Annotated in this window: 55 protein-coding genes and 1 tRNA gene (1 of these 56 cut by a window edge); 10 read left to right on the top strand and 46 right to left on the bottom strand. The window is 65.8% G+C overall.

Annotated features, from left to right (window positions below):
• Positions 1-143: 143 nt before the first annotated feature.
• From ispG to hemA, 3 genes are all read right to left on the bottom strand, one after another.
• Positions 144-1265, bottom strand: coding sequence for a flavodoxin-dependent (E)-4-hydroxy-3-methylbut-2-enyl-diphosphate synthase (gene ispG, locus CLN94_RS03905; protein ID WP_096431486.1), 1122 nt, complete (start codon positions 1263-1265; stop codon positions 144-146).
• A gap of 86 nt (positions 1266-1351) precedes the next feature.
• Positions 1352-2602 (bottom strand): helix-turn-helix domain-containing protein, encoded by a 1251-nt coding sequence (locus CLN94_RS03900; RefSeq protein WP_096431315.1) that lies wholly within the window; start codon positions 2600-2602, stop codon positions 1352-1354.
• 111 nt (positions 2603-2713) lie between these two features.
• Positions 2714-3943, bottom strand: a complete 1230-nt coding sequence (gene hemA / locus CLN94_RS03895; RefSeq protein ID WP_096431313.1) for a 5-aminolevulinate synthase — start codon at positions 3941-3943, stop codon at positions 2714-2716.
• 211 nt (positions 3944-4154) lie between these two features.
• On the opposite strand from hemA, the gene CLN94_RS03890 reads away from it, so the two are divergent.
• The gene (locus CLN94_RS03890; protein WP_096431311.1) at positions 4155-5528 is read left to right on the top strand and encodes a M20/M25/M40 family metallo-hydrolase; all 1374 of its coding nucleotides are present in this window, start codon (positions 4155-4157) and stop codon (positions 5526-5528) included.
• A 145-nt stretch (positions 5529-5673) separates the two neighbouring features.
• Here CLN94_RS03890 and proB read toward each other — a convergent pair whose 3' ends face one another.
• The 12 genes from proB to CLN94_RS03830 form a co-directional block, all read right to left on the bottom strand.
• Positions 5674-6792, bottom strand: a complete 1119-nt coding sequence (gene proB / locus CLN94_RS03885; RefSeq protein ID WP_096431309.1) for a glutamate 5-kinase — start codon at positions 6790-6792, stop codon at positions 5674-5676.
• Positions 6780-7805, bottom strand: a complete 1026-nt coding sequence (gene obgE, locus CLN94_RS03880; RefSeq protein WP_096431307.1) for a GTPase ObgE — start codon at positions 7803-7805, stop codon at positions 6780-6782. The genes proB and obgE overlap by 13 nt, the downstream gene beginning before the upstream one ends.
• Before the next feature lie 178 nt (positions 7806-7983).
• Positions 7984-8535 (bottom strand): GNAT family N-acetyltransferase, encoded by a 552-nt coding sequence (locus CLN94_RS03875; RefSeq protein ID WP_096431305.1) that lies wholly within the window; start codon positions 8533-8535, stop codon positions 7984-7986.
• Between the two features lie 199 nt (positions 8536-8734).
• Positions 8735-9004, bottom strand: coding sequence for a 50S ribosomal protein L27 (gene rpmA / locus CLN94_RS03870; protein ID WP_096431303.1), 270 nt, complete (start codon positions 9002-9004; stop codon positions 8735-8737).
• Positions 9005-9018: 14 nt separating this feature from the next.
• Positions 9019-9405 (bottom strand): 50S ribosomal protein L21, encoded by a 387-nt coding sequence (rplU, locus tag CLN94_RS03865; protein WP_096431301.1) that lies wholly within the window; start codon positions 9403-9405, stop codon positions 9019-9021.
• A gap of 171 nt (positions 9406-9576) precedes the next feature.
• On the bottom strand, positions 9577-10692 hold the full coding sequence (locus tag CLN94_RS03860; RefSeq protein ID WP_096431299.1) for a CaiB/BaiF CoA transferase family protein: 1116 nt from the start codon (positions 10690-10692) through the stop codon (positions 9577-9579).
• A gap of 158 nt (positions 10693-10850) precedes the next feature.
• Positions 10851-12671, bottom strand: coding sequence for an ABC-F family ATP-binding cassette domain-containing protein (locus CLN94_RS03855; protein WP_096431297.1), 1821 nt, complete (start codon positions 12669-12671; stop codon positions 10851-10853).
• Between the two features lie 47 nt (positions 12672-12718).
• Positions 12719-13834: an ABC transporter permease gene (locus tag CLN94_RS03850; RefSeq protein ID WP_096431295.1), complete on the bottom strand. Its 1116-nt coding sequence runs from the start codon at positions 13832-13834 to the stop codon at positions 12719-12721.
• Between the two features lies 1 nt (position 13835).
• Positions 13836-16544, bottom strand: a complete 2709-nt coding sequence (gene rbbA / locus CLN94_RS03845) for a ribosome-associated ATPase/putative transporter RbbA (protein WP_096431293.1) — start codon at positions 16542-16544, stop codon at positions 13836-13838.
• Positions 16545-16551: 7 nt separating this feature from the next.
• The gene (locus CLN94_RS03840) at positions 16552-17595 is read right to left on the bottom strand and encodes an HlyD family secretion protein (protein WP_245845069.1); all 1044 of its coding nucleotides are present in this window, start codon (positions 17593-17595) and stop codon (positions 16552-16554) included.
• Between the two features lie 119 nt (positions 17596-17714).
• The gene (locus tag CLN94_RS03835) at positions 17715-18452 is read right to left on the bottom strand and encodes a GNAT family N-acetyltransferase (RefSeq protein WP_096431291.1); all 738 of its coding nucleotides are present in this window, start codon (positions 18450-18452) and stop codon (positions 17715-17717) included.
• A gap of 36 nt (positions 18453-18488) precedes the next feature.
• Entirely contained in the window at positions 18489-18947 is a 459-nt protein-coding gene (locus CLN94_RS03830) for an outer membrane protein assembly factor BamE (protein ID WP_096431289.1), read from the bottom strand.
• 123 nt (positions 18948-19070) lie between these two features.
• Here CLN94_RS03830 and CLN94_RS03825 point away from each other — a divergent pair, with 123 nt between their 5' ends.
• The 8 genes from CLN94_RS03825 to CLN94_RS03790 all read left to right on the top strand — a co-directional run bounded on the left by CLN94_RS03825 (position 19071) and on the right by CLN94_RS03790 (position 24826).
• Complete coding sequence (locus CLN94_RS03825) at positions 19071-19649, top strand: YceD family protein (RefSeq protein ID WP_096431287.1); 579 nt, start codon at positions 19071-19073, stop codon at positions 19647-19649.
• Positions 19650-19827: 178 nt separating this feature from the next.
• On the top strand, positions 19828-20034 hold the full coding sequence (gene rpmF / locus CLN94_RS03820; protein WP_096431285.1) for a 50S ribosomal protein L32: 207 nt from the start codon (positions 19828-19830) through the stop codon (positions 20032-20034).
• A gap of 68 nt (positions 20035-20102) precedes the next feature.
• A complete protein-coding gene (gene plsX, locus CLN94_RS03815; protein ID WP_425439437.1) occupies positions 20103-21212 on the top strand; it encodes a phosphate acyltransferase PlsX in 1110 nt (369 codons plus the stop codon).
• 2 nt (positions 21213-21214) lie between these two features.
• Positions 21215-22189 (top strand): beta-ketoacyl-ACP synthase III, encoded by a 975-nt coding sequence (locus CLN94_RS03810; RefSeq protein ID WP_096431283.1) that lies wholly within the window; start codon positions 21215-21217, stop codon positions 22187-22189.
• Between the two features lie 115 nt (positions 22190-22304).
• Positions 22305-22604 (top strand): integration host factor subunit alpha, encoded by a 300-nt coding sequence (gene ihfA, locus CLN94_RS03805; protein WP_096431281.1) that lies wholly within the window; start codon positions 22305-22307, stop codon positions 22602-22604.
• Between the two features lie 18 nt (positions 22605-22622).
• A complete protein-coding gene (locus CLN94_RS03800) occupies positions 22623-23534 on the top strand; it encodes a MerR family transcriptional regulator (RefSeq protein WP_096431279.1) in 912 nt (303 codons plus the stop codon).
• Positions 23535-23606: 72 nt separating this feature from the next.
• Positions 23607-23684: transfer RNA gene (locus CLN94_RS03795), tRNA-Pro, on the top strand.
• Between the two features lie 62 nt (positions 23685-23746).
• A complete protein-coding gene (locus CLN94_RS03790; protein ID WP_096431277.1) occupies positions 23747-24826 on the top strand; it encodes a 2'-deoxycytidine 5'-triphosphate deaminase in 1080 nt (359 codons plus the stop codon).
• Between the two features lie 143 nt (positions 24827-24969).
• Here CLN94_RS03790 and CLN94_RS03785 read toward each other — a convergent pair whose 3' ends face one another.
• From CLN94_RS03785 to CLN94_RS03755, 7 genes are all read right to left on the bottom strand, one after another.
• Positions 24970-25179 carry a hypothetical protein gene (locus CLN94_RS03785; RefSeq protein ID WP_096431275.1) on the bottom strand — a complete coding sequence of 70 codons (210 nt, stop codon included), beginning with the start codon at positions 25177-25179 and terminating at the stop codon, positions 24970-24972.
• Between the two features lie 4 nt (positions 25180-25183).
• On the bottom strand, positions 25184-25825 hold the full coding sequence (scpB, locus tag CLN94_RS03780; RefSeq protein ID WP_096431273.1) for an SMC-Scp complex subunit ScpB: 642 nt from the start codon (positions 25823-25825) through the stop codon (positions 25184-25186).
• Entirely contained in the window at positions 25822-26604 is a 783-nt protein-coding gene (locus CLN94_RS03775) for a segregation and condensation protein A (RefSeq protein ID WP_096431271.1), read from the bottom strand. The genes scpB and CLN94_RS03775 overlap by 4 nt, the downstream gene beginning before the upstream one ends.
• A gap of 10 nt (positions 26605-26614) precedes the next feature.
• Entirely contained in the window at positions 26615-27598 is a 984-nt protein-coding gene (gene nagZ / locus CLN94_RS03770) for a beta-N-acetylhexosaminidase (protein WP_096431269.1), read from the bottom strand.
• Positions 27598-28560 carry an SPOR domain-containing protein gene (locus CLN94_RS03765; RefSeq protein ID WP_245845067.1) on the bottom strand — a complete coding sequence of 321 codons (963 nt, stop codon included), beginning with the start codon at positions 28558-28560 and terminating at the stop codon, positions 27598-27600. The genes nagZ and CLN94_RS03765 overlap by 1 nt, the downstream gene beginning before the upstream one ends.
• 55 nt (positions 28561-28615) lie before the next feature.
• Positions 28616-30361 (bottom strand): arginine--tRNA ligase, encoded by a 1746-nt coding sequence (gene argS / locus CLN94_RS03760; RefSeq protein ID WP_096431267.1) that lies wholly within the window; start codon positions 30359-30361, stop codon positions 28616-28618.
• 129 nt (positions 30362-30490) lie between these two features.
• On the bottom strand, positions 30491-32377 hold the full coding sequence (locus tag CLN94_RS03755; protein ID WP_096431265.1) for a cation:proton antiporter: 1887 nt from the start codon (positions 32375-32377) through the stop codon (positions 30491-30493).
• A 237-nt stretch (positions 32378-32614) separates the two neighbouring features.
• On the opposite strand from CLN94_RS03755, the gene CLN94_RS03750 reads away from it, so the two are divergent.
• Complete coding sequence (locus tag CLN94_RS03750) at positions 32615-34453, top strand: DEAD/DEAH box helicase (RefSeq protein ID WP_096431263.1); 1839 nt, start codon at positions 32615-32617, stop codon at positions 34451-34453.
• 73 nt (positions 34454-34526) lie between these two features.
• Here CLN94_RS03750 and CLN94_RS03745 read toward each other — a convergent pair whose 3' ends face one another.
• From CLN94_RS03745 to CLN94_RS03630, 24 genes are all read right to left on the bottom strand, one after another.
• Positions 34527-36152, bottom strand: a complete 1626-nt coding sequence (locus CLN94_RS03745; RefSeq protein WP_096431478.1) for a ribonuclease J — start codon at positions 36150-36152, stop codon at positions 34527-34529.
• A 47-nt stretch (positions 36153-36199) separates the two neighbouring features.
• Entirely contained in the window at positions 36200-36976 is a 777-nt protein-coding gene (locus tag CLN94_RS03740) for a type III pantothenate kinase (protein WP_096431261.1), read from the bottom strand.
• Between the two features lie 13 nt (positions 36977-36989).
• Complete coding sequence (locus CLN94_RS03735; RefSeq protein WP_281253521.1) at positions 36990-37751, bottom strand: biotin--[acetyl-CoA-carboxylase] ligase; 762 nt, start codon at positions 37749-37751, stop codon at positions 36990-36992.
• Complete coding sequence (gene nuoN, locus CLN94_RS03730) at positions 37741-39180, bottom strand: NADH-quinone oxidoreductase subunit NuoN (protein ID WP_096431257.1); 1440 nt, start codon at positions 39178-39180, stop codon at positions 37741-37743. Before nuoN ends, CLN94_RS03735 begins: the two co-directional genes overlap by 11 nt.
• Before the next feature lie 13 nt (positions 39181-39193).
• A complete protein-coding gene (locus tag CLN94_RS03725; protein ID WP_096431255.1) occupies positions 39194-40729 on the bottom strand; it encodes an NADH-quinone oxidoreductase subunit M in 1536 nt (511 codons plus the stop codon).
• On the bottom strand, positions 40729-42828 hold the full coding sequence (gene nuoL / locus CLN94_RS03720) for an NADH-quinone oxidoreductase subunit L (protein ID WP_096431253.1): 2100 nt from the start codon (positions 42826-42828) through the stop codon (positions 40729-40731). Before nuoL ends, CLN94_RS03725 begins: the two co-directional genes overlap by 1 nt.
• Positions 42829-42834: 6 nt before the next feature.
• Entirely contained in the window at positions 42835-43140 is a 306-nt protein-coding gene (gene nuoK, locus CLN94_RS03715) for an NADH-quinone oxidoreductase subunit NuoK (RefSeq protein WP_096431250.1), read from the bottom strand.
• Positions 43141-43195: 55 nt separating this feature from the next.
• A complete protein-coding gene (locus tag CLN94_RS03710; RefSeq protein WP_096431248.1) occupies positions 43196-43804 on the bottom strand; it encodes an NADH-quinone oxidoreductase subunit J in 609 nt (202 codons plus the stop codon).
• Positions 43801-44232 carry a carboxymuconolactone decarboxylase family protein gene (locus CLN94_RS03705; RefSeq protein WP_096431246.1) on the bottom strand — a complete coding sequence of 144 codons (432 nt, stop codon included), beginning with the start codon at positions 44230-44232 and terminating at the stop codon, positions 43801-43803. The genes CLN94_RS03710 and CLN94_RS03705 overlap by 4 nt, the downstream gene beginning before the upstream one ends.
• 18 nt (positions 44233-44250) lie before the next feature.
• On the bottom strand, positions 44251-44742 hold the full coding sequence (gene nuoI / locus CLN94_RS03700; RefSeq protein ID WP_096431244.1) for an NADH-quinone oxidoreductase subunit NuoI: 492 nt from the start codon (positions 44740-44742) through the stop codon (positions 44251-44253).
• 4 nt (positions 44743-44746) lie between these two features.
• Complete coding sequence (nuoH, locus tag CLN94_RS03695; RefSeq protein ID WP_096431242.1) at positions 44747-45784, bottom strand: NADH-quinone oxidoreductase subunit NuoH; 1038 nt, start codon at positions 45782-45784, stop codon at positions 44747-44749.
• A gap of 24 nt (positions 45785-45808) precedes the next feature.
• Positions 45809-46228, bottom strand: a complete 420-nt coding sequence (locus CLN94_RS03690; RefSeq protein WP_096431240.1) for a hypothetical protein — start codon at positions 46226-46228, stop codon at positions 45809-45811.
• A gap of 6 nt (positions 46229-46234) precedes the next feature.
• Positions 46235-48232, bottom strand: coding sequence for an NADH-quinone oxidoreductase subunit NuoG (nuoG, locus tag CLN94_RS03685; protein WP_096431238.1), 1998 nt, complete (start codon positions 48230-48232; stop codon positions 46235-46237).
• Between the two features lie 64 nt (positions 48233-48296).
• Positions 48297-48584, bottom strand: coding sequence for a hypothetical protein (locus tag CLN94_RS03680; protein ID WP_143598874.1), 288 nt, complete (start codon positions 48582-48584; stop codon positions 48297-48299).
• A gap of 5 nt (positions 48585-48589) precedes the next feature.
• On the bottom strand, positions 48590-49885 hold the full coding sequence (gene nuoF, locus CLN94_RS03675; protein WP_096431234.1) for an NADH-quinone oxidoreductase subunit NuoF: 1296 nt from the start codon (positions 49883-49885) through the stop codon (positions 48590-48592).
• A 10-nt stretch (positions 49886-49895) separates the two neighbouring features.
• Positions 49896-50108, bottom strand: a complete 213-nt coding sequence (locus tag CLN94_RS03670) for a DUF5337 domain-containing protein (protein WP_096431232.1) — start codon at positions 50106-50108, stop codon at positions 49896-49898.
• Positions 50109-50116: 8 nt separating this feature from the next.
• A complete protein-coding gene (locus CLN94_RS03665; RefSeq protein ID WP_096431230.1) occupies positions 50117-50860 on the bottom strand; it encodes an NADH-quinone oxidoreductase subunit E in 744 nt (247 codons plus the stop codon).
• 23 nt (positions 50861-50883) lie between these two features.
• On the bottom strand, positions 50884-52029 hold the full coding sequence (locus CLN94_RS03660; protein ID WP_096431228.1) for an NADH-quinone oxidoreductase subunit E: 1146 nt from the start codon (positions 52027-52029) through the stop codon (positions 50884-50886).
• Positions 52029-53270, bottom strand: a complete 1242-nt coding sequence (locus tag CLN94_RS03655; RefSeq protein WP_096431226.1) for an NADH-quinone oxidoreductase subunit D — start codon at positions 53268-53270, stop codon at positions 52029-52031. The genes CLN94_RS03660 and CLN94_RS03655 overlap by 1 nt, the downstream gene beginning before the upstream one ends.
• Before the next feature lie 57 nt (positions 53271-53327).
• Positions 53328-53927 (bottom strand): NADH-quinone oxidoreductase subunit C, encoded by a 600-nt coding sequence (locus tag CLN94_RS03650; RefSeq protein WP_096431224.1) that lies wholly within the window; start codon positions 53925-53927, stop codon positions 53328-53330.
• 10 nt (positions 53928-53937) lie between these two features.
• Entirely contained in the window at positions 53938-54471 is a 534-nt protein-coding gene (locus tag CLN94_RS03645; RefSeq protein ID WP_096431222.1) for a NuoB/complex I 20 kDa subunit family protein, read from the bottom strand.
• Positions 54462-54827, bottom strand: coding sequence for an NADH-quinone oxidoreductase subunit A (locus CLN94_RS03640; protein ID WP_096431476.1), 366 nt, complete (start codon positions 54825-54827; stop codon positions 54462-54464). Before CLN94_RS03640 ends, CLN94_RS03645 begins: the two co-directional genes overlap by 10 nt.
• A 276-nt stretch (positions 54828-55103) precedes the next feature.
• Entirely contained in the window at positions 55104-55895 is a 792-nt protein-coding gene (locus CLN94_RS03635; RefSeq protein WP_096431220.1) for a crotonase/enoyl-CoA hydratase family protein, read from the bottom strand.
• Positions 55888-55910, bottom strand: the final stretch of a protein-coding gene (locus tag CLN94_RS03630) for a hydroxymethylglutaryl-CoA lyase (protein ID WP_096431218.1). The gene runs 841 nt beyond the window's last position; 23 of the gene's 864 nt are visible here — the last part of the coding sequence; its start codon lies off the right edge, out of view; it ends in the stop codon at positions 55888-55890. Before CLN94_RS03630 ends, CLN94_RS03635 begins: the two co-directional genes overlap by 8 nt.

Here is a 55910-nt window from a genome sequence, read left to right as displayed (position 1 = left end):
ACCCGCGAGGGGGGCTCTGCCCCCCCGTCCTTCGGACGCCCCCCGGGATATTTACGGCAAAATGAAGGGGCCCCTTCACTGAGCCCGAAATACTCCGGGGGGTAAATTTTTCACAGAAAAAGAGGTGGCGGCGGCCCCTGCCCTCAGGCCTCGTCAGCCTCGACGGCCTCGATCTCGGCGGCGCGTTTCTCCACCAGCTCGACGATATGATCGACCATCTTGTCGTTCGACAGCTTGTGGTCCTGCTTGCCCGCCAGATAGACCATCCCCGAGCCCGCACCGCCGCCGGTAAAGCCGATGTCGGTCATCAGCGCCTCGCCCGGCCCGTTCACCACGCAGCCGATGATCGAGAGGCTGAGCGGCGTCTTGATGTGTTCGAGCCGTTTCTCCAGCGCCTCGACCGTTTTGATCACGTCGAAGCCTTGCCGTGCGCAGCTCGGGCAGGAGATGATCTGCACGCCGCGGGTGCGCAGGCCGAGCGACTTCAGGATCTCGAAGCCGACCTTGACCTCTTCGACCGGATCGGCGGAAAGCGAGACGCGCAGCGTGTCGCCGATACCCATCCACAGCAGGTTGCCCAGCCCGATCGCCGACTTCACCGTGCCCGCCATCAGCCCGCCCGCCTCGGTAATGCCGAGGTGAATGGGCGCGTCGGTCACTTCGGCCAGCGCCTGATAGGCGGCGGCGGAGAGGAACACGTCCGAGGCTTTCACCGAGATCTTGAATTCGTGAAAATCATTGTCCTGCAGGAGCTTGATATGGTCGAGACCGCTTTCGACCATGGCCTCGGGGCAAGGCTCGCCGTATTTTTCCAGCAGGTGCTTTTCGAGGCTGCCCGCGTTCACGCCGATGCGGATCGAGCAACCGTGGTCCTTGGCGGCGCGCACCACCTCGGCCACGCGCTTCGCATCGCCGATATTGCCCGGATTGATACGCAGACAGGCGGCGCCAGCCTCGGCGGCCTCGATCGCGCGTTTGTAGTGGAAATGGATGTCGGCCACGATCGGCACCGGGCTTTCGCGGCAAATCTCGCGCAGGGCACGGGTCGAGGATTCGTCGGGCGTCGAGACCCGCACGATATCGGCCCCCACATCCGCCGCGCGGATCACCTGCGCCAGAGTCGCCTTCACATCCGAGCTGTCGGTGTTGGTCATCGTCTGCACCGAGATCGGCGCGTCGCCCCCCACCGGCACATTGCCGACCATGATCTGGCGCGACTTGCGGCGGTAGACATTGCGCCACGGGCGGATGTGATTGAGCGACATGCGCATCTCCTTCGGCTTTGGCCGGAACGTAAGTCAGCCGCCGCCCGAGGGCAACGGCTGTTGCGAGATCAGGGATCAGCTTGGTGTTACTGCGCGGGGCGCTGGCGCGGGCGCAGCGCATTGGCCGGAGCGGGCAGAACCTCGGGCGCCGGAGCGGCGATCGGGCCGGCATCGGCCACGGCGATCATGCTTGCCAAGTCGGCGTCGCGCCCCAGATCGGCGACAGCGAATTTCTGCGACAGCGCCTCGGGCGAGAGGGTGATGTTCTTGGTCACCTCGCCGCGCGCGCCAGCCGGGCCATGGGCCACGCCATTCACCGCGAAATAGATCGCGCCCGACTCGCCCGTGCGCATCACCGGCGGCTGTTCGAGCCGCGGCAGCGCGTAGCGTTCGCCAGCATCGAGCACCTTTTCAAAGATCACCGTGCCTTCCGCCGAGACGATCCGCACCCAGGACGGGCGCACCGCGAGAATCTCGACCTCGGGGGCGTCTTCGCCAAGCGCGCGCACCAGCGGCTCGGCCGAGGCAAGCGCGGTTGGGTCATCGGCGGCGGTGGCGACGGGCGCATCCTGCGTCGGCGCGCTCAGCCCGGCCAGAACGCCGGTGCTGTTCGGGTCGATCGCGGCGATCGGCCCGTCGCGGGACACGAGTTTGGGCACTTCGAGCGCGGCGGGGCGATAGATGCGATCAAGCGCCTCGGTCGAGGGCAGCTCGGGCATCGTGCCGACGGCTTCGGCGGTTTCGATGGGACGCACGGATTGCAGCGGGTCAAGCTCGGCCAGAACGCCCGGCACCTGATCGACCGGGGCCAGCTGCACGCGCTGCACCTCTTGCAGCACCGACCAGCCGCCATAGCCGATCCCGCTGGCCAGCAGCAGAAGCACCAGAACCGAGCCGACAGCGCGCGGCTCGATCTTGGTCCAGAAGGCCTCGCCACGCGGCACGAAGCTCGCGTTCGGGTCGGCCAGCGGCTCGGCCACGATCGGACGCGCGCGTTTCGGGCCCGAAGCGGCCGCGGCCATACCATGGGTGGGGGTGAAGCCCGCCTCTTTGCAGAAGCGCTCAAAGGCCCAGTCCGGGTCCATACCCAGATAGCGCGCGTAGGAGCGCACGTAACCGGCGATGAACGAGGGGGTCTCGAAGGCATCGACGTCGCAGGCTTCGATCGCCGCGATATGCGAGGCCTTGATCCGGAGTTCGCGCTGAACATCAAGGAGCGACTTGGCGAGCGTCGCCCGCTCGCCGCGCATCACATCACCTAGCCGAAGCTCGAAGTCGTCAAAGCCTTTCGGTTTGACCTCTTCTTGTGCCGAAGGTCCGTCCTTCCGCCCGATCATGCGCCTGTCCTGCCCCAATATCGCTAAATCTTGCCGATTCGCGTCGTGCTATTCACGAAACTTGCTACGAGACTAACACAGCCGCGTGAACGATGCATCGGCAGAAAAAGCTCAGGCGCTCGCTTCGGCACGATTCAGCGCACAGCGCGACCACAGGCTGTCGATCGAGCGCACGAGGTGGTCGATCTGGTCCGTGGTATGCACCGGCGAGGGCGTGAAACGCAGCCGTTCGGTGCCACGCGGCACGGTCGGGAAGTTGATCGGCTGCACGTAGATGCCGAATTCCGACAGCAGCATGTCCGAGAGCGCCTTGCAGTGCACGGGATCGCCGATGATGACCGGCACGATATGGGTGCCATGGTCGATGATCGGCAGGCCAAGCGCGCGCAGGCGCATCTTGAGGATCTTGGCGTGCAGCTGCTGGGCGTCACGCAGTTTCTGGCCCTCTTCGGTCTTGAGGAAGGCGATCGAGGCCGCAGCGCCCGCCGCGACTGCCGGCGGCAGCGAGGTGGTGAAGATGAAGCCCGGCGCGTAGGAGCGGATCGCGTCGACCATGCGGGCCGAGGCCGCGACATAGCCGCCGAAGACGCCAAAGGCCTTGCCCAGCGTGCCGTTGATGATGTCGATGCGATGCGCGAGGTTGTCGCGCTCCGAGATGCCGCCGCCGTGACGGCCATACATGCCGACCGCGTGCACCTCGTCGAGATAGGTCAGCGCGCCGAACTCGTCAGCCAGATCGCAGAAGCCCTTGATCGGGCCAATGTCGCCATCCATCGAATAGATCGACTCAAAGGCGATCAGCTTCGGCGCAGCCGGATCGTCGGCCTCAAGAAGCTGGCGCAGGTGGGCGAGATCGTTGTGGCGGAAGATCCGCTTGTGGCCACCGCCGCGGCGGATGCCCTCGATCATCGAGGCGTGGTTCAGCTCGTCGGAATAGATGATCAGGCCGGGGAACAGAATGCGCAGGGTCGAAAGCGTCGCGTCATTGGCGATATAGGCCGAGGAGAAGACCAGCGCGGCCTCCTTGCCATGCAGCCCCGCGATCTCGGTCTCGAGGCGCTTGTGATAGGCCGTCGTGCCCGAGATGTTGCGCGTGCCGCCCGAGCCCGCGCCCACCGCGTCCAGCGCTTCGTGCATCGCGCTCAGAACCGCCGGGTGCTGGCCCATGCCCAGATAGTCGTTGCCACACCAGACGGTGATTTCCTGGCGCGCGCCGTCGGGGCGGTTCCAGGTCGCTTTCGGGAAGTTCCCCTTCTCACGCTCGATATCGATAAAGGTGCGATAACGGCCTTCTTCGTGGAGCCGGGTGATCGCCTGTTCCAGAGCGTGATCGTAGTTCATCGGTGTAATCCTCGCCTATTCGCTGGGCTATTGCCTAGCTTCCCTGCCTGCGCGCGACCTTGATAAAGGTCAATCCTCCCCCTTGGGAGCGCAAAAATGTCGCAGATCCACATCTTTTGCAAACATTCAATTTTTGGAAGATGAAATTTCCCCCACGCCCTTCTGGACTATCCCGTGCGCCTCGCTAGGCTGCCGCCAAAAGGAGGCGCCCATGTCACTCGAGGCCATTCTCACCCGTATCGATGAAAATCTTCCCGCCGCGCAAGAGCGACTTTTGGACCTGTTGCGGATCCCGTCGATTTCCACCGATCCCGCCTATATCCCGCAAACCGAAGCCGCCGCCGACTGGCTGGTTCGCGAATTGCAAGAGATTGGTTTCAAAGCGGAAAAACGGACCACTCCCGGGCATCCGATGGTCGTCGCCCGCCACGAGGCGCCGAGGCCGCATATCCTGTTCTACGGCCATTACGACGTGCAGCCGGTCGACCCGCTGTCTCTCTGGAGCCGTGACCCCTTCGACCCCGCAATCGAGGAAACCCCGAAAGGCGCGGTGATCCGGGGCCGCGGCGCCTCGGATGACAAGGGTCAACTGATGACCTTCCTCGAAGCCTGTCGCGCCTGGCGTGAGGTCACGGGAGATTTACCGGGCAACCTGACGATTTTCTTCGAGGGCGAGGAAGAATCAGGCTCGCCCTCGCTCATTCCCTTCATGAAAGAGAATGCCGACGAGCTCAGCGCCGATCTCGCGCTGATCTGCGACACCGGGCTTTTCGGCCATGACACCCCCGCGATCGTGACCATGCTGCGCGGCCTCTCCAAGGTCGAGCTGACCCTGAAAGCCGCGAACAAGGACCTGCATTCGGGCATGTTCGGCGGCCTCGCGATCAACCCGATCCGCGTGCTGACCCACATCCTCGGGAGCCTGCAGGACGATCTGGGCCGCGTCACGATCCCGGGCTTCTACGACGGCGTCGCCGAGCTCTCGCCAGAGGTCGCCGCGCAATGGCAAGGCCTTGGCTTCGACGCCACCAGCTTCCTCGGCGAGGTCGGCCTGTCGCAGCCCGCCGGCGAGGCCGATCGCAGCCCGCTCGAACAGATCTGGTCACGCCCCACCGCCGAGATCAACGGCATCTGGGGCGGCTATACCGGCGCGGGCTTCAAGACCGTGCTGCCTGCCGAGGCGCATGCGAAAATCTCGTTCCGCCTCGTCGGCCAGCAGGACCCGGAAAAGGTTCTGGCCAATTTCCGCAAGTGGTTCGAGGCGCAACTGCCCGCCGATGTCAGCGTCGACTGGCGTGAACCCGAAGCCAGCCCGGCCTCGATGATGTCGCTGGAAAACCCCGCCTTCGAGGCTGCCCGCCAGGCGCTTTCGGAAGAATGGGGCACGCCCGCCGCCTTCGTCGGCTGCGGCGGCTCGATCCCGATCGCGGGCTATTTCAAAACGCTTCTCGACACCGACGCGATGCTCATCGGCTTCGCCCGCGACGACGATCAGATCCACTCGCCGAACGAGAAATACGACGTCGAGTGTTTCCACAAGGGCATCCGCTCCTGGGCACGCATCCTCGACCGCATCGCGGGCTGAAACGGCAAAGGGGGCTCCGCCTCCCGTCCTTCGGACGCCCCCCGGGATATTTGCGGCAAAATGAAGGACACCCCTTTCACTGAGCCCGAAATACTCCGGGGGTGAATTTTTCGCAGAAAAAGAGGGGGCAGCGCCCCCTGCCCGGTCAGACCACCATGTCGTCGCGATGGATCAGGGCGGCCCGGCCCGGGTAGCCGAGGATCTCGGCGATCTCGCCCGAGCGGTGACCGGCGATGGCGCGCGCCTCTTCGGCGGTGTAGCGCACGAGCCCCTTGCCGAGCATCTCGCGCCCGGGCCCCATGATCACCACCGGCTCGCCGCGTCCGAAGCGGCCGACGACCTTGGTTACGCCCGCCGGCAGGAGCGACTTGCCCGAGGAAAGTGCGCGCGCGGCGCCGTCGTCGATGAAAAGCTCGCCCTTGGGTTTCATCGCCGCGATCCAGCGTTTGCGCGCCGCCTGCGGGTCGTCTTCGGGCAGGAACCACGAGCACAGCGCGCCCTCGGCCAAAGCCTTGAGCGGGCGCGGCACGGCGCCTTGGGTGATGACCATCGCACAGCCCGCGCCCACGGCGGTTTTCGCCGCCATCAGCTTGGTCTTCATGCCGCCCTTCGAGACCCCCGACACCGGATCGCCCGCCATCGCCTCGATCTCGGGGGTGATCTGCGCGATCACCGGCAAGTGGCGCGCCTCGGGGTCGGTCTGCGGGTTCGCGGTGTAGAGCCCGTCGACGTCGGACAGCAGCACCAGCTGATCGGCACCGATCGTCACCGCCACCTGCGCGGCAAGCCGGTCATTGTCCCCAAAGCGGATCTCGTCGGTGGCGACGGTGTCGTTCTCGTTCACGATCGGCACGGTGCCGAGCGACAGGAGCGTCTCCATCGTCGCGCGCGAATTGAGGTAGCGGCGGCGATCTTCGGTATCTTCGAGCGTCACCAGAACCTGCGCGGCGGTCACGCCATGCGGGGCGAGCGCCTCCTGATAGGCACGGGCGAGCTGAATTTGCCCGACCGCAGCGGCAGCCTGCGATTGTTCCAAAGACAGCGCGCCTGCGGGCAGGCCCAGAACCCGGCGCCCCAGCGCGATCGAGCCGGACGAGACCAGCACCACATCCGCGCCGCGCGCGCGCGCCTCGGCCACATCCGCGGCCAGCCCTTCGAGCCAGCCGGCGCGCAATCCCTTGGCATCCACCAGAAGCGCCGAGCCGATCTTCAGCACAAGCCGCTTCGCCGCCCCGATCGAGGGCGCCTCGGTCAGGGTTGCCACGGAGCGTCCTCCTCCTCGGTGGCGCGATCGGCCGCGATCTCGGCCCAGAGCGCGCGCAGCACTTCGTTCACGCCCCGCTTGGCGACGCCGGACATCAGGAAAATCGGCCCCTCGACCGCTTTCTCCAGCGCGCGCTTGCGGTTCGAAAGCGTCTTCGGGTCGAGCGCGTCGATCTTGTTGAGCACGGTCACGCGCGGTTTCTCGGCCAACTCGGGCGAGTAGGCCTCAAGCTCGGCGATGATCGTGCGGTAATCCTTGGTCAGCGTCGACGAGGTGCCATCGACCAGGTGCAAGAGCACCGAGCAGCGCTCGACATGGCCGAGGAACTGATCGCCAAGGCCGCGGCCTTCCGAAGCGCCTTCGATCAGGCCGGGAATATCGGCGATAACAAACTCGCGCCCGTCAACACCAACGACGCCGAGGTTCGGCACCAGCGTGGTGAACGGGTAATCGGCGATCTTCGGACGCGCGTTCGACACGGCGGCCAGAAAGGTCGACTTGCCCGCGTTCGGCAGGCCCAACAGCCCCGCATCCGCGATCAGCTTGAGCCGCAGCCAGATCGTGCGCTCGACACCCTCCTGCCCCGGATTGGCGCGCGAGGGCGAGCGGTTCGTCGCGGATTTGAAGCGCAGGTTGCCCCAGCCGCCATTGCCGCCCTTGGCCAGGAGCACGCGCTGGCCGACCTCGGTCAGGTCGGCGATCACGGTCTCCTCGTCCTCGTCGAGGATCTCGGTGCCCACCGGCACCTTCAGCACGATATCGTCGCCATCCTTGCCCGTGCACTGCGAGCCCATGCCGTGCTGGCCGTTCTTGGCAAAGAAATGCTGCTGATAGCGGAAGTCGATGAGCGTGTTCAGCCCCTCGACCGCCTCGACCCAGACCGAGCCGCCCTTGCCGCCATCGCCGCCATCAGGGCCGCCGAATTCGATGAACTTCTCGCGCCGGAACGAGACACAGCCCGCGCCGCCGCCGCCCGAGCGGATGTAAACTTTGGCGAGATCGAGAAATTTCATGCGTTTTGGTCCTTTCGTGCCAAGGCGCCGAGATACGCCTTGCGCGCGCGCAATTCAAGCGGGCTTTCCGAAGGGGCGCGCCGCGCCGGTGCGTATTTGGGCCAAGAAGAAACCCCTTCGCTTCTTCTTGGCCCAAATACGCCGGGAGGGTCCGGGAGGGCTGGCCCTCCCGGCAGACTCACATCTTGCGCAGATAGGTCCAGGTCGGGACCGAACGGCCGCGCGCGACCGACCAGGCCTCGGCATCGCCGAGGTATTCGAAGCCGCAATTGGTCAGGACGCGGGCCGAGCCGGGATTGTCCTGAAACACTTCGGCAAAGAGCGTGCGCGCGCGATGCGGGTTGGCCGCGACCAGCGCCGCCACCGCCTCGGAAGCGAAGCCCGCGTTCCAGAAGCCCGGCCCGATCCAGTAGCCGATCTCGGACTGGTCGACCTCGACGCGCTGCAGCGAGATCACGCCGAGCACCTCGGCCAGCCCCTGCGCGGAGCCGTCGAGCACCCAGACATCCTCGGCGTGTTTTTCCGCCATGGCGCGGGCGACGAAATTCTCGGCCGTGCCCGGCGGCAGCGGATGCGGGATCGCACGCGTGCCTTCGGCGACGCGCTTGTCGCCAGCATAATGCGCGATCAGCCCCGCATCAGACGCGCGCGGCGGGCGCAGAACGAAGCGTTCGGCCTCGATCACAGGCTGATCATGGGCCTGAAGCCCCGAAATCTTTTCCTGAAGCATGCGGTCCTCCTCGAACGCATGGGACGCGGAAATTCTCTTTCCTAACGCCCTAAACTTAAAATCCGGCAAAGACATGACAAGATGACAGGTCTTCACATTCCCGCGTCGGTCCGCTCCTCCTGGCCCAACGGCCACGTCCCGAAACGAAAAGGGGGACCGGCTTGCGCCGATCCCCCAAACTACCTGGTTCGGTATCGGCTTATTCGGCCGCCTCCGCGGTGGGAAGAACCGAAATGAAGGTGCGGCCCTTGAGGCCTTTGCGGAAGGTGACTTTGCCTTCGGACGTGGCGAAGATGGTGTGATCTTTCCCCATACCGACGCCTTCACCCGGCCACCATTTGGTGCCGCGCTGACGCACGATGATGTTGCCCGGAATCGCTTCCTGGCCACCGTAGAGTTTCACGCCAAGGCGACGACCGGCGGAGTCGCGGCCGTTACGGGACGAACCGCCTGCTTTCTTGTGTGCCATGGATCAGTCTCCTCTTACTTCGCTTCATGCGCGGCACGGCGCGCAACAGCGGTGCCAACGGCTTCCTTCACGCCCGAGGCAGCGGCGCCCGAGGCGAGAACCTCGGTCACGCGCACCAGCGTCAGTTTCTGACGGTGGCCACGGGTGCGCTGCGACGAATGTTTGCGGCGGCGCTTGTGATAGGTGATGACCTTGTCGGCCTTGATGTTGTCGATGACCTCGGCCACGACCGCAGCGCCTTCAACAGTGGGGGCGCCAACGGTCAGCGTGTCGCCGCCAACCATCAGAATTTCGTTGAACTGGACTTTGTCGCCAGCTTCGGCCGCAATCAGTTCGACGCGGAGCACATCGCCCGCCTGAACCTTGTATTGCTTGCCGCCAGTCTTGAGGACCGCAAACATGGGTCTTTCCTTTTTCCTGCCGCGTCCTGTGGCCCCTTGCGGTGTTGCCGGGTCACCCCGCCGTCGGACAGCGCGCCCTTGCGGGCGAGATCAAAAATGAGCCGGGCGGAAAGAGACTCCTCCCGCCCGGTTCGCGGCTTATCCGGGATCGCCGGGCGCGAGTCAAGCGATTTAAGGCAGTTTCGCGCCCCAGCGCGCGAGTGCCTCGGCGGCTGCGATCCGGCGCTGCCCCGAGCCCGTCCCGATCGCCCCCGGCGTGCGCGAGAGCCGCGGCGCGGGCGCGGGCTGATCGCGGCCCTCGTGGCGCAGATAGGCGCCGCGGGCGGCGTTTTGCGGATGGGCGCGCGCCTCGGCAAGGCTCAACACCGGGGTTGCGCAGGCGTCAGTCGCCGCGAACACCGCCGCCCAATCGTTGCGCGACCGGCTGGCGAAGCGCCGCGCAAAGACCTCGCGCAGGGCAGGCCAGTTCTCGGCCCGGGCACGGTCGGGCAGCGCGGCTGGCTCCAGCTCCAGCCCCGACAGCAGCGCGGCATAGAACTGCGGCTCAAGCGCGCCCACGGCCATGTGCCCGCCGCAGGCGCAGGCATAGGTCGTGTAAAAAGGCGCCGCGCCATCAAGCAGGTTCGCGCCGCGCCGATCCGCCCAGAGGCCTTCCTGCGCCATGCCGGTGATCATCGCCAGCAGATGCGCGACGCCATCGGTGATCGCGCAATCCACCACCTGCCCCTGCCCCGAGACGCGCGCCTGCCACAGCGCCGCGAGCATCCCGAAGGCAAGGTAGATCCCGCCGCCGCCGAAATCCCCCAGCAGGTTCAGCGGGATCGCAGGCGCGTCGCCCCCCATCGCATGAAGCGCGCCGCTCAGCGCGATGTAATTGATGTCGTGCCCCGCGCGGTCGGCCAGCGGCCCCTCCTGCCCCCAGCCGGTCATCCGGCCATAGACCAGCGCGGGATGGTCGGGGAAATCGTCAGGCCCCAGCCCCAGCCGCTCCATCACGCCCGGGCGCATCCCCTCGATCAGCGCATCGGCCCGCGCGATCAGGGCGCGCGCGGCGGCCCGGCCCTCGGGCGATTTCAGGTCCAGCTCGACGACATCGCGGCCTCGGTCCAGCAGGTCGTTTTCCAGCCCCAGCACATGCGCCTTCGCGCCCGCCGATCCGGGGCGCGCGATGCGGATCACCTCGGCACCCATATCGGCCAGGCACATGGCGGCAAAGGGCGTGGGGCCGAGCCCCGAGAACTCGACGATGCGCAGCCCCGCAAGCGGGCCGGTGGCGGTTGTGGTCATGCTATCCTCCCGACGCCGGGGGCTTTGCGCCCCCGGACCCCCGCAGCGTATTTTCCCCAAGAAGAAGAGGACAAGCGCCACTCGAAATGACGCAGCGTCATCTGTTTCTTCTTGGTCCCAATACGCCCGCCGGAGGCGTCCCGCGGCAAGCCAGAGGCTCAGCCTGCGGCTTTTTCTTCAAGCGTGAGCCACTCTTCCTCGGCGGCGTCCAGCGCGGCCTGACGCTCGCCCAGCATCTCGGTGGCCTTGGCGAATTTCACCGGCTCGCGGGTGAACAGGTCCGGGTCGGACAGCAATTCGTTGAGCTTGCCGATTTCGCGTTCGAGCTTTTCGATCACGCCGGGAAGCTCTTCGAGGCGGTGTTTCTCGGTAAAGCTCAGGCCGGATTTCTTCGGCGCTTCTTTGACCGGAGCCTCTTTCGGGGCGTCAGGCTTTTTCGCGGCAGCGGGTTTCGCCGCCTCGGGGGCCGCCAGCGCGCGCTGGGTCTGATAGTCGGTCCAGCCGCCGGCATAGACGGTCGCGCGCCCGTCGCCCTCCATCGCGATCGTCGTGGTCGCCACGCGGTCGATGAAATCGCGATCGTGGCTGACCAGCAGCACCGTGCCGTCATACTCGCCCAGGATATCCTGCAACAGGTCCAGCGTCTCGACATCGAGATCGTTCGTCGGTTCGTCGAGGATCAGGAGGTTCGAGGGCTTCGCCATGATCCGCGCCAGCAAAAGCCGCGCACGTTCGCCCCCCGAGAGCGAGCCGATCGGGGCGCGCGCCTGCGCCTCGTCGAACAGGAAGTCCTTGAGATAGGCCACGACATGCTTGGGCTGGCCGCGCACCATCACCTGATCCGAGCGTCCCGAGACCCGCATCTCGGGGTCGTTGACCAGCCCGTCCCAGAGCGTCTGCTCGAAATTCAGCGTGGCGCGGGCCTGATCGAAGACGGCGATTTCGAGGTTCTTGCCCAGCGTGAGCGTGCCGGCATCGGGGGCAACCTCGCCGACCAGCATCTTCAAAAGCGTGGTCTTGCCGACACCATTCGGGCCGACAAAGGCCACGCGGTCGCCGCGCATCACGCGCAGGTCGAAGTTCTTCACGATCTGCTTGTCACCAAAGCTCTTGCACAGCCCGCGCGCTTCGATCACCCGCTTGCCCGATTGCGGCGCGGTGTCCAGCTCCAGCGCGGCGGTGCCCTGACGGCGGATTTGGGCGGCGCGTTCGGCGCGCAGATCCTGCAGCGCGCGCACCCGGCCCATGTTGCGCTTGCGCCGCGCCGAGATCCCCTCGACCGCCCATTTCGCCTCGGCCTTGATCTTGCGATCGAGCTTGTGACGCGCCTCGTCCTCTTCGGCCCAGACCTGCTCACGCCACTCCTCGAACGCCTCAAAGCCGCGTTCCTGCCGGCGCACCTGCCCGCGGTCGATCCACAAGGTCGCGCGCGTCAGATGCCGCAAAAAGGCGCGGTCGTGCGAGATCAGCACGAAGGCGGTGCGGGTATCGCGCAGCTGTTCTTCGAGCCAGCCAATCGCCTGGATGTCGAGGTGGTTGGTCGGCTCGTCCAGAAGCATCAGCTCGGGCGCCTCGGCCAAGAGCTTCGCCAGCGCGGCGCGGCGGCGCTCCCCGCCCGAGGCGGTCGCGATCGGCGTCTCGGGGCGGAACTTCAGCCCCTCGGCCACCATCTCGACACGGTAGGCTTCGGACGGATCGAGCGCCGAGGCGGCAAATTCGCCCAGCGTCGCAAAGCCCGACAGATCGGGTTCCTGCTCCATGTAGCCCACGCGCACGCCGGCAGGCACGACACGCTCGCCATGGTCGGGCTCGATCAGCCCCGCCATCACCTTCATCAGCGTCGACTTGCCCGAGCCGTTGCGCCCGACCAGGGCCACCCGGTCGCCCTGCTGGACGACCAGATCGAGCCCGTCGAAAACGGGGTTACCACCGAAGGTGAGCGAGATGCCGGAGAGCTGCAAAAGGGGTGCGCGTGCCATGGCTCCCCGCTAGCGGGACGCGTGCGAAAGGTCAACGGGGGGCGCGCTCAGGACAGGATCTTGCGGAACCGCGCGAGCACCAGCGCGAGCGCCACCAGCGACATCCCCGAGATCATCGCCAGCTCGTTCAGCACCAGCCCGATCCCCGCGCCCCGATAGAGCACCGCCTGCGCGAAAATCACGAAATGCGGTGCCGGGCTGATCGTGCGCATCAGGATCTGCAGCCATTCGGGCATCGATTCCAGCGGCGTCATGCCGCCCGACAGCAGGATCATCACGATGATCACCGGGATCACCAAAAGCCCGTATTGCCCCATGTTATGGGTGAAGCTCGCCAGCATCAGCCCGATCGAGCCGACCGCGATCACGTAAAGCCCCGTGCCCAGCGCGAACAGCCCCAGCGAGCCCGAGACCGGCACCCCCATAAAGCCCTCGACCACCAGAAGGAGGCTCGCCACCGAGGCCGCGAGGATCACCGCCCCCATCGCGAAGATCTTCGACAGCACGATCTCATGCGGGCGCACCGGCATCACCAGCACATGCTCGATCGTGCCATGCTCGCGCTCGCGGATCATCGAGGAGCCCGAGAGGATCAGCATCAGGATCGTGATGCTGTTCATCAGCTGCATCACCGAGGCAAACCACTCGCCGGTCATGTTCGGGTTGAAGCGGCTGCGCAGCACGACATTGAGCGCGCTCGCGGAGCTGGTGCCGGGGGAGAGGTAGTCGGAGACCTCCTGCGAGAGCACATGCTGGATGAAACTCGATCCGTTGCCCGCGAAGGCGACCGCGGTCGCATCGACAAAGACCATCAGCGTCGCCTCGCGCCCGGCGCGCAGGTCGCGCTCGAAATCGGGGGGAATTTCGACGACCAGCACGTATTTGCCGTCAAGCTGTGCCTGATCGGCCTGTTGCGCCGTCAGCAACTCGGGCGCCTTGAACAGCGGGCCGCGGATCGCGTCGATCAGCCGGGTCGAGAGCGGACTGTGGTCTTCGTCGACCACCGCCACCGTCAGGTCGCGCACCTCGGTCGAGGCCGCGCTGGAGACCAGCCAAACCGCCAGCGTGAAGACATAGATCATCAGCACGATCATCACCTTGTCGCGGCGAAAGGCGCGCAGCTCCTTGATCGTCAGGCGCAGGATGTTCAGGAGGCTCTGCATCTCAGGGCTCCTGTTTGCGCAGGGCCAGCACCGCCAGCCCGAGATAAGCGAAACCGAAGGCGATCAGCACGACAAGCGTGCCGGCCATGTCGGCCAGGCCGAAGCCCTTCAGGAAGGTGCCGACCGACGCGGGCTGGAACCAGGCGCCGGGGAACGACAGCCCCACCAGCCGCGCGCCCGGCGCCAGCGTCGAGACCGGCATGATCAGCCCCGAGAAATTCACCGCCGGGATAATCGAGATCACCGCCGTCGCGAACACCGCCGAGACCTGCGTGCGCGTGAACGAGGACATCACCTGCCCAAAGCCCGTCGTCGCCAGCACGAAGGGCAAGGCCAGGAGCGCCAGCGCCGGCAGGCTGCCCGTCAGCGGCAGGCCGAAGACATAAAGCGCCAGCGCGATCAGCAGCCAGAACGCGATCCACGAGACCAGCACATAGGGCAATTGCTTGCCAACCAGAAATTCCACCCGCCTGACCGGGGTCGAGCGGAAATTCGCGATCGTGCCGGTTTCCTTTTCGCGCACCACCGAGATCGCCGACATGATCGCCGGGATCAGCATCAGGATCACCATCAGCATCGAGGGCACCATCGCATAGGCGCTCTTGAAGGCCTGGTTGTAGAGGAAGCGGCTCTGGATCGAGAGCGTGGTGTTGCTGTCCTCGCCGCGCTCAGCAGCCATCGTCTGCGCCGCCTGATTCAACAGACCCAGCGCATAGCCGCGCGTGGTCTCGGCGCGAAACGGCATCGCGCCGTCGATCCAGATCGACAGTTCGGGCACCTCTTCGCCCTGATGCAGCGCCTTGCCCAGCCCATCAGGGAATTCCAGCGCCAGCGTCAGCCCGCCCTCGCCCATGCGCCGGTCCAGCTCGGCCATGGTCGAGAAATCGTCGAGCCGCTCGAATTGCCGGATCGAGGAGAACGCCTCGATCAGGCGGCGGCTCTCGGGGCTCTTGTCCTGATCGTTCACCGCGAAACTGAGCTTGTCGACATCGAAGGAAATCCCGAAGCCCATCGTCAGCATCAGGATCACCGGCCCCATCAGCGCAAAGAACATGCGGATCGGGTCGCGCACCAGTTCCAGCGTCTCGCGCCAAGTATAGGCCCAGAGCCGGGTAAAGGCGCGCTCGATCGCGCCCGGCGCCTCGGCCTCGACCGGCGCCATCGGCAGATCGGTATTGGCCGGATCGGGCGGCAGCTCGTGTTCGAGCACGCCGATGAACGCCTCTTCGAGCGTCGCCGCCTCGCGCCGCGCGACGATCTCGGCGGGGGTGCCCACCTCGAGCACCCGCCCCGCATGCATCAGCGATATCCGGTCGCAGCGCTCGGCCTCGTTCATGAAATGGGTCGAGATGAAGATCGTGACGCCCCGGTCGCGCGACAGCGAGATCAGCTTGCGCCAGAACCCGTCGCGCGCCAGCGGATCGACGCCCGAGGTCGGCTCGTCGAGGATCAGGATGCGCGGCTCGTGGATCGTGGCCACCGCCAGTTGCAGGCGCTGACGCAGGCCCAGCGGCAGGTCGTCGGGCATCGCATTGGCGACGTCGTGCAGGTCGAACTCGTCGATCACCTCGGCCACACGGGCAGCCCGGCGCGCCGCCGGAATGTGATAGAGCTTGGCGTGCAGCTCGATGTTTTGGCGCACCGTCAGCTCGCCATAAAGCGAGAAGCTCTGCGACATGTAGCCGATGCGCTGGCGGGCCTGCATATCCGAACTCGCCAGTTCCTCGCCAAAGAGCTTCGAGCGCCCCGCGCTGGGCTCAAGAAGCCCGGTCAGCATCTTCATCGTCGTCGACTTGCCGCAGCCGTTCGAGCCGAGGAAGCCAAAGATCTCGCCCTCGGGGATGGTAAAGCTGACGTCATCGACAGCGGTGAAATCGCCGAACCGCTTGGTCAGCCCGGTGGCTTCGATCGCGGGCACGGCATCGGGGGCGGCCACGCGCGGGCGCAGCGTGACGCCCGCCTCTTCGGGGCCGCCCGGCAAGAGCTTGATGAACGCCTCTTCGAGCGTCGCGCTCGCGCTTTGGGCACGGATCTCGGCGGGGCTGCCCGAGGCGATCACCGCCCCGTCATTCATCGCCGCGAGCCAGTCGAAGCGCTCGGCCTCTTCCATGTAGGCGGTGGCGACCAGCACGCTCATGTCGCCCAGATGCTGGCGGATGCGGTCGATCAGGTCCCAGAACTGCCGGCGCGAGAGCGGGTCGACCCCGGTCGTCGGCTCGTCAAGGATCAGCAGGTCGGGGTCGTGGATCAGCGCGGAACAGAGGCTGAGCTTCTGCTTCATCCCGCCCGAGAGCTTGCCCGCCGGTCGGTCGAGGAAGGGCGCAAGCCCCGTCGCCTCGGTCAGCATCGCGATGCGGGCGCGGCGCTCCTCGGCCTTCTGGCCAAACAGGCGGCCAAAGAAATCGAGGTTCTCGCGCACGCTGAGCGTGGGGTAGAGATTGCGGCCAAGCCCCTGCGGCATGTAGGCGATGCGCGCGCCAAGCTCGCTGCGCACCCGCGCCGAGCCGATATCCTGACCGAGCACACAGATCCGCCCCGCCTGCTGCTTGCGCACCCCCGCGATCAGCCCGAGCAGCGTGGATTTGCCCACCCCGTCCGGCCCGATCAGGCCGACCATGCAGCCCGCCGGGATCTGCAGGCTGACCTCGCTCAGCGCCGCGGTGGCGCCGTAGCGATGCGAGACCTGCGTCAGTTCCGCGACATGCTCCATCGGGGCCTCACTCGGGCAGTTTTACCTGCAGGTCATCGGGCCAGGCGGCATCGGGCGCGGTGCGCACGAAGCCGATGCCGCGCACGCCGGTCTTGATCTGCGCCTCGTAGCGTTCGAGCAGGTCGCGCGGCACCGCCAGCTTGACGCGGAACACCAGCTCTTCGCGCTGCTGCTCGGTTTCCACATTCTTCGGCGTGAATTGCGATTGCGGCGAGATAAAGCTGACCCGTGCGGGCACCACCAGATCAGGGATCGGGTCGAGCACCAGCCGCGCCTCGTCATTCAGCGTGAGCTGCCCCACCACCGAGGCGGGCAGGTAGATGTTCATGTAGACATTGGTCAGGTCCAGAAGCGTCACCACCGGATAGCCCGCCGCCAGCACCTCGCCCGGCTCGTGCAGCCGGTAGAGGACGCGCCCGCGCAGGGGCGCGGTGATCGTCAGATCGTCAAGCGCGATCTGCACCTGCTCCACATCGGCCTCGCTGGCCGCGATCAGCGCATCGGCATCCTCGATCTGCGCCTTGGCCATCGCCACCGCCGCCTTGGCGCTGTTGAGCGCATTGGTCACGTCATCAAGCGCGCTTTGCGGCGCGGTGCCGCTGTCGCGTAGCTTGAGCGTGCGCTCATAGGTCGTCTGCGCCACCGAGAGCGCGCTTTCGGCCTGCATCAGCGTGGCCTCGGCCAGCGTCTTGGAGGCCCGCGCGCGCAGCACCGCCGCCTTGGCGCCGTTCAGCTTGGCCTGGGTGTCGCGCGTCTCCATCTGCGCGATCACATCGCCCGCCGCCACCAGATCGCCCTCGGAGACCGCGATACTGTCGATCCGCCCGGCGTATTTCGTCGCCACATCGACCGTCTGCGCTTCGATCCGACCGTTGGAATGGCTGATCGAGGGCGCCTCGGTCGCGCCGGTGAAGCGCTCGATCAGCGTAGAAAGCCCGGTTTCGGCATGGCCGGGCGCGGGCACCATCGCCACTCCCAGCAGAGCTGCGAGGCAGAGGGATTTCAGCACCATCGGGCGCGCGGCGTGGGAAAAAGGTGTGGTCGCGATCATCTGGAAACGACTCCCATCATACACTGAACCAATCGGTTTAAATTCATGCCTAGCCGATCCCAACCTTGGTTGAAAGGCAAAAGCGCGGGCCGGGGCGCGCAGGGCCGCACCCTGCTTATTTACTGGGCCAAAGCGCGCAGCGCCTGCAGCCGCGCGGGCGGAATTCGGGTGGTGTCGAGCATCGTGAACACATGCAGCGTGCCCAGATCGCGGTCGATCACCGCGTGATCGCTGACCATACCCCCCATCGTCAGATAGCTGCGCAGCAGGGGCGGCATCTGGCGCAGCGACTCGCGCGGGTCGATGCTGTCGGGGGCGATCTGCGCGGGGTAATCGAGCCATTCGGGCGCGCGCCGCCCCGGTTGCAGTTCTGGCGGCGCCAGATGGCGCGCGGCCAAGGCCCCCAGCGCATCGCGAAACCGCGCCCAGTCCGTGCCTTGAAACGACGAGCAGCCGATCAGATAGCGCGCCGCCCCTGCCCCCTCGACGATCTTCACCAGCGCCGCCCAGGCGAGGCGCAAAATATCGGGGTCGATCACATCGGGCGCCACACAGAACCGGCCCAGCTCGACAAAGCCGCCCTCCAGCGCCGCCAGCGGGCCCAGGTCGTAGAAACCCGCCGAATAGCTGTGCCCCAGATCCGCCCCCGACGGCAGGTGCAACAAACGAAAACAGGCGACCAAGCGGTCGCCCGTGATGTCTTCGATCAAGGCATGGTGACACTGAGAATCAAGCGCATCCGCATCAAGGCCGCCGCCCCTGAAACAGGCGCCGCGCAGCGCCTGCACCGCCGCGACATCCTCGGGCGACCGGCTAAGCCGAAGCCGATAGCGCCCTTTCTCGAAGCCAAGCTCCATGCCCGTCTCCGCCTGCTCCCGGCCCTCTGGCCGACCTTAGCGGTTGAGAATCTGATCCGCCGACACGCGGCCGAAGCTGCCCAACACCTGCCGGATCAGGCCAATGCCCTTGATCGAGGTCTCGGTGACGCGCCGCGACAGCACGACGACCTCGCCATCCTCAAGCCCGAAACGCTCCACATTGGTGACCGTGCCCTTGTCATCGAAGCTGATCGCGACGACCTCGCGCTCGATCTCCTCGGGGGCGCGGGCGCCGAAATGCTTCCAGCGCGAGCCGACGTAATACCAGCCGGCGCCTTGCAGCAGCCCCGCCGAGGACGGACGCCCGACCGCGCGGGTCACGTCGTCACGGTTGGATTTGCCGACCTCGACCAGCGCGAGATCCTCCTCCGAGGGCACATAGCCATGATTGCGATACACCGCCGTGCAGCTGGCCGCGAACAGCGTCGCGCCAAGCGCGATCACGGCGATCGCCCGCCGGGTCGTGGATGTCATGCCCAAGTCGCCCCCCTTGCCTGATGGCTTCTGGCCTTTTATCCCGATTACATCATGCAAGCCGCGCCCTCAAGCGCGTTGCGCCCCGATCCTGCCCCAAGCCCGTCCGGCGAAAGGATTTTCATGTCTGAGCCCCTCGATCCGCCCGAAAACCTGCCCTGGAGCCACCCGTTGCGCAGCGCCGAGCTGCCCGGACGCAAGGCGCTCCGCTTCGATCTCAGCCCCGATGCCGAGACCTCCGCCGCGATCGCGGACTGGGCGGGAATCGATGCGCTGGAGGGGTTGCGCCTGAAAGGCGAAATCCGCCCGATGGGGCGGCGCGACTTCCAGCTTGAAGCCGCGTTCAGCGCGCGCGTCACCCAGCCCTGCGCGATCACGCTGGCGCCGGTGGTAACCAAACTCAGCGAGACGGTGAGTCGCAGCTACATCGCCGACATGCAGATGCCCACCGCCGAGGAAACCGAGATGCCCGAGGATGACAGCGCCGAGCCCCTGCCCGAGGTGATCGACCTCGCGGCGGTGGCGCTCGAGGTGCTGGAACTGGCGCTGCCGCTGTTTCCGCGCGCCAAAGGGGCGGAACTGGGCAACCTGCAAGCCTCCGAACCGGGTGCTGCCCCCCTCACCGAAGAGGCGATGCGCCCCTTCGCGGGCCTCAAAGACCTGCTTTCGGCACGGGAAAATGATAAGGAAAACAAGGATTAAACCTGTTTTCGCCGCAATGACGAAAATAGCCGCAAGAAAGTCCTTGCGGTTCGGGAGAATCCCGCTATTTTCCCGGCCTCATTGAAAGTTTTGGGTTCGCACCCGGTCAGCCTTCGGCGCCAGTGTCGAAATCCCTTAGAAATCAGGGCGTTAGCGCCCCCGAACACGAGGTTGTGACATGGCTGTCCCTCAGAACCGAGTTACGCGCTCCCGCCGTAACATGCGCCGCGCGCATGACGCGCTCGTCGCGGCAAACCCCGCCGAGTGCCCGAACTGCGGCGAGCTGAAGCGTCCGCACCACGTCTGTGGCGCCTGCGGCCATTACGCCGACCGTGAAGTGGTCGCGCTGGCTGACGAAGTCGATCTGGACGAAGACGCCGCGTAAGCACGTTTCAGAGGCTGCCTGAGAGCGTCGCGCGTGCAGGAAGCTGCATTTCAAGACGAGGGCACCCGATGAACATGCAATCGAGCGAACAAGACAAGGCGCCGGCTCGCTCCGGCGCCGTTGTCGTTTCCGTTGACGCGATGGGGGGCGACCAAGGCCCCGCGGCGGTCGTCGGCGGTATCGCGCTCGCCGCGAAACGCCACCCCGGCGTGCGTTTCCTTGTCAACGGCCGCGAGGCCGATCTGGCCCCGCTGATCCGTTCGGCGGGGCTTTCCGCATGCTGCGAGATCCGCCACGCCGAAGATGTCGTCACCATGCATGACAAGCCCGGCCAGGTGATGCGCACGGGCAAGGCCACCTCGATGTGGTCCACGGTCGATGCGGTGCGCGATGGCGCGGCGCAGATCGCGGTGTCTTGCGGCAATACCGGGGCACTGATGGCGATCTCGATGCTGCGGCTGCGCAAGGCGCCGGGGGTGAACCGCCCCGCGATCGCCTCGCTCTGGCCCTCGCGCAACCCGACCGGCTGGAACGTGATGCTCGACATGGGCGCCGATGTGAAGGCCGACGAGGATGACCTGCTGACCTATGCGCTGATGGGCACCTCCTATGCGCGCAACGCGCTGGGGCTCGCCTGTCCGCGCGTGGGGCTGCTGAATGTCGGCACCGAAGAGCACAAGGGCCGCTCGGAGCTGAAGGCCGCCTATGACCTGATCCGCGCCAATGAAGAGGCGGGCACCTTCGAATTCGTGGGCTTCGTCGAGGGCAATGACCTGCCCTCCGCCCGCGTCGATGTGATCGTGACCGACGGCTTCACCGGCAATATCGCGCTCAAGACCGGCGAGGGCACGGCGAAGCTTGCGGGCGAGCTGTTGAAAGAGGCGCTGACCGCCTCGCCGCTGGCCAAGTTCGGCGCGCTCCTGGCGATGGGGCCGCTCAAGCGGTTGAAAGAACGAATCGATCCGCGACGCGCCAATGGCGGGGTGTTCCTCGGATTGAACGGGATGGTGGTGAAATCCCATGGCGGGGCGGATGCCACCGGCGTCGCCGCCGCGCTGGATCTGGCGGTAAAACTGGCCGAATCGGGCTTTGGCGCGCGACTGATGGCACGGGTTGCCTCTGCGCAGCACCCGGTGCAGGATGCCGTCACGGAAAGCGACAGCGCAAGCGAGGCCTGAGAATGACAATGAGAGCGGTGGTCCGTGGCGTCGGGCATTACCTGCCCGCACGCGTGGTCGAGAACAGCGAGTTCGAGGCCACGCTCGAGACCACCGACGAGTGGATTCGCTCGCGCTCCGGGATCGAGCGCCGCCATATCGCGGCCGAGGGGGAGACCACCTCGCAGCTCGCGACCCGCGCCGCCGAAGCCGCTCTGGCCGATGCCGGCATGACCCCCGAGCAGATCGACGCGATCGTGGTCGCGACCTCGACGCCGGACCTGACATTTCCCTCGGTCGGCACGATGGTGCAGGCCGGACTCGGGATGAAAAACGGCTTTGCCTATGACGTGCAGGCGGTTTGCGCGGGGTTCGTCTTTGCGCTGGCCAATGCCAACGGGCTGATCCTGTCAGGCCAGGCCAAGCGCGTGCTGGTGATCGGCGCCGAAACCTTCTCGCGGATCATGGACTGGACCGATCGCGGCACCTGCGTGCTGTTCGGCGATGGCGCTGGCGCCCTGGTCCTTGAGGCCGAGGACGGCACCGGCAGCACCGAGGATCGCGGCATCCTCGCGACCGACCTGAACTCGGACGGGCGCTATAAAGACCTGCTCTTCGTCGATGGCGGCGTCTCCAGCGACGGCCGCGCCGGGCATCTGCGGATGCAGGGCAATCAGGTCTTCAAGCATGCGGTGCAGAAGCTCGCCGAAACCGCCCATCACGCGCTCGACAAGCTCGGGCTCTCGGGTGGCGACGTGGACTGGATCGTGCCGCATCAGGCCAACCTGCGGATCATCTCGGCCACCGCCGAGCGGATGCAGGTCCCGATGGATCGTGTCGTCGTCACCGTGCAGAATCACGGCAACACCTCGGCCGCGTCGATCCCGCTCGCGCTTTCGGTCGGCAAGGAGCGCGGCCAGATCAAGGAAGGCGACCTGATCGTCACCGAAGCGATCGGCGGCGGGCTTGCCTGGGGCGCGGTGGTGCTGCGCTGGTAGGCGTGCGCCCGAAAAGCGCCCATTTCCCCAATCTCAACAGGGCCTTGCAACCCATTGATATTGACTCGTGATTGCCCATGTCCCATCGTGGTCGGATGCAATCCGGGGGGATGTCATGACGAACAATACGCTGACCCGCATGGACCTGAGCGAAGCTGTGTTCCGTGAAGTGGGTCTGTCGCGAAACGAATCCGCGCAACTGGTCGAGAGCGTTCTGCAACATATGTCCGACGCGCTGGTCGCCGGCGAGACGGTGAAAATCTCGTCCTTCGGCACATTTTCGGTGCGCGAGAAAGCCTCGCGGATGGGTCGCAACCCGAAGACCGGCGAAGAGGTTCCGATCTCACCGCGCCGGGTTCTGTCGTTCCGTCCCTCGCACCTGATGAAAGATCGCGTCGCCGACGGCAACGCGTAACGAAGGGGCCCCCTGCCCATGGCCAAATCCGCCGATGCCTTCCGGACGATTTCGGAAGTCTCAGAGCTGTTGGACGTGCCCGCGCATGTGCTGCGCTTTTGGGAAAGCCGGTTCACGCAGATCAAGCCCGTCAAGCGCGCGGGCGGGCGACGCTATTACCGCCCCGCCGATGTCGAACTGATCGCCGGGCTCAAGAAGCTGCTGCATGAAGACGGGATGTCGATCCGCGACGCGCAAAAGCTGATCCGGGCTGAGGGCGTGCGCCATGTCGCGGCGCTGGTGCCGGTGGATCTGGGCGGCGAAGAGGCCGAGGCCGCAGCACCTGTTGCCGCGCCTGCCGAGACCTGGCCGGAGGCCCCTGCCCTCGATCCGGCGCCCGCATCCGACGCCACGGCCGCCTTCCCGCATGATCCCGAGGACCAGACCGTCGAATCCGCCGCGCCTGAGCTCGAAGCACCCCCTCAGCCGATCGCCGAACCCGCGGGAGAACGCGCCTCCGAGCCCGAACCGGCGCCCCCTGCCCACTGGCCTGAGGCTCCCACGCCCGCGCCCGCCCCCGCTGACGCGGGCCTTTCGCCCGATCCCGAAGACGCGGAGGCGCCGCAGACAATCCTCTCGCCCACCGCCAGCTGGACCCAGCCCTCGCTCTTCGGAGAGGCGCCGATGGCCGAGAATGTCGAGCCGCCCAAGGCCTCGGCCAAGGTCGTCAGCCTGCGCCTCGAGCCGCGCGCGCCGCGCCCGGCCCGTGCCCCGGCGCAGGCCGCCTCCCCGGCTACGCCCGACCTGCTCGACACCATCCCGCCCGGCCCCTCGACCCGTCTGCGCGGTTTGCGCGCCGCGCAATTCACCCCCGAAGAGCTGGCCCATTTGCGCGGCCTGCAGGCCCGGATGGGCGCCCTGCACGAGCGCCTCGCCCCCGCCCGCCGCTAACACCGATCGAGAGCCGGAAAATGCGTTTTGCCGCTTGCACACCCCTCGCGCTTGCTTCTATATGCGCCTCGTCGGGCCGTGGCGCAGCCTGGTTAGCGCGTCCGTCTGGGGGGCGGAAGGTCGCGAGTTCGAATCTCGCCGGCCCGACCATCACGACAAACGCCCATCCCTTTTCAGGGGTGGGCGTTCGTGTATCCAAGGAGGCATGACCGATGACGCTTGGCGTTCTGCCCGACCGTTTCCTGAAAGAGATGATCCGCAAGGGCGAGATTTCGGCCGAGATGCCGGTCACCCCCGAACAGATCCAGCCCGCCAGCCTCGATCTGCGACTGGGCACGCAGGCCTATCGCATCCGCGCCTCGTTCCTTTCGGGCAAGGGCCGGCGCGTCGAAGCGCGGCTCGCGGAATTCGAGATGCACCGGATGGACCTGAGCAATGGCGCGGTGCTGGAAAAGGGCTGCGTCTATCTCGTGCCGCTGATGGAAAGCCTCGCCCTGCCCGAGGGCCTGACCGCCGTCGCCAACGCCAAAAGCTCGACCGGGAGGCTGGACCTGCTGACCCGCGTCATCACCGATGACGGCACCGAATTCGACCGAATCCCAGAGGGTTACACCGGCCCGCTCTATGCCGAGATCTGCCCGCGCAGCTTCTCGGTGCTGGTGCGCCCGGGGATGCGCCTGAACCAGATCCGCTTCCGCGCCGGGCAAGCCGCGCTCTCGGATGCCGAACTGAAGGCGCTCCATTCCGCCGAGCCGCTGGTCGATGGCGAGGCCGTGATCGACCACGGGCTGGGCTTCTCGGTAGACCTCAAACCCGCCGAGGGCGACCTTGTCGGCTACCGCGCCAAGCCGCATACCGGCGTGATCGACCTCGACCGGATCGCGCATTACCCGGCCTCGGAATTCTGGGAGGAAATCCGCACCCGCGAGGGCCGCATCATTCTCGATCCGGGCGCCTTCTACATCCTCGTCTCGCGCGAGGCGGTGACGATCCCGCCCGATTTCGCTGCCGAAATGGCGCCCTATCTGGCGATGGTGGGCGAGTTCCGCGTGCATTATGCGGGCTTCTTTGATCCGGGCTTCGGCCATGGCGCGGCCGGCGGCCAGGGATCGCGCGGCGTGCTCGAAGTGCGCTGCCACGAGGCGCCCTTCGTGCTCGAACACGGGCAGGTCGTCGGCCGGCTCGTCTATGAGCGCATGGCCGAACGCCCCGAGCGGCTCTATGGCGCCGACCTGAAATCCAACTATCAGGGCCAGGGCCTCAAGCTCGCCAAGCATTTCCGCATCGGTTGAGGGGGCTCCGCCCCCGCCCTTCGGGCTCCCCCGGAGTATTTGAGGCTCCGTGAAAGCAGGGGCTTCTCTTCATTTTGCCCGAAATATCCCGGGGGGCCGAGGCCCTGCCTCGGCGGGGGCAGCGCCCCCTCCGCGTGATCGGTTCAGAACATCCGCCGCGTGATCCGCGCCATCTTGCGCGCGCGCTGTGCGGTGGCTTTCGCGTCTTGGGCCTGCTTGCGCTCTTCCGGGGTCATTTCGGCGGCGCTCTTGCCCTTGCCCGAGGCAAGGTCGATGCCCTTGTTAATGCCCCAGTTCACCCCACGGCGCAGCACGATCCGCAGCACCATGTCCAGAATTTGGTTCACGGTCATCGGCTCACTCCTCGAACAGTTCGGGTTGGTTTTCGTCGCCCTCGCCATCTTCGTCCGAGCCGGTACCCGGCATCGGGCGGCTATCCAGAAGGCCCGCGGCGCGCAGCTCCTTGAGGCCCGGCAGGTCACGTGCGGATTCAAGGCCGAACTGGTCAAGGAAGCTTTGCGTGACCACGAAGGTCACCGGGCGGCCCGGCGTCATCCGGCGGCGACCAAAACGGATCCATTCCATTTCCAGCAGCTGGTCGATCGTGCCGCGCGACACCGCGACGCCGCGGATTTCCTCGATCTCGGCGCGGGTGACGGGCTGGTGATAGGCGATGATCGCCAGCGTCTCGATCGCGGCGCGGCTGAGCTTGCGCTCTTCCACGGTTTCCTTTTGCATCAGGAACCCGAGGTCCGGCGCGGTGCGGATCGCCCAGGCCTCGCCGACCTGCGTCACGCGCACGCCCCGCCCTTCATAGCGCCGCCGCAACAGCTCCAGCGCGGCTTTCGGCTCGCAACCATGCGGCATGCGTTCGGTCATCTCGCGCAGCGTGACGGGCTCCGCCGAGGCGAACAGGATCGCTTCGACCATGCGCTCCTGCTCGGCCAGGGGCGGCGCCTCGAAAAGCGTGTCGCGCTGGGGGGTGTCGGGCTCGGTCATGATTTCCTGCGGATCGAGATCGGGGAAAATGTTTCGCTCTGGCGGATCTCGATCTGGCCCTGCTTGGCCAGTTCGAGCGAGGCGGCGAAGGTCGCGGCGGTGGCGGAGCGGCGGCGCTTCGGATCAGCGCCCCAGCCTTCGGGCAGATAAGAGATCAGGTCGGTCCATTCGCCCGCGAAGCCGATCAGCCCGCGCATCCGGTCCAGCGCCTCTTCGAGGGTGAAAACATTCGTGCGATCAAAAGCATAAGGGCGGAACTCGTCGCGGGTGCGAATCCGGGCATAGGCCTGCATCAGGTCCAGGAGCGACGCCGTATAGGTCACCCGCCGCAGCCGCTGCACCTCCTCCGAGAGGCCGCGCACAAAACGGTCGCGCCCCAGCCGATCGCGCGCCATCAGCTGCGCCGCCGCCTCGCGCATCGCCTGCAGGCGTTCGAGCTGGAAGGCCAGATGCGCAGCCATTTCCTCGGCCGAGGGCCCTTCGGCGCCGGGCTCGGGCGGCAACAGGAGGCGCGATTTCAGAAACGCGAGCCAGGCCGCCATCACCAGATAATCCGCCGCCAGCTCGATGCGCAGCGCCTTGGCGCGTTCGACGAAGGTCAGGTATTGCTCGGCGAGTTGCAGCACCGAGATCTTGCGCAGGTCGACCTTTTGCGTGCGCGACAGGTTCAGCAGCAGGTCGAGCGGCCCCTCGAACCCGTCGACATCGACGATCAGCGCCTCGGCCTGAAGCCGGTCGGACACGCTTTGCGCCTGGAACAGATTGTCGTGCTCGGCCATGACCCCGCCTTCAAAGACAGGCTTCAAGTTCGGCTTCCAGCGCCGCCATGTCAATGCTGCCGGGCGATTTCCGTGCGCCAAGGGCGGCCGCGGCGCGGGCGGCGGCGGCGGGGGCAAGGCGCCCGGCCTCGGCGGCGATCGCCTCCATCTCGGGGCGCTCGCCATTGCAATGCAGGATCACGTCGCAGCCCGCCGCGAGCGAGGCCCGCGCGCGGCTCGCCACCGACCCCGAGAGCGCCTCCATCGAGATGTCGTCGGTCATCAGGAGCCCGCCAAAGCCGATTTCCTCGCGGATCAGGCGGATCAGCGCGGGGCTTTGCGTGGCCGGCGCGTCGTCGAGCGCGGTAAAGCGGATATGCGCGGTCATCGCCAGCGGCAGGCCTGCCAGCGCGCGGAAGGGCGCGAAATCCAGCGCCTCCAGCTCGGCGCGCGGCGCGGTGACGACGGGCAGGTCCTTGTGGCTGTCGGCGGTGGCGCGGCCATGGCCGGGGATATGCTTGATCACCGGCAGAACGCCCCCCGCCAAGAGCCCCTCGGCCGTCGCGCGCGCGCCCGAGATCACCGCCTCGGGCGTGGTGCCAAAGCAGCGATTGCGCAGGAAGGGATGGGTTTCGGGGCCCGCAATATCGCAGGTCGGCGCGCAGTTCACGTCGATTCCAAGCGCGCGCAGTTCGGCGGCCTGCAGCCGCGCGCGCAGCCAGAAACTGCGGGCCGGATCGCGCGCAGCAAGCGCCTGATCCAGAGGCGGCAGCCATTCACGCCAGTGCGGCGCGCGCAGGCGCTGCACACGCCCACCTTCCTGGTCGATCAGAACGGGGGCATCGCGCCCCACGGCCTCGCGCAAGGATGAAGTTAGCTGCGCAACCTGTTCAGGTGTATCGATATTTCGTGCGAACAGGATGAAGCCCCAAGGGTCGGCCTCGCGAAAAAACGCGGCCTCGGCAGCGCCAAGCTCAAGCCCCGCGCAGCCAAAGATCGTAGCGCCAGAGGCCATCAGCGCACCTGGGCAGGAATGCAATTCGTGCCTTCCGCGACGAGGGCCGCGCAGAACCGGCGCGCGTCCGTCACGTCGGCGAAGCCTTCGACACGCAGCCGGTAGAAGGTGCGCCCGCCCGAGCTGGCCGCCTGAATGACGCGGCGCTTATCGGCCATCAGGGCCTCGAAGCGGATCGCGACGCGGTCCCATTCGCCGCGCGCGATCTCGGCGCTGTCAAAGGCGCCAAGCTGCACGAGGCGGGTGCCATCGGGGAGGCTGGCCGGATCGACCTCGACCACAGCAGCGGCTTCGACCGTTCCGCCCGCCGCCGCCCGCGCGACCGCAGCCGCCACCAGATCACGCGCGGGACGTTTCGGCGGGAAAGGCGATTTCGCAAGCCCCGGCACAGAGGCCGGAAGGATGCCGGGGGTCTGTTGCGGCGGTGCCGCCTCGGGCGCGGGGGCAACATCCGGCGCAGGCACGCGGTAGGCCACCTCAAGCGCCGCCTCGACAGCCGCCGAGCGATCGGTATTCAGTTGCTCGACAAGGCCCATCTGGCCCATCGGCAGGTCGTCTTCGGTCAGGCCCACGGCCTCGGGGGCAAGGGTGACACGCTCGGGCCCGGGCGCGGCCGAACCGCTGCCTGCCACCGCATTCACCGAAAGCCCGACATGGCCGGCAAGGTCGCCGCCCGGGTCCTCGGGCGCGATCCGTGACGGGCCTTCGAGGGCGCGCACAACCGGCACGCCGGACACATCGCGCACCGCAAGCTGATAACCCCAGACCACAAGACCCAGAACCAGCGCCAGCGACGTGCCGGCGCCTGCCATATTGACCCAGCGCTGCATCGGATGCGGAGGATGATAGACGGGCGGCTCGGGCGCGTAACCGCCCTGCTCCTCGTCCGGAAAATAGCCTTGGGGCGCGGTTGCGCCCTCATAGCCATACGCCCCGCTGTCGCGGTAATGGATATTTGCCATAACTGCCTCGCCGCCGGCGTCCCGGCTTTCTTGCCTCTGTCCCGGCGGCGTGCGGTTAACGCATCTCTTCAGCCGGGGTTACGCCAAGAATACCAAGGCCGGCGGAAATGACAACGGCACAGGCGCGCGCAAGGGCGATTTTCGCCGAGGATGCGGCTTCGTTGCGCTCTTGGTAGAAGCGCAGCGCCGGTTCCTCATTGCCGCGGTTCCACAGCGCATGCAGGTCCGAGGCGATTTCATAGAGGAAGAACGCGACCCGATGCGGCTCGTTCGCACGCGCGGCGATTTCCACGTGGCGCGGCCATTCGGCGATCTTTTTCACCAGCGCAAGCTCGGCCTCATGGGTATTGCCCGAGAGGTCCGCGCCAGCCAGACGCGCGTCCGACATGTCCCAACCGGCCTCGGCCGCCTTGCGCAGCACCGAACAGATCCGTGCATGCGCGTATTGCACGTAGAAGACCGGGTTGTCCTTGGACTGCTCCAGCACCTTGTCGAAGTCGAAGTCCAGAGGCGCGTCGTTCTTGCGGGTCAGCATGTGGAACCGGGTCACATCGGCACCCGCCTGCTCGACCACGTCGCGCAGCGTGACAAAGGTGCCCGCGCGTTTCGACATCTTGAAGGGCTCGCCGTTCTTGAACAGCTTGACCAGCTGGATCAGCTTGATGTCGAGCGGCACGCGGCCTTCGGAGAGCGCCGCGACCGCCGCCTTCATCCGTTTCACATAGCCGCCGTGATCCGCGCCAAAGACGTCAATCAGCATGTCGAAGCCACGCTCGACCTTGGTCCAGTGATAGGCGATGTCGGGGGCGAAATAGGTCCAGCTGCCATCCGATTTCTTGACCGGGCGATCGACATCATCGCCATATTGGCTCGATTTGAACAGCGTCTGCTCGCGCTCTTCCCAGTCTTCGGGCAGCTTGCCCTTCGGCGGCTCCAGCACGCCTTCGTAGATCAGGCCAAGGTCCTGCAGCCGCTTCAGCGCCGCCTCGATCTGGCCCGTGCCGTAGAGCGATTTTTCTGAATAGAAGACGTCCATCTTCACGCCTAGGAGCGCGAGGTCTTCGCGGATCATCTCCATCATGGCTTCGGTCGCGAAATCGCGGATCTCGGCCAGCCAGTCATCCTCGGGCTTGTTCAGCAGGCTCTCACCGTATTTCGCCTTGAGCGCGGCGCCGACGGGGATCAGGTAATCGCCGGGATACAGCCCCTCGCGGATCTCGGGCTCCAGCCCGCAAGCCTCGCGGTAGCGTTCATAGGCCGAGCGCGCGAGCACATCGACCTGCGCGCCGCCGTCGTTGATGTAATATTCGCGCGTAACATCGTAGCCGGCGAAATCCAGCAGGCTCGCCAGCGCGTCGCCAAACACCGCGCCGCGGGTATGGCCGACATGCATCGGGCCGGTCGGGTTGGCCGAGACATATTCGACGTTGACCTTGATCCCCTGCCCCAGCGTGGCGCGGCCGTAATCGGCGCCCTTGGCGAGTGCGGCGCGGGTGACCTCGGCCCAGATCGCCGGATCGAGGCGCAGGTTCAGGAAGCCCGGGCCCGCCACCTCGGCCGAGGTGATGCGCGGGTCGGCGGCCAGCTTCGCGGCCAGCGCCTCGGCGATGTCGCGCGGCTTCGCGCCGGCGGGCTTGGCCAGCACCATCGCGGCATTGGTCGCCATGTCGCCATGCAGCGCGTCGCGCGGCGGCTCGACCGCGACATTGGTGTAATCGAGGCCCTGCGGCAGCGTGCCTTCGGCGGCGAGATCGGTGAGGGCGGCGAGGACAGCCTCGCGGATATCGGCAAAGAGGTTCATGAGATCGGATCCTTCGTTGCCGTCTCCCTGCCAGAGCGGGCGCGCGCCGTCAACTGCCGGGGCTGAGGGGCGCTGCCCCTCGGGGCCGTGCGGCCCCTCACCCCGGGATATTTGCGGCAAAATGAAGGGTCAGGGGAGGTCCGCCTTGGGGACGGGAAGATCGGCCACGGGGCCCGCGCCGCCAAGCGTGTCGCCCTCGGGGACGCGGGGCTCCGAAGTGGCCTCGGGCGGCAGGAGCGCGATCAGCCGCGCGCCGGGTTCGCCCTTGACGCTGTCGCGGTTGCGAATGAAGCGCAGCTCGCCCGAAGGTTTGACGCGCAGGATCGGGATCGCCTCGGGGCGGCGGGCTTTCCAGTGGTCGACGGTGTATTCCGCGGTCAGGTTGGTGGCGCGAAACCGCCAGCCCTCGCGCATCAGGCGTTCGAGCTCCTCGAAGCTGTGGCCCTCGGCGAAGGGGCGGCCGCCAAGCTGCGCGGGCAGCGCGTGGCGGGGGCGATCGTCGCGGGCGCGCGCCACCTGCCAGACCGCGTCGCGGCCCATCTCGGGCGCGAGGTCGGTCGCGACCAGCGTGTTATAGGCGTCGTTATCGGTGGCGGCCAGAAGCGTGCCATAGGCGATCAGCTCGACACTGTCCTCGGCGGCCTCGGCGAGGATATCGCCGTAGAAGGTGCGCAACCCGTTGGCCCGCGGGCGGATCAGATGGGCGTGGTTCGGATCGGTCACCAGCACCGGCACCTCGGCCGCCTTGAGCGTGGCGCCGAGTTCAGTGGTGAAGCGCGAGCCGCCGACGATCAGGAGGCCGGGCTGTTCCTTGCTGGCGAGCCCAAGCGCGCGGGCAAGAGGCGCGAGCGAGAAGCCGTGCAAGACCACCGTCGCCAGCACCAGGGCAAACGCCAGAGGGCCGACGCGTGCGCCATCCGCGACGCCCGCCTCAGCGAGGCGCTGGCCGAAAAGCCCCGCCACGGCCACCAGCACCACGCCGCGCGGGCCGGTCAGCGCGAGGAAGAGGCGCTCTTTCATCGGCACGTCCGAACGCAGGAGCGACACCAGCACCGTCAGGGGGCGCGCGACCAGCACCACTGCCACGATGAACAGCGCCGCGCGTCCGTCGAGGCTGGCGATCTGTTCGGAGGACAACCCCGCAGCGAGCAGGATGAATACGCCCGAGACCAGCAGCACCGTGGCGTGCTCCTTGAAACGGCGCAGTTCCGTCATCGAGGGCAGGTTGGCATTGGCGATCACCAACCCCATCACGGTCACCGCCAGCAGCCCGCTTTCATGCAGCACCCGGTCGGCGGCGGCGAAGGCCGCCATCAGCGTGACGAAGAGCACCGGCACCTTCATGTATTCGGGCACGCGCCCGCGCCGGAAGGCCCAGGCGATCCCGGCGCCCGCCGCCCAGCCGAGGATCGCGGCAAAGCCAATGCCGAAGCCGAGACTGAGCAGCGCCTCGCCCGCCGAATGGCCCGCGCGCAAGACCAGCACCACCTCGAAGGCGAGCACCGCGGCCAGCGCGCCGATCGGGTCGTTGACGATCGCCTCCCATTGCAGGAGCTGCGCAGGGCGGCGGGCGAGCCGGGCCGAGCGCAAGAGCGGCGCGATCACAGTCGGGCCGGTCACGATCATGATGCCGCCGAAGACGGTAGCGCTTTCCCAACTGAGCCCGGCCGCGTAATGCAGCGCCAGCGTCGAGGCAAGCCAGCCGAGCGGCGCGCCGATCACGACAAGCCGCGTGACGCCTGCGCGTGCATCGCCCAGCCGGTGCAGATCGAGCGTCATACCGCCCTCGAACAGGATCACCGCGACCGCGAGCGACACCAGCGGCCCGGTCAGCGCGCCGATGTCGCGCGCGGGGTCCAGAACGCCCAGCACCGGGCCCAGCAAAAGCCCCGTCGCGAGCATCAGCACGATCGCGGGCAGCCGCAGCCTCCAGGCCAGCCATTGCGCGCCCACACCGCAAATCCCCACCAGCCCGAAAGCCGTCACCGGATCGAGACCCGCCGCTTGAACCGCCATCACCTACTCCTGCACCGTTTCCCCAAACAAGGCAGGTTCGGCGCCGGGCTGCAACCCCGCCCGCCACTGCTTGGCGCCGTCCCGCGCGCACCCGGTCAATAAACCACGCGCAGATTGACCTTTTTTCTCAGATCGGATAGCAGAGCGCGAGCTGCAATCCGGCGGCATATCAAGGGGGCGCCCGAGACCCTAGCGTCCCACCATTTCCGCGGCCCGACGCCGCCTTACAGGACGCATATGACCAAATTCTCCGACCTCCACCTGAATCCCAAGGTTCTCAAGGCTATTGACGAAGCGGGCTATGAAACGCCCACCCCGATTCAGGCTGGCGCCATTCCGCCCGCGCTTGAGGGCAAGGACGTGCTCGGCATCGCCCAGACCGGCACCGGCAAGACGGCGAGCTTCACGCTGCCGATGATCACCCTGCTCGACCGCGGCCGTGCCCGCGCGCGCATGCCGCGCTCGCTGGTGCTGTGCCCGACGCGCGAACTGGCCGCGCAGGTGGCCGAAAACTTCGACATTTACGCCAAGCATACCAAGCTGACCAAGGCGCTGCTGATCGGGGGCGTTTCGTTCGGCGAGCAAGACAAGCTGATCGACCGCGGCGTCGACGTGCTGATCGCAACCCCGGGCCGCCTGCTTGACCATTTCGAGCGCGGCAAGCTGCTCTTGACCGGCGTGCAGGTGATGGTGGTCGACGAGGCCGACCGGATGCTCGACATGGGCTTCATCCCGGATATCGAGCGGATCTTCCAGCTCACGCCGTTTACCCGCCAGACCCTGTTCTTCTCGGCGACGATGGCGCCCGAGATCGAGCGCATCACCAACACCTTCCTGCACGCGCCGGTGCGTATCGAAGTGGCCCGTCAGGCGACCACCTCGGACACGATCACCCAGAAACTCGTGCAGATCACGCCCGCGCGCCGCGACCAGTCGGCCAAGGCCAAGCGCGAGCTTCTGCGCGCGCTGATCAAGTCCGAGGGCGAGGCCTGCACCAACGCGATCGTCTTCTGCAACCGCAAGGTCGATGTGGATATCGTCGCCAAGTCGCTGAAAACCCACGGGTTCGACGCCGCACCGATCCATGGTGACCTGGATCAGTCGCAGCGGATGCGCACGCTGGACTCGTTCCGCGACGGCGGTCTCAAGATTCTCGTGGCCTCGGATGTGGCCGCGCGCGGCCTCGACATTCCGGCGGTGAGCCATGTCTTCAACTACGACCTGCCCAACCACGCCGAGGATTATGTCCACCGCATCGGGCGTACCGGTCGCGCCGGGCGCAAGGGCGCAGCCTTCTCGATCGCCACGCCCTTCGACGAGAAATATCTGGCCGCGATCGAGTCGCTGGTGAAGCTTGAAATCCCGCGCGGCGAGCTGCCCGAAGGCTTCGAGCTGTCCGACGCCGCGAAATCCGCACCGCGTCCGCGCGATGACGAGCGCCGCGGGAAATCCTCGCGCTCGCGCCGGGGTGGCAAGGATCGCGATCGCGACCGTCCGCGCCGCGACGAGGCCGAGCATCAGGACGAGCCGGCGGCGAAACCCGTCGCCAAGCCGGTCACGGTCAAACCCGTTGCCGAGGAGCCGCGTGAAGAACGCGCCGCCGCCCCCGCCCGTTCCGAGCGTGAGCGCACGGAGCGCACGGAGCGCAGCGAGCGTCGCGACCGGAATGATCGCAACGACCGAAACGACCGAAACCGCCGCGGCGGGCGTGACCCGATCGTCGTCGGCATGGGCGACCATGTGCCGGACTTCCTGACCGTCTCGTTCCGCACGGCGACCCGTGGCAAGGATGAGGTCGAGCTGGACGAAGCCGAGGTGACGGAGACCGCGATCGAGACCGAAGCGCCCGAGACCGTAGCGGAAACGCCCAAGAAATCGAGCCGGTCGCGCTCGCGCTCGCGCTCTTCGAAGAAGACCGAGACTCCGACCGACGAGGCGCCCACGACCGAAGCGCCGGCCGAGGTTCAGGCTGAGGCCCCCGCGCCGGAGGCCGCCCCCGTGGCCGAAGCCCCGGCGGAGCCGGTGGCAGAGCCTGCCGCCGAGGCACCCGCCGAAGCGGAGAAGACCGCCGAGTGATCGCGCGGATCAGGACATGAAAAAGGGCCGGGACGACAGCGTCCCGGCCCTTTGCTTTTGCGTGGCGCCAGTATCAGGCCGCGATCAGCCGCGAAACGACCACCGTCACCTCGGGCTTCTTGCCGACCTCTTCCATCGTCACCTGGCGCGCGATCTTGCGGATCGCGTCATCCATCTTGTCGTCATTCGAGAGCACCTTTTCGGGCGCGCGCGCGAGAAACTCGGCCAGTTCCTCCTCGATCTGGTCGGCCAGAGCCGCGCCGCGCTTGCCGGTCTCGGGCAGGCCCATCAACTCGACCCAGGCCTCGCCCAGAGGCTCGTCATCCTCGTCGATGATCACGGTGATCAGCACATGCCCGTTCAGCGCCATGCGGATACGGTCGCGCACCACGCCATCCATCGCACCGATCAGCACCGAACCGTCGAGATAGGTGCGCCCGGTCTCGATATGCTCGACCACCTGCGGCACCTCGTCGGTGAGGTCGAGCATCGTGCCGTTGGTCGCGACCTCGGAGGCAATCCCCTTCGATTGCGCGAGTTTCATATGCTCGCGCAGGTGGCGGTGCTCGCCATGCATCGGGATCACCGCGCGCGGCTTGAGCAGGTCATGCACCGCCTCGATATCTGGGCGATTGGCGTGGCCCGAAACGTGATAGAGGCCGCCGTGATCGTCGATCACCTCGACGCCCATCTCGGAAAACGCGTTCATGATGCGGATCACGCCGCGCTCGTTGCCGGGGATGGTCTTCGACGAGAACAGGAAGCTGTCGCCCTCTTTCATCTCGAGGCCGAGGTACTTGCCCCGGCTCAGCGCCGCCGAGGCCGCGCGGCGTTCGCCCTGCGAACCGGTCACGATCAGCATCAGCTTGTGGCGCGGCATGTCGGCGGCGTCCTCGGGGCTGAGCACCGGCGGGAAGCCCGTCAGCACGCCGGTTTCCTGCGCGGCCGAGACCATGCGGCGCATCGCGCGCCCTAGGAGGCAGATCTGGCGCCCGGCGGCGCGGCCCGCTTCGGCCAGCGTCTTCAGGCGCGCGACGTTCGAGGCGAAGGTGGTCGCGACCACCATGCCCTTTTGCGCGGCGATCAGCTCGGCGAGCGGTTCGGCCAGCGTCGCCTCCGAACGTCCCGGCGCGGGCGAGAAGATATTGGTGGAATCGCAGGTCAGCGCCTTGATCCCCTGCCCTTCCTTGGCGATCTCGTGCCACATCACCGGATCGAAGGGCTCGCCCACGATCGGGCTGCCATCCAGCTTGAAGTCGCCCGTATGCACCAGCCGCCCCGCCGGCGTGTCGATGACCAGCGCCGAGCTTTCCGGGATCGAATGCGAAACCGGCACGAATTGCACCTTGAACGGGCCGAGGGAGATCACATGCGGGCGCGGCTCGACCACGGTGATTTCATTGGCCGAGATCCCCGCCTCTTCGAGCTTGAGCGCGCCGATACGGCCGGTGAATTTGCGTGCGAAGATCGGCTTGCGCAGCTTCGGCCAGTAATGGGCGAGCGCGCCGATGTGGTCTTCGTGGGCATGGGTGATAAAGATGCCCTCAATCCGGTCGGCATTGCTTTCGAGCCATTCGATATCGGGCATGATCAGATCGACGCCCGGCGAGCCGTCCATATCGGGGAAAGTCACCCCGAGATCGACCACGATCAGGCGTTCCTTCCCGGCCGGGCCATAGCCGTAGATATAGGTATTCATGCCGATTTCACCGGCACCGCCCAGCGGAAGATAGATCAGCCTGTCGCTCACGCTTTCAGCCCCTTGTTATAGTCGTTGATCAGGCGCAGCCCGTGGATCGTCAGATCGTAGTCGATTGCGTCGAAAAGGTCGAACCCCTGCGAGAACAACTCTGCCAGACCGCCGGTAGCGATCACCTTCATCGGGCGGTCGCGTTCGAGACGGATCTGGCGGACGATGCCTTCGACGAGGCCGATATAGCCCCAGAACACGCCCGACTGGATACAGGCGACGGTGTTGGTGCCAATCGCGCGCTCGGGCATGGTGACATCGACATGGGGCAGCGCGGCGGCGGCCATGTGCAGCGCCTCGAGGCTCAGGTTCACGCCTGGTGCGATCACGCCGCCGATATAGGCGCCGTCTTTGGACACCACGTCGAAGGTGGTCGCGGTGCCGAAATCGACCACGATGATATCGCCGCCATGGCGGTCGAAGCCCGCGACCGTATTCACCAGGCGGTCAGGCCCCACGGTCGTGCCCTGATCCACGCGCGGCGACACCGGCAGCGCGCATTCGGGCTTGCCGACCACCAGCGGGCGACATTCAAAATAGCGGCTCGCGAGGACGCGCAGGTTGAACACCACGCGCGGCACCGTCGAGGAGATGATCACCTCGGTGATGTCGGCATGGATGCCCTTGAGCCCCATCAGCCCCGACAGCCAGACGTAATATTCATCCGCCGTGCGCTTGTGATTGGTCTCCATCCGCCAGGTGTCGAGGAATTTCTCGCCATCCCAGATCGAGAAGACCGTGTTGGTATTGCCGCAATCGATGCAGAGAAGCATGTTGCCCCCCGTTTCAGAAAAAGATGTCGCCCGCCGCGATGGCCCGACGGCCCTCGGCGGTGATCAGGATCATGTTGCCGGTCTCGTCGATGGTCTCGAAGCGGCCGGTGACGGTTTCGATGCTCATCCGCGCGATGACGGTTTCGCCCAGCCGGGCGGCGCGTAAAAGCCATGCCGTGCGAATGGGCGCAAAGCCGTAGCTATCGAACTGGCGTTGATATTTCGCGAAGGCGCGCGCGAGGAAGGGCAGGAACTCTTGCGGGGTGATCGCGGTGCCGGTTTCGCCCAAGAGGCTGACCGGCGCCATCGCGCCCGGCTCGACATCGGCCGCGCCCGGCGCCTCCGTGAGGTTCACGCCGATGCCGATCGCGAGATGGCTGATCTGTCCGCCCACGCCGAGGCTTTCGAGCAAGATCCCCGCGATCTTGCCGCCGTTCAGCAACACGTCGTTGGGCCATTTGATCGACAGCCGCGCATGCGGGCCGACAAGCTGGGCAAGCGCCTCGTCCAGCGCCAGCGCCGCGACGAAGGAATAGAGCGCGGCATGTTCGACGCCCTGCCAGGGCTTCATCACCAGCGTCGCCGAGAAATTACCCTTGGGGTGTTTCCATTCGCGCCCGCGCCGCCCGCGCGCCGCGGTTTGCTCCAGCGCCAGAATCCATGCAGGCCCCGCAAGCTGCGGGGCCAGTCTGGCCGCTTCACTCATTGTGGAGTCGGTACGCTCGAGGACGTGGCGCGCCACGCCCTCGGGCCAATCGTCAGGCTTACTGGACAAGCGCCGCAGCCGCAGCCTGTGCCGCGCCTTCCAGACCGAACAGGCTCAGCGCGCCCAGCACCATGACCAGCGCCGAAGCGACCAGCAGGCCCAGTTGCACCGGCTGCATGCGGGTCTCGACGCCCTCACCCTCTTCGCCGAAATACATGAAGTAGACGATGCGCAGGTAGTAGAAGGCACCGATCACCGAGGCCACCACACCGGCGATGACCAGATAGGTATAGCCCGACTGCAGCGCCGCGTTCAGCACCGCGAACTTGGCGAAGAAGCCCAGCATCGGCGGCACGCCCGCAAGGCTGAACAGAAGCACCAGCATCGCCAGCGCCTTGGTCGGCTCTTTCTTGGCATACATGTTGAGCGAGGTGATGTCGGTCACCGGCTGGCCGTCACGCTCCATCGAGAGGATGAAGGCGAAGGTGCCCACGTTCATCGCGACATAGATCGTCATGTAGAGCAGCGTCGCCTGCACGCCCGCTTCGGTGCCCGCGGTCAGGCCCAGCAGCGCAAAGCCCATGTGGCCGATCGAGGAATAGGCCATCAGGCGCTTGATGTTGCGCTGCCCGATCGCGGCGATGGAGCCGACGAACATCGAGGCCAGCGCCAGCGCGGCGATCACCTGACCCCATTCGCCCGGCACATGGCCGAAGGCGTCGAAGGCCAGACGCGCGATCAGCGCCATCGCGGCCATTTTCGGCGCGGTGGCGAAGAAGGCGGTCACCGGCGTCGGCGAGCCCTCGTAAACGTCGGGCGTCCACATGTGGAACGGCACCGCCGAGACCTTGAACGCGAGGCCGACCAGCATGAACACCATGCCGAAGAGCACGCCCACCGGCAGGTGGCCGGCTTCGATCACGGTGATGATGCCGTCAAAGCGCGTGGTGCCGGCAAAGCCGTAGACCATCGAGGCACCGTAAAGCAGCATCCCCGAGCTGAGCGAGCCCAGCACGAAATACTTGAGGCCCGCTTCCGACGACTTCGCGCTGTCGCGGCGCATCGCGGCGACTACGTAAAGCGAGAGCGACTGCAGCTCGAGGCCCATGTAGAGCGCGATCAGGTCGCCCGAGGACACCATCATCATCATGCCGATGACCGAGAGGGTGATCAGGATCGGGTATTCGAAGCGCAGCATGCCGCGGCGGTTCAGGTAGTCCGAGGACATCGCCAGAACGGCCGCAGCCGACAGAAGGATCGCCACCTTGGCGAAGCGCGAGAAGGCGTCCGAGATGAACAGCCCGTCGAAGGCCGCGCCATCGGCGCCGCCGCCGAGGCCGATCCAGACGCCAAACAGCACCATCACCGCGACCGTGATCCACAGGAGCGCGCCCGCGGTCTTGTCCTTGCCGGTGTAGACCGCCCCCAGGAGCGCCGCCATCGCGAAGAGCGCGAGCAGGAACTCTGGAAGAACGGCGGAGAAATCAGCGGAAGTCATCGTGGTTTTCTCCTCAGTGAGCCGCCGCGGCCAGCTCGGTCACCGGCTGGCTGGCGTTGTAGTCATGGATCAGCGCCTCGACCGAGGGACCGATGATATCGGTCACCAGGTTCGGATAGACGCCCAGAAGCAGGGTCATCACCACCAGCGGCGCGAAGATCGCCTTTTCGCGGGTGGTCATGTCGGTGATCGTCTTCAGGCTTTCCTTGATCAGGTCGCCAAAGACCACGCGGCGGTAGAGCCAGAGCGCATAGGCCGCCGAGAAGATCACGCCCGTGGTCGCGACAGCCGCCACCCAGGTGTTCTTCTGGAAGGTGCCCATCAGCGTCAGGAATTCGCCGACGAATCCGCTGGTGCCCGGCAGGCCGACGTTGGCCATGGTGAAGAACATGAAGATCAGCGCATAGGCCGGCATCCGGTTCACGAGGCCGCCATAGGCGTCGATCTCGCGGGTGTGCATCCGGTCATAGATGACGCCCACGCAGAGGAACAGCGCCCCCGAGATGAAGCCGTGCGACAGCATCTGGAAGATGGCGCCGTCGATACCCTGCTGGTTCACCGCGAAGATCCCCATGGTCACATAGCCCATGTGGGCGACCGAGGAGTAGGCGATCAGCTTCTTCATGTCCTGCTGCGCAAGCGCGACAAGCGAGGTGTAGACGATCGCGATCGCCGAGAGCCAGAGCACGAAGCTCGACATCGTCTCGGCGCCGACCGGGAACATCGGCAGCGAGAAGCGCAGGAAGCCGTAGCCGCCCATCTTCAGCAGCACCGCCGCCAGCACGACCGAACCGGCCGTCGGCGCCTGAACGTGCGCGTCGGGCAGCCAGGTGTGCACCGGCCACATCGGCATCTTCACCGCGAAGGAGGCGAAGAAGGCGAGGAACAGGATCGTCTGCAGGCCGCCCACGACCTGAAGGCCGAAGAGCGGGAAGGTCTCAGAGGCGAAGTTGAACTGCAGGAGCTGCACCATGTCGGTGGTGCCCGCCTGCATGTACATCGTGATCATCGCCACCAGCATCAGCACCGAGCCGAGGAAGGTGTAGAGGAAGAACTTGAAGGCCGCGTAGATGCGATCCTTGCCGCCCCAGATCCCGATGATCAGGAACATCGGGATCAGCCCCGCCTCGAAGAACAGGTAGAACAGCACGAGGTCGAGCGCGACGAAGACGCCGATCATCAGCCCTTCGAGCACGAGGAAGGCGATCATGTATTCCTTGACGCGCTTCTCGACGCCCCAGCAGGACGCGATGGTGATCGGCATCAGGAAGGTGGTCAGCATCACGAAGAGGATCGAGATCCCGTCAACGCCGAGCTTGTATTTGAAGCCCATGATCCACTCGCGGTCTTCCACGAACTGGAAGCCCGTGTCCTTCGGGTCGAAGCCCGAGAGCACGAAGAGCGAGATCAGGAAGGTGACCGTCGTCGCCGTCAGCGCGAACCATTTCGCGTTGCGGTCCGCCGCCTCGCTGCCGCCCCGTTGCACCAGCGCCAGGATCGCCGCCGCCACCAGGGGAATGAAAGTGATGATGGAAAGCAGGTTTTCCATTAGTTCGACCCCCCGGTCAGCACGACCCAGAACATGAGAGCGACAACCCCGACGACCATCGCGAAAGCGTAGTGGAAGAGATAACCGGACTGGACCCGGCCAGCGAAGCGGGTGAGCCGCGGGATGATCCCGAGCGCAATCCCGTTGATGGTGCCGTCGATCACCGCACCGTCACCGCGCTTCCACAGGAACTTGCCGAGGGCCTTCGCCGGGTTCACGAAGATCGCGTCGTAAAGCTCGTCGAAATACCATTTGTTCAGCAGGAACTGATAGAGTTGCGGTTGGGCCGCGGCCAGCTTCTTCGGCGTCTCGGGCGAGACGATGTAGAAGAAGAAGGCGGTGATGAAGCCGATCAGCATCGCGACGAAGGGCGACACCTTGACCCAGACCGGCGCGTGGTGCGCGTCGTCCATCACCGTGTTGGTTTCCGCCATGAAGATCGCGCCCGAAGTCATGTCGGGGCCGGCCGCGTGTTCGGTGGCGGGGGCGGCATGTTCGGCAGGCGCCGAATGCTCGCTGGCCGCCGGGACCGCGTGATCGGTGGTCTCCATCGCCGCCGCCTCATGGGCCACCGGCATGTGGAAGAACTCGGTCACCTTGTGGTGGTCGCCGAAGAAGGCGTTGTACCACAACATGCCGCCGAAGACCGCGCCGAGCGAGAGCACGCCAAGCGGCACCAGCATCACCATCGGGCTTTCATGGGCATGCTCATGCGCATGATGATCGCCGCGTTCCTTGCCGTAGAAGGTCAGGAAAATCAGGCGCCACGAGTAGAAGGAAGTGAACAGCGCCGCGATCACCAGCATCCAGAAGGCATAGCCCCCCGCGGTGCCGGCATAGGCGCTTTCGATGATCGCGTCCTTCGAGAGGAAGCCCGCGAAGCCGAAATGGGTGAGCGGGATGCCGACGCCGGTGATGGCGAAGGTACCGATCATCATCGCGGCGAAGGTCAGCGGGATCTTCTTGCGCAGGTTGCCGTAGTTGCGCATGTCCTGCTCGTGATGCATCGCGTGGATCACCGAGCCCGCGCCCAGGAACAGCATCGCCTTGAAGAAGGCGTGGGTCAGCAGGTGGAACATCGCCGCCGAGTAGACGCCGACGCCCGCGGCCACGAACATGTAGCCCAGCTGCGAACAGGTCGAGTAGGCGATGACGCGCTTGATGTCGTTCTGCACGAGGCCCACGGTCGCGGCAAAGAACGCGGTGGTGGCACCGAGGATGGTGATGAACATCTTTGCGTCGGGCGCGAATTCGTAAAGCGGCGACATCCGGCAGACCAGGAACACGCCCGCGGTCACCATGGTCGCGGCGTGGATCAGCGCCGACACAGGCGTCGGGCCTTCCATCGCGTCCGGCAGCCAGGTGTGCAGGATCAGCTGCGCCGATTTACCCATGGCCCCGATGAACAAGAGCACACCCAGCAGGTTCGCCGCGTTCCAGTCGGTCCAGAGGAAGTGGATCTGCGTCTCGGCGATCGTCGGCACGGCGGCAAAGACCACATCCATGTCGATCGAACCGGTCAGCATGAACAGGCCAAAGATACCAAGCGCGAAGCCGAAGTCGCCCACGCGGTTCACGATAAAGGCCTTCATCGCGGCGGCATTCGCCGAGGGTTTCTTGTAGTAGAAGCCGATCAGCAGGTAGGACGCCACGCCCACGCCTTCCCAGCCGAAGAACATCTGCACGAGGTTGTCGGCAGTGACCAGCATGAGCATCGCGAAGGTGAAGAACGACAGATAGGCGAAGAAGCGCGCCTTGTAATGCTCGTCATGGGTCCAGTTGTCGTCATGGGCCATGTAGCCGAACGAGTAGAGGTGCACGAGCGCCGAAACCGTGGTCACCACGATCAGCATGATCGCGGTCAGGCGGTCCATACGGATCGACCAAGCGGTGTCCAGCTCGCCCGAACGGATCCAGTCGAGGATGTGGATGTGCTGGGTGACGCCGTCGAAGGTCAGGAATACATACCAGGACAGCACGCAGCTCAGGAACAGGAGCCCGGTGGTCAGAACCTGCGCGCCCTTCTCGGTGATGAAGCGCCAGCCGAAGCCCGCGATCAGCGCGCCAACAAGCGGCGCGAAGAGGATAATCGTTTCCATCGGCCCTTACCCTTTCATCACGTTGACGTCTTCGACGTCGATGGAGCCGCGGTTGCGGAAGAACACCACGAGGATCGCGAGGCCGATGGCGGCCTCGGCGGCGGCCACGGTCAGGATGAACATGGTGAACACCTGACCCGCGAGGTCGTTCAGATGCGTCGAGAAGGCGACCATGTTGATGTTCACCGACAGCAGGATCAGTTCGATCGACATCAGGATGACGATCACGTTCTTGCGGTTCACGAAGATCCCGAAGATGCCGGTGACGAACAGTGCCGCCGCCACCGCAAGGTAATGTTCAAGTCCGATCATCGCTGTCCCTCCGGGTTCCGATCCCGTTTTTCATGCGGTTTGTCGTAAGATTTCATCACAGCCCCTGCCCCGGTTTCACGTCGACCATCTCCATGGCCTTGGCCGGGTCGCGGTGCATCTGGGCGATCACGTTCTGGCGCTTGACGTCCTTGCGGTGGCGCAGCGTCAGAACGATCGCGCCGATCATCGCGACCAGAAGGATCAGGCCCGCGGCCTGGAACAGGTAGAGGTATTTGTCATAGAGCAGCATGCCGAGCGCGGCGGTGTTCTCGACACCCTCGGGCGTCGGCGCCGAACGCAGGGCCTCGGCGTTTTCCGAAGGCACCCAGTCGCCGAAAGCCACGCCCAGTTGCAGCAGCATGATCACGCCGATCAGGAGCCCCAGCGGCATGTATTGCGCCAGCTGCCCCTTCAGCTCGGTGAAGTCGATGTCGAGCATCATCACCACGAAGAGGAACAGAACCGCGACCGCGCCCACATAGACGATGATCAGCAGCATCGCCACGAATTCCGCGCCCATCAGAACGAAGAGCCCCGAAGCCGAGAGGAAGGCAAGGATCAGCCAGAGAACCGAGTGGACCGGGTTCTTCGACACGACCACCATCAAGCCGGCAACCACCGCCGCGATGGCGAAGAGGTAGAAGGCAAAAGCAAACACCGTCATGCGTTATCTCCCGGGTTCTGCGACCCTGAATCTTGCGTTTCGTCAAAGACGCCTTGCGCGATGTCGAGCGCGCGCGTCATGGCGGGCACCCCGCCGAACATGCTCATCTGAAAGATCGTCTCGGCGATCTCGCGCTTGGTTGCCCCCGCTTCCAGCGCGTTGCGAATGCCCAGACGCAGCTGCGGATCCCCGTGCACGCCCGAGGCCACCATCCCCGCGATCGAGACCAGGAAACGCGTGCGCGCATCCAGCCCTTCGCGGTTGAAGGTGCGGCCAAAGAAGATCTCGAGCATGTCCTTGGGCAGGACCGGGATCAGCTTTTCAAGGGCGGCGGTGTTGAAACTTTCCAGAGCCGGGTTGAAGGCACGGGCCATCTCCTGGCTCTGTGCGATCATGGTCTGAAAGAGTTTCGTGTAATCCTGGGTCATGGGCTTGGCAATTCGCTCTTAACGATAGGGGGCATCGAGTTCGAGGTTGCGGGCGATCTCCGCTTCCCAGCGGGCACCGTTTTCGAGCAGCTTTTCCTTGGTGTAGAACAGCTCTTCACGGGTCTCGGTGGCGAATTCGAAGTTCGGACCTTCCACGATCGCATCGACCGGGCAGGCCTCCTGGCAGTAGCCGCAGTAGATGCACTTCGTCATGTCGATGTCGTAGCGCGTGGTGCGGCGCGAGCCGTCGGCGCGGGGTTCCGCGTCGATGGTGATGGCCTGCGCCGGGCAGATCGCCTCGCAGAGCTTGCAGGCGATGCAGCGCTCTTCCCCGTTGGGGTAGCGGCGCAGCGCGTGCTCGCCGCGGAAGCGGGGCGAGAGCGGGCCTTTTTCATGCGGGTAGTTCAGCGTGGGCTTGGGCGCCACGAAGTAACGCATCCCGAGCGCAAAGCCTTTGATGAAGTCCCACAGGACGAAGTATTTCGCCGCGCGTGCGTAGTCGAACGCCATTGGATCAGCCTCCAATCATCCAGCGAGCCCAGAAGCCGCCGAGAATTTCGAATTTCGCGAGGAAGGAAATGATGACCACCCAGGCAAGCGACAGCGGCAGGAACACCTTCCAGCCGATACGCATCAGCTGGTCGTAGCGGTACCGCGGCACGATCGCCTTCACCATCGCGAAGAGGAAGAAGAAGAACGCCATCTTGCCGACCATCCAGAGCGCCCCATCGGGCAGGCCCGGGATCGGCGAGAGCCAGCCGCCGAAGAACAGCAGCGTGATCAGCGCGCACATCAGGAAGATGGCGATATATTCACCGGCCATGAACAGCAGGAACGGCGTCGAGGAATATTCGACCTGATAGCCGGCCACGAGTTCCGATTCCGCTTCCGGAAGGTCGAAGGGCGGGCGGTTCGTCTCGGCCAGCGCCGAGATGAAGAACAGCGCCACCATCGGCAGGTGCGGCAGCCAGTACCAGTTGAAGATACCCCAGCTGCCATCCTGCGCGCGCACGATGTCCGAGAAGTTCATCGAGCCGGTCGAGATGATCACGCCGACGATGATCAGGCCGATCGAGACCTCGTAGGAGATCATCTGCGCGGCCGAACGCAGCGAGCCGAGGAACGGGTATTTCGAGTTCGACGCCCAGCCGCCCATGATCACGCCGTAAACCTCAAGCGAGGAGACCGCGAAGACATAGAGGATCGCCACGTTGATATCCGAGAGCACCCAGCCCTCGTTGAACGGGATCACCGCCCAGGCGATCATCGCGAGGATGAAGCTCAGCATCGGGGCGAGGAAGAAGACGAACTTGTCCGCCCCCGCCGGAACGATGATTTCCTTGAGCACATATTTCAGTGCGTCGGCCACCGATTGCAGAAGCCCGAAAGCGCCCACAACGTTGGGCCCGCGACGCATCTGCACCGCCGCCCAGATCTTGCGGTCGCCGTAAACGAGGAACAGCAGCGAAATCATCACGAAAGCGATGATCCCGAGCCCTTGCACGAGGATCAGGAGCGCCGTGCCCAGTGGTGTTGCCAGAAACTCAGCCATTTTGTCCCTCTGACCGCCTTTTTCTCAAATCGTCGGAATGCCCCGGTCTGCGCAATCGGCCACCGTTACTTCGGCGTCGATCGTGCGCAAACCGCGCGGCAGAGCAGGCGAAACCGTAAAAACGGCATCCGCCCGCCAGATTGCTCCTTCATGCTCGACCCGCGTGCGCAGATGGCGCGCGAAGCCGTAGCCGCGGATAAGCGCATATTGCGCCGCCGCGCAGGTGGCATAGGCCACCAGATCCTGTTCGCGCTCGCCCGCGCCTTCCAGCGAAACCCGCAGGTTCACCAGTTCGCTGTCGAGCATGCGCGTTTCGACGCCGCGATAAACGGGCTTGGCCGGGGTTTCCTCTGCAATCGCACGGCCCATCGCCTCGCCCGAGAGGGCAAGCGCGAGCCCGGCCGAGACGGCCAGTGCAGTTGCGTTATGGAAACCGAGGGCCATGCGCGCTTACTCCGCCGCCATCGCGCCCGAGACGCGCGCCTTGGCCATGGCCGAAAGCTCGGCCATCAGCACCGAGGCCCGCGCGATCGGGTTGGTGAGGTAGAAATCCTTGACCGCGCTGCGGAAGGTCGCCGTGCCCATGTCGCGCGGGGCGACCGGGGTCCAGGCGTTCTCGACCACCTGATCGACCTGCGCCAGATGCGGCACGGCGGCGACCATCGCGCGGCGCAGGCCGGCCAGGTCGTTCCACGGCTGGGTCGCGCCCAGCTCCGCCGAGAGCGCGCGCAGGATCGCCCAGTTCTCCTTGGCCTCGCCCGGCGCGAAAGCCGCGCGGAAGGCGAGCTGCGGGCGGCCTTCGGTGTTCACAAAGAGGCCGTTTTCTTCGGTGTAGGCGGCGCCCGGCAGGATCACGTCGGCACGGTTCGCGCCGCGATCGCCATGGCTGCCCTGATAGATCACGAAGGGGCCACCCTCGGCCGCCGAAGTGATTTCCACCTCGTCGGCACCCATGTTGTAGATCACCTGCACGCCCTCGACGGCGGCGTTCAGCCCGCCCTCGGTAACCGCGCCCACATCCATCGCGCCAACACGGCCGGCGGCGGTGTGCAGCACCAGCATCTTGCCCGACATCGCCATCGCGGCGGCCAGAACGGCCTCGCCATCGGCTTCCGAGATCGCGCCCTGCCCCACGATCACCAGCGCGCCCTCGGCGGCGGTGGCGGCGGCAAGCGCGGCACGGTCGGTGCCCAGATGCTCGTACTCATAGGTCAGGTCGGCGGCCGCCCCGATCAGCTTGACCGGCGTGCCACGGTTCCAGACCTTGCGGATCCGCGCATTCAGCACCGGCGCTTCAAGGCGCGGATTGGTGCCGATCAGGATGATTTCCGAAGCGGTTTCAATGTCTTGGATCGAAGCATTGCCGACATAGGCCGAGCGGTTGCCGATCGGCAGACGCGCGCCATCGGTGCGGCATTCGACCGAACCACCAAGGCCCTCGACCAGTTGCTTGAGGCTGAAGGCGGCTTCGGTCGAGGCCAGATCGCCCACGAGGCCCAGCACCTTCTTGCCCTGCATCGCGGCGGCAGCTTTGCCGAGCGCCTCGGCCCAGGTCGCGGGGCGCAGCTTGCCGTTCTCGCGCACATAGGGGCGATCGAGGCGCTGGCGGCGCAGACCGTCCCAGACGAAGCGCGACTTGTCGGAAATCCATTCCTCGTTCACGCCGTCATGGTTACGCGGCACGATGCGTTTGACTTCGCGGCCCTTGGTGTCGACGCGGATGTTCGAACCGAGCGCGTCCATCACGTCGATGGTTTCGGTCTTGGTCAGTTCCCACGGACGGGCGGTGAAGGCATAGGGTTTCGAGGTCAGCGCGCCAACCGGGCAGAGGTCGATGATGTTGCCCTGCAGGTTCGAATCCAGCGTCATGTTCAGGTAGCTGACGATCTCGCTGTCTTCGCCGCGGCCGGTCTGGCCCATCTGGGTGATGCCCGCGACCTCGGTCGTGAAGCGCACGCAGCGGGTGCAGGAGATGCAGCGGGTCATCGTGGTCGCGACCAGCGGCCCGAGGTTCAGGTCGGTCGAGGCGCGCTTCGGCTCACGGTAGCGCGAGAAATCGACGCCATAGGCCATCGCCTGATCCTGCAGGTCGCATTCGCCGCCCTGGTCGCAGATCGGGCAATCGAGCGGGTGGTTGATGAGCATGAACTCCATCACCCCTTCGCGCGCCTTCTTGACCATCGGCGAGTTGGTTTTCACCACCGCCGGTTCGCCATTCGGGCCCGGGCGCAGGTCTTTCACCTGCATCGCGCAGGAGGCGGCGGGCTTCGGCGGGCCGCCGACGACCTCGACAAGGCACATCCGGCAGTTGCCGGCAATCGACAGACGCTCGTGATAGCAGAAGCGCGGCACCTCAATGCCCGCCTGCTCACAGGCCTGGATCAGCGTGAGGTTGGGATCAACCTCCACTTCATGCCCGTCGATGATGATCTTTCTGAGGTCTGCCATGTCACAATCCGTCAGTTAGCGTCCACGCGGCAACCCGCGCAGTCTTTCGAAAGGGTCGAGAGGCTCATGCGCAGCCTCCCGGAAAAACCCAGGCCGGAGCCCGGAAGTTGTCTTCGGTGCCCGAAGCGACACCCGCTGCCCCGCAAAAGGCATTGGCGGCGCGCTTGGCCTCGGCGCCATCGGCATAGCCGAACCCGGCACCAAGGCGGGTCACCGCGATCCCCTGCCCGATCGGAGCCACCGCATAGCCCTCGGGGGCGCGGCGCGGGCCGATCGAGGCCTCGCTGTCGCCGGGCATCGCACAGGCGGCGAGCGCCAGCGTGCCAAGCGAAAGGGGGAGCGCGGCGTGCATCAGCTTCACTCCGCCGCCATCGCGCCCATGCGGCCGGTTTTACGGGCCTTGATGCGGTCTTCGATCTCTTCGCGGTAGTGGCGGATGAGACCCTGGATCGGCCAGGCGGCCGCGTCACCGAGCGCACAGATCGTGTGGCCTTCGACCTGCTTGGTCACGTCGAAGAGCATGTCGATTTCCTCGACCTCGGCCTCGCCGGTGACCAGACGCTCCATCACGCGCATCATCCAGCCGGTGCCTTCGCGGCACGGCGTGCACTGGCCGCAGCTTTCGTGCTTGAAGAATTTCGACAGGCGCCAGATTGCCTTGATGATGTCGGTCTGCTGATCCATCACGATCATGCAAGCGGTGCCGAAGGACGATTTCAGCTCGCGCATGCCGTCGTAATCCATGATCGCGTCTTCGCAGAGCGCGGCGGGCAGCACCGGGCACGAGGCCCCGCCCGGGATCACGGCCTTGAGGTTCTTCCAGCCGCCGCGGACGCCGCCGCCATGCTTCTCGATAAGTTCCTTCATCGAGATCGACATCGATTCCTCGATGACGCAGGGCGTGTTGATATGGCCCGACATCGCGAAGAGCTTGACGCCGGTGTTGTTCGGGCGACCGAACGAGGCATACCAGCTCGCGCCGCGGCGCAGGATGGTCGGCACCACGGCGATGGATTCGACGTTGTTCACCGTGGTCGGGCAGCCATAAAGGCCCGCGCCCGCCGGGAACGGCGGCTTCATGCGCGGCATGCCCTTCTTGCCTTCAAGGCTCTCGATCAGGGCGGTTTCCTCGCCGCAGATATAGGCGCCCGCGCCATGCGAGAGGTAGACGTCGAAATCGACGCCCGACTTGCAGGCGTTCTTGCCGATCAGACCGGCCTCATAGCATTCGTCGATGGCAGCCTGCAGGGCCTCTTTTTCGCGAACATATTCGCCACGGATGTAGATATAGGCCGCGTTCGCGCCCATCGCGAAACCGGCGAGAAGCGCGCCTTCCACGAGGGTGTGGGGATCGTGGCGCATGATCTCGCGGTCCTTGCAGGTCGCGGGCTCGGATTCATCGGCGTTGATGACCAGATAATGCGGACGGCCATCGGATTGCTTGGGCATGAAGGACCATTTCAGGCCGGTCGGGAAGCCCGCGCCGCCACGGCCACGCAGACCCGAAGCCTTGACCTGCTCGATGATCCAGTCACGGCCATTGGCCAGGATGCCAGCCGTGCCGTCCCAATGGCCGCGCTTCATCGCGCCCGCCAGCGAACGGTCATACATCCCGTAAAGGTTGGTAAAGATCCGATCCTGATCCTTCAGCATGTCACATCCCTCATGTGCCGGAGCCCCGGCGCCAGATGCGCCAGACTTGCGCCAGCGCGAATACATAGGCGGCCAGGGCCGCCAGATCGCCCAGAACCGCATAGCGCGGATCCAGACCCAGTTTTCCCCCGATCCACTGGAAAGCGAGCCAGAGCACGGTGGTGATCGCGATCACGGTAGCCGCAAGTCGGCCCTCGCGTCGGTTCAGATCCCTGTGCTCCATCCCCTCCCTCAGTAGTCGTTCGTCTTCGCCCGTTCGAGGAAGGCCTCAAGCCCCTCCTCGACGATGATCTTCGCCTGCGCGACCCATTTGTCGCGCGTGCAACGCCCCTTGAAGCGCGGCACGTTCTGATCGGCATAGGCGACCTCGGCGGCCCCCCATTTCGCGATCTGGTCGTAATGCCAGATGCCCCAGCCGTTCAGCACCTCTTCCAGTTTCGGCCCGATGCCCTCGATCTTCTTCAGATCGTCGGCCCCGGCCTTGCGCGGCGCCTTGAGGCCGCGCGGTTTCTTCGGTGCGGCATCCTCTGCCGCTTCGACTTCTTCGGCCTCCACGACGGGTTCGGCCAGTTCGGGCTCCGCCTCGTCGGCGACCGGCGCCGGTTCATCCACGACCACGGCTGCGGTCTCGTCGAGATCGGCAAAGGTGGCGGGTGCCACTTCGGCCGCAGCCTCTTCCGCTGGTTCTTCGGCCAGCGCGGCCGTCACCGGCATCGCGGGCACGGGCGCGGCCACCACCGGCGCGGCGTCAGGCATCGAGGCCATCGGCGCGGGGCGATACTCGGAGATCTCACGGCCCTTGCAGAAACCCCAGACGAGGAACCCGCCCAGTAGCCCGAAGGTCATCAGCCCGAGGAAGGCAGCGCCGGCCAGGCCCAGGTGCGAGACCAGCAACAGGTAGCCCGCCACGACGATCCCCGTCGCGGCAGCCCAGATCCAGCACGTGGTCTGGCAGCTGTTGCTTTGATCCTTCATCACCCTTCCCTGTCCGTTCCGTCTTACTCGTAGATCCCGTCTTTCTTGGCGCGCGCCGAGAATTCGGTCTCCGCACCCGAGGCGAGTTTCGAGGCCTGTTCGATCCAGTTGTCGCGGCTGGCCCGGCCCTTGAAGCCTTCGAGGTTGTCGTCGATCCACGCCAGCTCGTCGGCCTTCCAGCCCGCGATCTGGTCGAAATGGAACACGCCCAGCGAATGCAGCAGCGCCTCGAGCTTGGGCCCGACGCCCTTGATCATCTTGAGGTCATCGGCCTTGCCGTCGCGCGCTTCGGTCAGCATCGCGGGCTTGGTGCCCTTGGCCCCTTCCGCCGGAGCGGCAGCAGGCGCCGGGGCCGCGGCGGGAGCCTCGGCCTTGGGCGCAGCCTTGGCGGCGGCAGCCTGTTGCACCGCCGACATCGGGCGCTGACCCGCGCCCATGATGCCAATCGCGCCGCGCTGACCCGACATCTGCCAGGGCGCGCGCAGCGGCACTTCGGTGCCGTCGATCTTCTTCGCCACATCGCCGATCGCCAGCGCCGGGCCGACCGAGCCATTCGCGGCTTCCTTGTCGCCCGGCATATCGATGCACGAGGTCAGCCCGCCCGCCGGTTCCGACGAGAAGCGGCCCACTTGCGAGCCCGGGCGCGGCGCCTTGCCGGCGCGCAGGTCGTCGATGATCTTGCCGAGGTTTTCTTCGGTAAGATCCTCGTAGTAATCCTTGCCGATCTGGGCCATCGGCGCGTTGGCGCAGGCGCCAAGGCATTCGACTTCTTCCCAGCTCAGCTTGCCATCCGACGACAGCTCGAACGGATGCGCGGCGATCTTTTCGCGGCAGACCTTCATCAGGTCTTCCGAGCCGCAGATCATGCAAGACGTGGTGCCGCAAATCTGGATATGCGCGACCGAGCCGACCGGCGCGAGCTGGAACATGAAGTAGAAGGTCGCGACTTCGAGCACGCGCATGTAGGGCATGCCCAGCATGTCGGCGACATATTCGATCGCGGGCTTCGACAGCCAGCCTTCCTGTTCCTGCGCGCGGAACAGGAGCGGGATCACCGCCGAGGCCTGACGCCCGACCGGGAACTTGGTCATCTGCGCCTGCGCCCAGGCGAGGTTCGCCGGCGTAAACTCAAACGAGGCGGGTTGTTCGTGATGCAGACGGCGAAGCATTAGCGGTCAATCTCCCCGAACACGACATCCATCGTGCCGATAATTGCGGACACGTCCGCGAGTTGGTGGCCCTTGGCGACATGATCCATCGACTGCAGGTGCAGATAGCCTGGAGCGCGGATCTTGGCGCGATAGGGTTTGTTGGTGCCATCCGAAACCAGATAGACGCCGAACTCGCCCTTCGGTGCCTCGACGGCGGCGTAAACCTCGCCGGCGGGAACCTTGAAACCTTCGGTGTAGAGCTTGAAGTGATGGATCAGAGCTTCCATCGAGGTCTTCATGTCGCCACGCTTCGGCGGCGTGAACTTGCCGCGCGCGAGCACATCGCCCTGCCCCTCGGGGGCACGCAGCTTCTCGATCGCCTGCAGCATGATCTTGAGGCTCTCGCGCATCTCGGCCATGCGGCAGAGGTAGCGGTCGTAGCAGTCGCCGTTCTTGCCGACCGGGATCTTGAACTCGAACTCGTCGTAGCATTCGTAGGGCTGCGCGCGGCGCAGGTCCCAGGCGAAGCCCGACCCGCGCACCATCACGCCCGAGTAGCCCCAGTCGAGGATCTCTTTCTCGGTGATGATGCCGATCTCGGCGTTGCGCATCTTGAAGATGCGGTTCTCGGTCAGCAGGCCTTCGATGTCATCGAGCACTTGCGGGAAGGTGCCACACCATTCCTCGATGTCGTCGATCAGCTCCGGCGGCAGGTCCTGATGGACGCCACCCGGGCGGAAATAGTTGGCGTGCAGGCGGGCGCCGCAGGCACGCTCGTAGAAGACCATGAGCTTTTCACGCTCTTCGAAGCCCCAGAGCGGCGGGGTCAGCGCGCCGACGTCCATCGCCTGCGTGGTGACGTTCAGCAGGTGGTTCAGGATGCGACCGATTTCCGAGTAGAGCACACGGATCAGCGAGCCGCGACGCGGCACCTCGATGCCCATCAGCTTCTCGATGGCGAGGCACCAGGCATGCTCCTGGTTCATCGGCGCCACGTAGTCGAGACGGTCGAAATAGGGCGTGTTCTGCAGGTAGGTGCGGCTTTCCATCAGCTTCTCGGTGCCGCGATGCAGCAGGCCGATATGCGGGTCGGCGCGCTCGACGATCTCGCCGTCCAGCTCCAGCACCATCCGCAGCACGCCGTGCGCGGCCGGGTGTTGCGGCCCGAAGTTGATGTTGAAATTCCGGATCTGCTGCTCGTCGGTCAGCACATCCTTCGAGCCGTCATCGTAGGTGTTTTGCCGGATATCGCCGTCCATGGTCTTACCTCTGTCTTACCGATGATGCCGGGGCGGTCGCCCGCCCCCGGCTCAGGCTCAGCTCTTTTTCTCGTCGCCGGGCAGGATGTACTGGGCGCCTTCCCACGGGGAGAGGAAGTCGAACTGCCGGTATTCCTGCGTCAGTTTCACGGGTTCATAAACCACGCGCTTCTCGGTCTCGTCGTAGCGCAGCTCGACATAGCCCGTGGTCGGGAAGTCCTTGCGCAGCGGGTAACCACGGAAGCCGTAGTCGGTCAGGATGCGGCGCAGGTCCGGGTGGCCCGAGAACATGATGCCGAACATGTCGAAGGTCTCGCGCTCGAACCAGTTCGCGGCCGGGTGGACCGACACGATCGAGGGGCACATCTCGTCTTCGCGCACGCCCGCCTTCACGCGGATGCGCTGGTTGCGATACATCGAGAGGAAATGCCAGACCACGTCGAAGCGCACCGGGCGCTCGGGGTGATCGACGCTGGTCAGGTCGACCAGGGTCGAGAACATGCAGTTCGGGTCATCGCGCAGGAAGGTGACGAAATCGACGATCTTCGAGGCCGCGACGGTCACCGTCAGCTCGCCATAGGCGATCTCGGTCGAGATCACGTCGTCGCCCCGCTTGAGCTCGATGTGCGCGGCCAGTTCTTGAAGTGCTTCGCTCATCGTCCTCTCCTCAGCGCACCAGCGTGCCGGTGCGGCGGATCTTCCGCTGCAGCTGCAGGATGCCATACATCAGGGCTTCCGCCGAGGGCGGGCAGCCGGGCACGTAGATATCGACCGGAACGATCCGGTCACAGCCGCGCACCACCGAATAGGAATAGTGATAGTAGCCGCCGCCATTCGCGCAGCTGCCCATCGAGATCACGTAGCGCGGCTCGGGCATCTGGTCGTAGACCTTGCGCAGCGCCGGCGCCATCTTGTTGGTCAGCGTGCCCGCGACGATCATCACGTCGGACTGGCGCGGCGAGGCGCGCGGGGCAAAACCATAGCGCTCCACGTCATAGCGCGGCATCGCGGTATGCATCATTTCTACCGCGCAGCAGGCGAGACCGAAGGTCATCCAGTGCAGCGAGCCGATGCGCGCCCAGTTGATCAGGTCTTCGGCGGTGGTGAGGATGAAGCCCTTGTCCTGCAGATCGCGGTTCAGCGCCTGCGCGGCCACATCCATATCGGCCGCGGCCGTATTCTGCCCGGTCATCACGCCCATTCCAGCGCCCCTTTCTTCCATTCATAGGCAAAGCCCACGGTCAGCACGGCGAGGAACACCATCATCGACCAGAAGCCGACCATGCTCATGTCGCCGAAAGCCACTGCCCAGGGGAACAGGAAGGCGACTTCGAGGTCGAAAATGATGAACAGGATCGAGACGAGGTAGAAACGGACGTCGAATTTCATCCGGGCGTCGTCGAAGGCGTTAAAGCCACATTCGTAGGCAGAGAGTTTTTCCGGATCCGGGTTGCGAACCGCAAGCACGGCGGCAGCCAGGATCAGAACCAGGCCCAGGGCAGTCGCCATTCCAAGGAAAATAAGGATCGGGAGATATTCACGCAGCAGGTCGTGCACGGTTGGCTCCTCCATGACGCGACGCATTGTCGCGCAGTTTCGGCTAAGCGACCTTTAGCCCTGTGCCCCGTGTCGGTCAACCGGAGGCTCGTCGAAAACTGCCTGTTTCGGGAGCAAAAAGTTCATTTTGTATACGAGTGCATACGCTAACAGGGGCGCAGCCCCCTTCAGCCCATGCAGAAGCGCCCCCAGAACAGGGGCGCGGGGCGACTCAGAAACGGGTGCGCAATAATCTGTCGAAAGGGGCCGTGGCGATTTGTTTTAGTTGCCAGAGGCTTAAAGATTCCAATCAGGTACACGTTTTTCAAAGAATGCGCTGATTCCTTCCACCGCCTCGGCGCTTTCCCAGCGCTCGACCAGCTTGCCGATTGTCGCCGCGATCACCGTCTCGTCGATCTGCGGGCCCAGCATCCGCACCAGCGCCTTAGCCTCGGCCACGGCGCCCGGCGCACAGACCAGATAGGGTGCGACCTCGGCCTCGATGGCCGCCTCCAGCGCCTCTGGCGCCACGGTTTTGGCAAGCAATCCAAGCTCTTGCGCTTCCCTGGCGTCAAACAGCCGCGCCGACATGAAGACCCGGCGCGCACGCGCCTCGCCCATCCGCGCCACGACATAGGGCGAGATCGTCGCGGGCGTCAGGCCCAGTTTCGTCTCGGTCAGGCCAAAGCGCGCGCTCTCGACACCCACCGCCACATCGCAGACCGACATCATGCCGATGCCGCCACCAAAGGCATTGCCGTGAATCGCACCGATCACCGGCTTCGGGCAGGTATTGAGCGCGTTCAGCATCCGTGCCAGCACCATCGCCGCCGCCGCCCGCTGTTCGGCATTCGCTGCGATCTGCGCCTGCATCCATTTCAGGTCACCGCCCGCGCAGAAGCTGGCGCCATCCGCCGCCAGCACGACAACGCGCACCTGCGGGTCCGTCCCCAGCGCACCGATCGCGGCGGTAAGTTCGCGCATCATCTGCTCCGACAGCGCATTATGCTTTTCCGCACGCGCGAGGATCAGCCGCGCCACGCCGCGCGCATCGCGCTCGATCCGGATCGTTTCATAGGCCTCAGCCATCGGTCGTCTCCTTCA

Source organism: Pseudothioclava arenosa, assembly GCF_002358085.1.
GTDB lineage: Bacteria > Pseudomonadota > Alphaproteobacteria > Rhodobacterales > Rhodobacteraceae > Pseudothioclava > Pseudothioclava arenosa.
The sequence above is the reverse complement of the archived record's forward strand: the minus strand, read 5'-3'. Positions and strand labels throughout refer to the sequence as shown.

Excerpts from the sequence above, each read along its gene's own strand:
- nagZ (WP_096431269.1), bottom strand. The coding sequence starts at position 27,598 with ATGGCCTCTGGCGCTACGATCTTTGGCTGCGCGGGGCTTGAGCTTGGC.
- rpmA (WP_096431303.1), bottom strand. The coding sequence starts at position 9,004 with ATGGCACACAAGAAAGCAGGCGGTTCGTCCCGTAACGGCCGCGACTCC.
- CLN94_RS03725 (WP_096431255.1), bottom strand. The coding sequence starts at position 40,729 with ATGGAAAACCTGCTTTCCATCATCACTTTCATTCCCCTGGTGGCGGCG.
- plsX (WP_425439437.1), top strand. The coding sequence starts at position 20,103 with ATGAACATGCAATCGAGCGAACAAGACAAGGCGCCGGCTCGCTCCGGC.
- rbbA (WP_096431293.1), bottom strand. The coding sequence starts at position 16,544 with ATGGAGCATGTCGCGGAACTGACGCAGGTCTCGCATCGCTACGGCGCC.
- scpB (WP_096431273.1), bottom strand. The coding sequence starts at position 25,825 with ATGACCGAGCCCGACACCCCCCAGCGCGACACGCTTTTCGAGGCGCCG.
- CLN94_RS03740 (WP_096431261.1), bottom strand. The coding sequence starts at position 36,976 with ATGCTTCTCTGCATCGATTGCGGCAATACCAACACGGTCTTCTCGATC.
- CLN94_RS03840 (WP_245845069.1), bottom strand. The coding sequence starts at position 17,595 with ATGATCGCGACCACACCTTTTTCCCACGCCGCGCGCCCGATGGTGCTG.
- CLN94_RS03650 (WP_096431224.1), bottom strand. The coding sequence starts at position 53,927 with ATGAGCGAAGCACTTCAAGAACTGGCCGCGCACATCGAGCTCAAGCGG.
- CLN94_RS03830 (WP_096431289.1), bottom strand. The coding sequence starts at position 18,947 with ATGACATCCACGACCCGGCGGGCGATCGCCGTGATCGCGCTTGGCGCG.
- CLN94_RS03645 (WP_096431222.1), bottom strand. The coding sequence starts at position 54,471 with ATGGGCGTGATGACCGGGCAGAATACGGCCGCGGCCGATATGGATGTG.
- CLN94_RS03705 (WP_096431246.1), bottom strand. The coding sequence starts at position 44,232 with ATGACCCAGGATTACACGAAACTCTTTCAGACCATGATCGCACAGAGC.
- nuoH (WP_096431242.1), bottom strand. The coding sequence starts at position 45,784 with ATGGCTGAGTTTCTGGCAACACCACTGGGCACGGCGCTCCTGATCCTC.
- CLN94_RS03665 (WP_096431230.1), bottom strand. The coding sequence starts at position 50,860 with ATGAAGGATCAAAGCAACAGCTGCCAGACCACGTGCTGGATCTGGGCT.
- CLN94_RS03890 (WP_096431311.1), top strand. The coding sequence starts at position 4,155 with ATGTCACTCGAGGCCATTCTCACCCGTATCGATGAAAATCTTCCCGCC.
- rpmF (WP_096431285.1), top strand. The coding sequence starts at position 19,828 with ATGGCTGTCCCTCAGAACCGAGTTACGCGCTCCCGCCGTAACATGCGC.
- argS (WP_096431267.1), bottom strand. The coding sequence starts at position 30,361 with ATGAACCTCTTTGCCGATATCCGCGAGGCTGTCCTCGCCGCCCTCACC.
- nuoI (WP_096431244.1), bottom strand. The coding sequence starts at position 44,742 with ATGGCGTTCGACTACGCACGCGCGGCGAAATACTTCGTCCTGTGGGAC.
- CLN94_RS03635 (WP_096431220.1), bottom strand. The coding sequence starts at position 55,895 with ATGGCTGAGGCCTATGAAACGATCCGGATCGAGCGCGATGCGCGCGGC.
- CLN94_RS03755 (WP_096431265.1), bottom strand. The coding sequence starts at position 32,377 with ATGGCGGTTCAAGCGGCGGGTCTCGATCCGGTGACGGCTTTCGGGCTG.
- CLN94_RS03680 (WP_143598874.1), bottom strand. The coding sequence starts at position 48,584 with ATGCACGCCGCGCTCCCCCTTTCGCTTGGCACGCTGGCGCTCGCCGCC.
- nuoL (WP_096431253.1), bottom strand. The coding sequence starts at position 42,828 with ATGGAAACGATTATCCTCTTCGCGCCGCTTGTTGGCGCGCTGATCGCG.
- CLN94_RS03810 (WP_096431283.1), top strand. The coding sequence starts at position 21,215 with ATGACAATGAGAGCGGTGGTCCGTGGCGTCGGGCATTACCTGCCCGCA.
- nuoK (WP_096431250.1), bottom strand. The coding sequence starts at position 43,140 with ATGATCGGACTTGAACATTACCTTGCGGTGGCGGCGGCACTGTTCGTC.
- CLN94_RS03855 (WP_096431297.1), bottom strand. The coding sequence starts at position 12,671 with ATGGCACGCGCACCCCTTTTGCAGCTCTCCGGCATCTCGCTCACCTTC.
- CLN94_RS03835 (WP_096431291.1), bottom strand. The coding sequence starts at position 18,452 with ATGGAGCTTGGCTTCGAGAAAGGGCGCTATCGGCTTCGGCTTAGCCGG.
- nuoG (WP_096431238.1), bottom strand. The coding sequence starts at position 48,232 with ATGGCAGACCTCAGAAAGATCATCATCGACGGGCATGAAGTGGAGGTT.
- CLN94_RS03765 (WP_245845067.1), bottom strand. The coding sequence starts at position 28,560 with ATGGCAAATATCCATTACCGCGACAGCGGGGCGTATGGCTATGAGGGC.
- CLN94_RS03790 (WP_096431277.1), top strand. The coding sequence starts at position 23,747 with ATGACGCTTGGCGTTCTGCCCGACCGTTTCCTGAAAGAGATGATCCGC.
- CLN94_RS03825 (WP_096431287.1), top strand. The coding sequence starts at position 19,071 with ATGTCTGAGCCCCTCGATCCGCCCGAAAACCTGCCCTGGAGCCACCCG.
- CLN94_RS03875 (WP_096431305.1), bottom strand. The coding sequence starts at position 8,535 with ATGCTTCAGGAAAAGATTTCGGGGCTTCAGGCCCATGATCAGCCTGTG.
- nuoF (WP_096431234.1), bottom strand. The coding sequence starts at position 49,885 with ATGCTGAAGGATCAGGATCGGATCTTTACCAACCTTTACGGGATGTAT.
- rplU (WP_096431301.1), bottom strand. The coding sequence starts at position 9,405 with ATGTTTGCGGTCCTCAAGACTGGCGGCAAGCAATACAAGGTTCAGGCG.
- ihfA (WP_096431281.1), top strand. The coding sequence starts at position 22,305 with ATGACGAACAATACGCTGACCCGCATGGACCTGAGCGAAGCTGTGTTC.
- CLN94_RS03710 (WP_096431248.1), bottom strand. The coding sequence starts at position 43,804 with ATGACGGTGTTTGCTTTTGCCTTCTACCTCTTCGCCATCGCGGCGGTG.
- CLN94_RS03745 (WP_096431478.1), bottom strand. The coding sequence starts at position 36,152 with ATGAATACCTATATCTACGGCTATGGCCCGGCCGGGAAGGAACGCCTG.
- CLN94_RS03860 (WP_096431299.1), bottom strand. The coding sequence starts at position 10,692 with ATGACCACAACCGCCACCGGCCCGCTTGCGGGGCTGCGCATCGTCGAG.
- CLN94_RS03660 (WP_096431228.1), bottom strand. The coding sequence starts at position 52,029 with ATGCTTCGCCGTCTGCATCACGAACAACCCGCCTCGTTTGAGTTTACG.
- ispG (WP_096431486.1), bottom strand. The coding sequence starts at position 1,265 with ATGTCGCTCAATCACATCCGCCCGTGGCGCAATGTCTACCGCCGCAAG.
- CLN94_RS03775 (WP_096431271.1), bottom strand. The coding sequence starts at position 26,604 with ATGGCCGAGCACGACAATCTGTTCCAGGCGCAAAGCGTGTCCGACCGG.
- CLN94_RS03785 (WP_096431275.1), bottom strand. The coding sequence starts at position 25,179 with ATGACCGTGAACCAAATTCTGGACATGGTGCTGCGGATCGTGCTGCGC.
- CLN94_RS03690 (WP_096431240.1), bottom strand. The coding sequence starts at position 46,228 with ATGGCCCTCGGTTTCCATAACGCAACTGCACTGGCCGTCTCGGCCGGG.
- hemA (WP_096431313.1), bottom strand. The coding sequence starts at position 3,943 with ATGAACTACGATCACGCTCTGGAACAGGCGATCACCCGGCTCCACGAA.
- obgE (WP_096431307.1), bottom strand. The coding sequence starts at position 7,805 with ATGAAATTTCTCGATCTCGCCAAAGTTTACATCCGCTCGGGCGGCGGC.
- CLN94_RS03850 (WP_096431295.1), bottom strand. The coding sequence starts at position 13,834 with ATGCAGAGCCTCCTGAACATCCTGCGCCTGACGATCAAGGAGCTGCGC.
- CLN94_RS03750 (WP_096431263.1), top strand. The coding sequence starts at position 32,615 with ATGACCAAATTCTCCGACCTCCACCTGAATCCCAAGGTTCTCAAGGCT.
- CLN94_RS03900 (WP_096431315.1), bottom strand. The coding sequence starts at position 2,602 with ATGATCGGGCGGAAGGACGGACCTTCGGCACAAGAAGAGGTCAAACCG.
- nuoN (WP_096431257.1), bottom strand. The coding sequence starts at position 39,180 with ATGACTTCCGCTGATTTCTCCGCCGTTCTTCCAGAGTTCCTGCTCGCG.
- CLN94_RS03655 (WP_096431226.1), bottom strand. The coding sequence starts at position 53,270 with ATGGACGGCGATATCCGGCAAAACACCTACGATGACGGCTCGAAGGAT.
- CLN94_RS03800 (WP_096431279.1), top strand. The coding sequence starts at position 22,623 with ATGGCCAAATCCGCCGATGCCTTCCGGACGATTTCGGAAGTCTCAGAG.
- CLN94_RS03670 (WP_096431232.1), bottom strand. The coding sequence starts at position 50,108 with ATGGAGCACAGGGATCTGAACCGACGCGAGGGCCGACTTGCGGCTACC.